The 57671-nt window shown below is 34.3% G+C and carries 62 protein-coding genes, 1 tRNA gene and 1 pseudogene (2 of these 64 only partly in view); 40 read left to right on the top strand and 24 right to left on the bottom strand.

The annotated features are described in order from the left end of the window. From GQR94_RS07420 to GQR94_RS07395, 6 genes are all read left to right on the top strand, one after another. Positions 1 to 238 carry the end of a DUF3500 domain-containing protein gene (locus tag GQR94_RS07420; protein ID WP_158974889.1) on the top strand. Its footprint begins 1043 nt before the window's first position, so 238 of the gene's 1281 nt are visible here — the last part of the coding sequence; its start codon lies off the left edge, out of view; the stop codon is at positions 236 to 238. A 331-nt stretch (positions 239 to 569) separates the two neighbouring features. Continuing rightward, entirely contained in the window at positions 570 to 929 is a 360-nt protein-coding gene (locus GQR94_RS07415; protein WP_158974888.1) for a fructose 1,6-bisphosphatase, read from the top strand. A gap of 19 nt (positions 930 to 948) precedes the next feature. Further along, positions 949 to 1794 (top strand): cell envelope biogenesis protein OmpA, encoded by an 846-nt coding sequence (locus GQR94_RS07410; protein WP_158974887.1) that lies wholly within the window; start codon positions 949 to 951, stop codon positions 1792 to 1794. Then, positions 1781 to 2269: a Rab family GTPase gene (locus tag GQR94_RS07405; protein ID WP_158974886.1), complete on the top strand. Its 489-nt coding sequence runs from the start codon at positions 1781 to 1783 to the stop codon at positions 2267 to 2269. The genes GQR94_RS07410 and GQR94_RS07405 overlap by 14 nt, the downstream gene beginning before the upstream one ends. A gap of 1 nt (position 2270) precedes the next feature. Then, positions 2271 to 3809: an ATP-binding protein gene (locus GQR94_RS07400; protein ID WP_158974885.1), complete on the top strand. Its 1539-nt coding sequence runs from the start codon at positions 2271 to 2273 to the stop codon at positions 3807 to 3809. Between the two features lie 418 nt (positions 3810 to 4227). After that, positions 4228 to 4386 carry a hypothetical protein gene (locus tag GQR94_RS07395; protein WP_158974884.1) on the top strand — a complete coding sequence of 53 codons (159 nt, stop codon included), beginning with the start codon at positions 4228 to 4230 and terminating at the stop codon, positions 4384 to 4386. 188 nt (positions 4387 to 4574) lie between these two features. Here the strand turns inward: GQR94_RS07395 and GQR94_RS07390 are convergent, their stop codons facing one another. After that, entirely contained in the window at positions 4575 to 5330 is a 756-nt protein-coding gene (locus tag GQR94_RS07390; protein WP_158974883.1) for a sulfite exporter TauE/SafE family protein, read from the bottom strand. A 79-nt stretch (positions 5331 to 5409) separates the two neighbouring features. Here GQR94_RS07390 and GQR94_RS07385 point away from each other — a divergent pair, with 79 nt between their 5' ends. Both GQR94_RS07385 and GQR94_RS07380 read left to right on the top strand, forming a co-directional pair. Beyond that, complete coding sequence (locus GQR94_RS07385; protein WP_158974882.1) at positions 5410 to 6501, top strand: acyltransferase family protein; 1092 nt, start codon at positions 5410 to 5412, stop codon at positions 6499 to 6501. Between the two features lie 47 nt (positions 6502 to 6548). Then, positions 6549 to 6791: a putative signal transducing protein gene (locus GQR94_RS07380; protein ID WP_158974881.1), complete on the top strand. Its 243-nt coding sequence runs from the start codon at positions 6549 to 6551 to the stop codon at positions 6789 to 6791. On the opposite strand, the gene GQR94_RS07375 is transcribed toward GQR94_RS07380, so the two are convergent. Further along, the gene (locus GQR94_RS07375) at positions 6788 to 7378 is read right to left on the bottom strand and encodes a riboflavin synthase (protein WP_158974880.1); all 591 of its coding nucleotides are present in this window, start codon (positions 7376 to 7378) and stop codon (positions 6788 to 6790) included. The two genes, GQR94_RS07380 and GQR94_RS07375, sit on opposite strands and share 4 nt — an antisense overlap. A 58-nt stretch (positions 7379 to 7436) precedes the next feature. Between GQR94_RS07375 and pdxA the strand changes: the two genes are divergently transcribed. From pdxA to accC, 6 genes are all read left to right on the top strand, one after another. Continuing rightward, positions 7437 to 8492: a 4-hydroxythreonine-4-phosphate dehydrogenase PdxA gene (gene pdxA / locus GQR94_RS07370; protein ID WP_158974879.1), complete on the top strand. Its 1056-nt coding sequence runs from the start codon at positions 7437 to 7439 to the stop codon at positions 8490 to 8492. Positions 8493 to 8650: 158 nt separating this feature from the next. Further along, on the top strand, positions 8651 to 9187 hold the full coding sequence (locus GQR94_RS07365) for a DUF177 domain-containing protein (RefSeq protein WP_158974878.1): 537 nt from the start codon (positions 8651 to 8653) through the stop codon (positions 9185 to 9187). 9 nt (positions 9188 to 9196) lie between these two features. Continuing rightward, positions 9197 to 9394, top strand: coding sequence for a 50S ribosomal protein L32 (gene rpmF, locus GQR94_RS07360; RefSeq protein ID WP_013550138.1), 198 nt, complete (start codon positions 9197 to 9199; stop codon positions 9392 to 9394). Between the two features lie 173 nt (positions 9395 to 9567). Then, positions 9568 to 10566, top strand: a complete 999-nt coding sequence (locus GQR94_RS07355; protein WP_158974877.1) for a beta-ketoacyl-ACP synthase III — start codon at positions 9568 to 9570, stop codon at positions 10564 to 10566. Positions 10567 to 10598: 32 nt separating this feature from the next. Continuing rightward, positions 10599 to 11081, top strand: a complete 483-nt coding sequence (gene accB / locus GQR94_RS07350; RefSeq protein WP_158974876.1) for an acetyl-CoA carboxylase biotin carboxyl carrier protein — start codon at positions 10599 to 10601, stop codon at positions 11079 to 11081. Positions 11082 to 11171: 90 nt separating this feature from the next. Next, positions 11172 to 12521 carry an acetyl-CoA carboxylase biotin carboxylase subunit gene (gene accC, locus GQR94_RS07345; RefSeq protein WP_158974875.1) on the top strand — a complete coding sequence of 450 codons (1350 nt, stop codon included), beginning with the start codon at positions 11172 to 11174 and terminating at the stop codon, positions 12519 to 12521. A 73-nt stretch (positions 12522 to 12594) separates the two neighbouring features. On the opposite strand, the gene GQR94_RS07340 is transcribed toward accC, so the two are convergent. Then, positions 12595 to 13419: an SUMF1/EgtB/PvdO family nonheme iron enzyme gene (locus GQR94_RS07340; RefSeq protein ID WP_158974874.1), complete on the bottom strand. Its 825-nt coding sequence runs from the start codon at positions 13417 to 13419 to the stop codon at positions 12595 to 12597. 63 nt (positions 13420 to 13482) lie between these two features. Then, a complete protein-coding gene (locus GQR94_RS07335; protein ID WP_158974873.1) occupies positions 13483 to 14265 on the bottom strand; it encodes a glycoside hydrolase family 11 protein in 783 nt (260 codons plus the stop codon). Positions 14266 to 14736: 471 nt separating this feature from the next. Here GQR94_RS07335 and GQR94_RS07330 point away from each other — a divergent pair, with 471 nt between their 5' ends. From GQR94_RS07330 to GQR94_RS07310, 5 genes are all read left to right on the top strand, one after another. Further along, entirely contained in the window at positions 14737 to 15423 is a 687-nt protein-coding gene (locus GQR94_RS07330) for a hypothetical protein (protein WP_233268656.1), read from the top strand. Positions 15424 to 15449: 26 nt separating this feature from the next. After that, positions 15450 to 17681: a DUF1573 domain-containing protein gene (locus GQR94_RS07325; RefSeq protein ID WP_233268655.1), complete on the top strand. Its 2232-nt coding sequence runs from the start codon at positions 15450 to 15452 to the stop codon at positions 17679 to 17681. Positions 17682 to 17696: 15 nt separating this feature from the next. After that, complete coding sequence (locus GQR94_RS07320; protein WP_158974871.1) at positions 17697 to 19094, top strand: hypothetical protein; 1398 nt, start codon at positions 17697 to 17699, stop codon at positions 19092 to 19094. A gap of 12 nt (positions 19095 to 19106) precedes the next feature. Then, on the top strand, positions 19107 to 20219 hold the full coding sequence (locus GQR94_RS07315) for an FAD-binding oxidoreductase (RefSeq protein ID WP_158974870.1): 1113 nt from the start codon (positions 19107 to 19109) through the stop codon (positions 20217 to 20219). Positions 20220 to 20282: 63 nt separating this feature from the next. After that, a complete protein-coding gene (locus tag GQR94_RS07310; RefSeq protein WP_158974869.1) occupies positions 20283 to 20738 on the top strand; it encodes a 3-oxoacyl-ACP synthase in 456 nt (151 codons plus the stop codon). A gap of 33 nt (positions 20739 to 20771) precedes the next feature. Here GQR94_RS07310 and GQR94_RS07305 read toward each other — a convergent pair whose 3' ends face one another. The 6 genes from GQR94_RS07305 to GQR94_RS07280 all read right to left on the bottom strand — a co-directional run bounded on the left by GQR94_RS07305 (position 20772) and on the right by GQR94_RS07280 (position 26555). After that, positions 20772 to 21227, bottom strand: a complete 456-nt coding sequence (locus GQR94_RS07305) for an FKBP-type peptidyl-prolyl cis-trans isomerase (RefSeq protein WP_158974868.1) — start codon at positions 21225 to 21227, stop codon at positions 20772 to 20774. Positions 21228 to 21268: 41 nt separating this feature from the next. Beyond that, positions 21269 to 21778, bottom strand: a complete 510-nt coding sequence (locus tag GQR94_RS07300) for a DUF3124 domain-containing protein (RefSeq protein WP_158974867.1) — start codon at positions 21776 to 21778, stop codon at positions 21269 to 21271. A gap of 69 nt (positions 21779 to 21847) precedes the next feature. After that, positions 21848 to 22249, bottom strand: coding sequence for an alternative ribosome rescue aminoacyl-tRNA hydrolase ArfB (gene arfB, locus GQR94_RS07295; RefSeq protein WP_158974866.1), 402 nt, complete (start codon positions 22247 to 22249; stop codon positions 21848 to 21850). A gap of 2 nt (positions 22250 to 22251) precedes the next feature. Further along, complete coding sequence (locus GQR94_RS07290) at positions 22252 to 23229, bottom strand: ABC transporter ATP-binding protein (protein WP_158974865.1); 978 nt, start codon at positions 23227 to 23229, stop codon at positions 22252 to 22254. Positions 23230 to 23313: 84 nt separating this feature from the next. After that, entirely contained in the window at positions 23314 to 25473 is a 2160-nt protein-coding gene (locus GQR94_RS07285; RefSeq protein WP_158974864.1) for a prolyl oligopeptidase family protein, read from the bottom strand. A gap of 92 nt (positions 25474 to 25565) precedes the next feature. Beyond that, on the bottom strand, positions 25566 to 26555 hold the full coding sequence (locus GQR94_RS07280) for an aspartate-semialdehyde dehydrogenase (RefSeq protein WP_158974863.1): 990 nt from the start codon (positions 26553 to 26555) through the stop codon (positions 25566 to 25568). A 154-nt stretch (positions 26556 to 26709) separates the two neighbouring features. On the opposite strand from GQR94_RS07280, the gene GQR94_RS07275 reads away from it, so the two are divergent. Continuing rightward, positions 26710 to 27126: a response regulator gene (locus tag GQR94_RS07275; protein WP_158974862.1), complete on the top strand. Its 417-nt coding sequence runs from the start codon at positions 26710 to 26712 to the stop codon at positions 27124 to 27126. Positions 27127 to 27275: 149 nt separating this feature from the next. Here the strand turns inward: GQR94_RS07275 and mscL are convergent, their stop codons facing one another. From mscL to GQR94_RS07260, 3 genes are all read right to left on the bottom strand, one after another. Next, positions 27276 to 27680 (bottom strand): large conductance mechanosensitive channel protein MscL, encoded by a 405-nt coding sequence (gene mscL, locus GQR94_RS07270; protein WP_158974861.1) that lies wholly within the window; start codon positions 27678 to 27680, stop codon positions 27276 to 27278. A gap of 93 nt (positions 27681 to 27773) precedes the next feature. Further along, positions 27774 to 28877: an alanine racemase gene (alr, locus tag GQR94_RS07265; protein ID WP_158974860.1), complete on the bottom strand. Its 1104-nt coding sequence runs from the start codon at positions 28875 to 28877 to the stop codon at positions 27774 to 27776. Further along, positions 28870 to 29511, bottom strand: a complete 642-nt coding sequence (locus GQR94_RS07260) for a thymidine kinase (RefSeq protein WP_158974859.1) — start codon at positions 29509 to 29511, stop codon at positions 28870 to 28872. Before GQR94_RS07260 ends, alr begins: the two co-directional genes overlap by 8 nt. Positions 29512 to 29622: 111 nt before the next feature. On the opposite strand from GQR94_RS07260, the gene GQR94_RS07255 reads away from it, so the two are divergent. From GQR94_RS07255 to GQR94_RS07230, 6 genes are all read left to right on the top strand, one after another. Further along, on the top strand, positions 29623 to 30315 hold the full coding sequence (locus GQR94_RS07255) for a hypothetical protein (protein ID WP_158974858.1): 693 nt from the start codon (positions 29623 to 29625) through the stop codon (positions 30313 to 30315). Positions 30316 to 30381: 66 nt separating this feature from the next. Next, positions 30382 to 30738: a DoxX family protein gene (locus GQR94_RS07250; protein WP_158974857.1), complete on the top strand. Its 357-nt coding sequence runs from the start codon at positions 30382 to 30384 to the stop codon at positions 30736 to 30738. A gap of 9 nt (positions 30739 to 30747) precedes the next feature. Beyond that, positions 30748 to 31428, top strand: a complete 681-nt coding sequence (rsmI, locus tag GQR94_RS07245; RefSeq protein ID WP_158974856.1) for a 16S rRNA (cytidine(1402)-2'-O)-methyltransferase — start codon at positions 30748 to 30750, stop codon at positions 31426 to 31428. Next, a complete protein-coding gene (locus GQR94_RS07240; protein ID WP_158974855.1) occupies positions 31425 to 31769 on the top strand; it encodes a HopJ type III effector protein in 345 nt (114 codons plus the stop codon). Before rsmI ends, GQR94_RS07240 begins: the two co-directional genes overlap by 4 nt. After that, a complete protein-coding gene (locus GQR94_RS07235) occupies positions 31769 to 32323 on the top strand; it encodes a hypothetical protein (protein WP_158974854.1) in 555 nt (184 codons plus the stop codon). The genes GQR94_RS07240 and GQR94_RS07235 overlap by 1 nt, the downstream gene beginning before the upstream one ends. A gap of 19 nt (positions 32324 to 32342) precedes the next feature. Next, positions 32343 to 32918, top strand: coding sequence for a uracil-DNA glycosylase family protein (locus tag GQR94_RS07230; protein ID WP_158974853.1), 576 nt, complete (start codon positions 32343 to 32345; stop codon positions 32916 to 32918). Between the two features lie 406 nt (positions 32919 to 33324). On the opposite strand, the gene GQR94_RS07225 is transcribed toward GQR94_RS07230, so the two are convergent. Continuing rightward, on the bottom strand, positions 33325 to 33927 hold the full coding sequence (locus GQR94_RS07225; protein ID WP_034666400.1) for a carboxymuconolactone decarboxylase family protein: 603 nt from the start codon (positions 33925 to 33927) through the stop codon (positions 33325 to 33327). Positions 33928 to 33996: 69 nt separating this feature from the next. On the opposite strand from GQR94_RS07225, the gene GQR94_RS07220 reads away from it, so the two are divergent. The 6 genes from GQR94_RS07220 (at position 33997) to GQR94_RS07190 (ending at position 41060) form a co-directional block, all read left to right on the top strand. Then, complete coding sequence (locus GQR94_RS07220; RefSeq protein ID WP_034666399.1) at positions 33997 to 34425, top strand: OsmC family protein; 429 nt, start codon at positions 33997 to 33999, stop codon at positions 34423 to 34425. Positions 34426 to 34661: 236 nt separating this feature from the next. Continuing rightward, entirely contained in the window at positions 34662 to 36350 is a 1689-nt protein-coding gene (recJ, locus tag GQR94_RS07215) for a single-stranded-DNA-specific exonuclease RecJ (RefSeq protein WP_158974852.1), read from the top strand. Between the two features lie 41 nt (positions 36351 to 36391). Beyond that, on the top strand, positions 36392 to 37291 hold the full coding sequence (locus GQR94_RS07210; protein ID WP_158974851.1) for an immunity 49 family protein: 900 nt from the start codon (positions 36392 to 36394) through the stop codon (positions 37289 to 37291). A 313-nt stretch (positions 37292 to 37604) separates the two neighbouring features. Further along, a complete protein-coding gene (locus tag GQR94_RS07205; RefSeq protein WP_158974850.1) occupies positions 37605 to 38504 on the top strand; it encodes an immunity 49 family protein in 900 nt (299 codons plus the stop codon). 313 nt (positions 38505 to 38817) lie between these two features. Beyond that, a complete protein-coding gene (locus tag GQR94_RS07195) occupies positions 38818 to 39717 on the top strand; it encodes an immunity 49 family protein (protein ID WP_158974849.1) in 900 nt (299 codons plus the stop codon). Between the two features lie 83 nt (positions 39718 to 39800). Then, positions 39801 to 41060, top strand: a complete 1260-nt coding sequence (locus GQR94_RS07190) for an MFS transporter (RefSeq protein ID WP_158974848.1) — start codon at positions 39801 to 39803, stop codon at positions 41058 to 41060. A 236-nt stretch (positions 41061 to 41296) separates the two neighbouring features. Here GQR94_RS07190 and GQR94_RS07185 read toward each other — a convergent pair whose 3' ends face one another. From GQR94_RS07185 to GQR94_RS07165, 5 genes are all read right to left on the bottom strand, one after another. Further along, positions 41297 to 42070, bottom strand: a complete 774-nt coding sequence (locus GQR94_RS07185; protein WP_158974847.1) for a UDP-2,3-diacylglucosamine diphosphatase — start codon at positions 42068 to 42070, stop codon at positions 41297 to 41299. A gap of 36 nt (positions 42071 to 42106) precedes the next feature. Next, complete coding sequence (locus tag GQR94_RS07180; RefSeq protein ID WP_158974846.1) at positions 42107 to 42565, bottom strand: 6-carboxytetrahydropterin synthase; 459 nt, start codon at positions 42563 to 42565, stop codon at positions 42107 to 42109. 366 nt (positions 42566 to 42931) lie between these two features. After that, positions 42932 to 43699: an enoyl-CoA hydratase/isomerase family protein gene (locus GQR94_RS07175; protein ID WP_158974845.1), complete on the bottom strand. Its 768-nt coding sequence runs from the start codon at positions 43697 to 43699 to the stop codon at positions 42932 to 42934. Between the two features lie 49 nt (positions 43700 to 43748). After that, on the bottom strand, positions 43749 to 45083 hold the full coding sequence (locus GQR94_RS07170; RefSeq protein ID WP_158974844.1) for an MATE family efflux transporter: 1335 nt from the start codon (positions 45081 to 45083) through the stop codon (positions 43749 to 43751). 12 nt (positions 45084 to 45095) lie between these two features. Then, positions 45096 to 45593, bottom strand: coding sequence for a GNAT family N-acetyltransferase (locus tag GQR94_RS07165; RefSeq protein WP_158974843.1), 498 nt, complete (start codon positions 45591 to 45593; stop codon positions 45096 to 45098). Positions 45594 to 45731: 138 nt separating this feature from the next. On the opposite strand from GQR94_RS07165, the gene GQR94_RS07160 reads away from it, so the two are divergent. Both GQR94_RS07160 and GQR94_RS07155 read left to right on the top strand, forming a co-directional pair. After that, entirely contained in the window at positions 45732 to 46529 is a 798-nt protein-coding gene (locus tag GQR94_RS07160; protein WP_158974842.1) for a universal stress protein, read from the top strand. A 52-nt stretch (positions 46530 to 46581) separates the two neighbouring features. Then, positions 46582 to 46658: transfer RNA gene (locus GQR94_RS07155), tRNA-Ala, on the top strand. 102 nt (positions 46659 to 46760) lie between these two features. On the opposite strand, the pseudogene GQR94_RS22925 reads toward GQR94_RS07155, so the two are convergent. The 5 genes and pseudogenes from GQR94_RS22925 to GQR94_RS07130 all read right to left on the bottom strand — a co-directional run. Beyond that, positions 46761 to 46907: pseudogene (locus GQR94_RS22925) on the bottom strand (LytTR family transcriptional regulator DNA-binding domain-containing protein); the annotation flags it as partial. A gap of 172 nt (positions 46908 to 47079) precedes the next feature. Continuing rightward, positions 47080 to 48483, bottom strand: coding sequence for an RtcB family protein (locus GQR94_RS07145; protein WP_158974841.1), 1404 nt, complete (start codon positions 48481 to 48483; stop codon positions 47080 to 47082). A 132-nt stretch (positions 48484 to 48615) separates the two neighbouring features. Beyond that, positions 48616 to 49296 (bottom strand): hypothetical protein, encoded by a 681-nt coding sequence (locus GQR94_RS07140; RefSeq protein WP_158974840.1) that lies wholly within the window; start codon positions 49294 to 49296, stop codon positions 48616 to 48618. Positions 49297 to 49301: 5 nt separating this feature from the next. Further along, on the bottom strand, positions 49302 to 50357 hold the full coding sequence (locus GQR94_RS07135; RefSeq protein WP_158974839.1) for a DNA polymerase beta superfamily protein: 1056 nt from the start codon (positions 50355 to 50357) through the stop codon (positions 49302 to 49304). Then, positions 50354 to 51091, bottom strand: a complete 738-nt coding sequence (locus GQR94_RS07130; protein ID WP_158974838.1) for a nucleotidyltransferase domain-containing protein — start codon at positions 51089 to 51091, stop codon at positions 50354 to 50356. The genes GQR94_RS07135 and GQR94_RS07130 overlap by 4 nt, the downstream gene beginning before the upstream one ends. A gap of 92 nt (positions 51092 to 51183) precedes the next feature. Here GQR94_RS07130 and GQR94_RS07125 point away from each other — a divergent pair, with 92 nt between their 5' ends. From GQR94_RS07125 to GQR94_RS07100, 6 genes are all read left to right on the top strand, one after another. Next, on the top strand, positions 51184 to 52206 hold the full coding sequence (locus GQR94_RS07125; protein WP_158974837.1) for a YafY family protein: 1023 nt from the start codon (positions 51184 to 51186) through the stop codon (positions 52204 to 52206). Between the two features lie 490 nt (positions 52207 to 52696). Beyond that, positions 52697 to 53200, top strand: a complete 504-nt coding sequence (locus GQR94_RS07120; protein ID WP_158974836.1) for a TlpA disulfide reductase family protein — start codon at positions 52697 to 52699, stop codon at positions 53198 to 53200. Continuing rightward, positions 53201 to 54448: a hypothetical protein gene (locus GQR94_RS07115; protein WP_158974835.1), complete on the top strand. Its 1248-nt coding sequence runs from the start codon at positions 53201 to 53203 to the stop codon at positions 54446 to 54448. Positions 54449 to 54942: 494 nt separating this feature from the next. Beyond that, positions 54943 to 55617, top strand: a complete 675-nt coding sequence (locus GQR94_RS07110; protein WP_158974834.1) for a Crp/Fnr family transcriptional regulator — start codon at positions 54943 to 54945, stop codon at positions 55615 to 55617. Positions 55618 to 55654: 37 nt separating this feature from the next. Continuing rightward, positions 55655 to 56329: a DUF6796 family protein gene (locus GQR94_RS07105; RefSeq protein ID WP_158974833.1), complete on the top strand. Its 675-nt coding sequence runs from the start codon at positions 55655 to 55657 to the stop codon at positions 56327 to 56329. Further along, positions 56322 to 57671: the 5' portion of a CRTAC1 family protein gene (locus tag GQR94_RS07100; protein WP_233268654.1), read on the top strand. The gene runs 303 nt beyond the window's last position; 1350 of the gene's 1653 nt are visible here — the first part of the coding sequence; it begins with the start codon at positions 56322 to 56324; its stop codon lies beyond the right edge, outside the window. Before GQR94_RS07105 ends, GQR94_RS07100 begins: the two co-directional genes overlap by 8 nt.

Raw genomic sequence — 57671 nt, 5'->3', positions numbered from 1 at the left:
ATTTAATACCGAAGGTTCTACAGGGGCAAATGCTAGTACAATAGCAGATTATAATCATATTCATACTATTACGCGTATCCCAAATAATCCTACTACAGATGACGGCGGAGATTATGGTATTTTTGCGCTAATGATTAATCAAAATGGTCCTAAAACGCTTTTAGAGCATTACGCACACGCAGACCATCATAAGTATACGCACAAGAAATTTGACTATACCCTTAATGTTACGTTATAAGATTTTTTAAAAAAACGGACATTGAATACTATTAAAAGTGAAAACTAATACTTACCAAAGTATTAGTTTTCACTTTTTGGCTTGTAGCCATCCAGATTTAAGTACTAGGGTTACTTTATCAAAAAAAAAGTAAACCAAATCTATGAAAACTTATATTTCAAATTTTCTAATAATTTAGATAGAGCTCTACTATCCTTGCGGTCTCGGCTAAATTTAGTAATTTTACCTACTTATTTATTTCTGAATCAAAGCCTTTTATTAAAGATAAGGGCTTAACTTATAGATAAAAAAGTGGGAGCACAACAAACAATTTCAACCAATTTTTCTGCATATGTCAACAAATAGTAAGCCGGTAATAGATTTAAATAACAAGGACGAACAAGTAGGTTCAAAAATCGATTTAATCAAAAACCTTATTTTTGGTGATGATATTCAGGCGTATGACTCTGAATTTGAAGCGCTTAGAAAAGATATTCTTGAGAAGAAGAGAATTTTAGAAGAGCTTATTGAAGAAGTAAGAACAGAGCTTAATACAGCTTTAGATTCTGTAGCTACAGACGTTAATATTAGAGTAACGGAGCTAGAAGAAAAATTAGAAGACAAGATTGAAACTCTAGATGCTGAAAAACTTGATAAAAAGACTTTGGGCAATATTTTAATCGAATTAGGGGAAAAAGTAAGCAAAAAGTAGTTTTTTAAATAAAATTATCATGGTGGAGAAAGACAAAGTAGAGCTTCTTAGGGACATTTTGTTTACTGATGACCGTGTTTTTGCTGAAAAAATAGCGAATCGTATAAAAGTTATAGAAGAAACCGTTAATGAAAGAGAACAACTTTCGGAAAAGGTGAACCCTATAATCGCTCAAAAAATAGACGAATTTATAGCAGATATTCCTAAGACATTAGGGCCTACAATTACGGAAACCTTAAAGGAAGAAATTCGTAAGAATAAAGATGATATTGTAGATGCCCTATATCCTATTTTAGGTAAAATGATTAAGAAATACATCTCTCAGGAGATGAAAATTCTATCAGAGAAAATTAATCAGAAATTATCAGCATCACGTTGGAAAACAAAATTTAAATCCTGGTTTAGTGGTGTAAAAGAAGAAGAAATTATTCTTAGTGAATTGCAATCCGCGCACATTGAACAGGTGCTTTTAATAGAAAGAGGTTCTGGTATTTTAGCAGCGAGTTATACCAAGTCTGAAACGATAGATGAGGATATGATTTCAGGAATGCTAACAGCGATAAAGGGTTTCGTAGAAGATGCTTTCGGACAGAAAAATCAGAATTTAGAATTAATAGAATACGAATTATACAATATTCACTTACAGAGTTTTGTCTCGTATTACGTAGCGGTAGTAATTTCAGGCAATTATTCTATGAGTTCAAAGGATAAGGTTCAAGACCTTATTTTCGATTTTTACGATGATTTTATGGGGAAAAATTTAGATTCACTTTTCGCTTCAGAAAAGGAATCAGATAAAAAAATAATGGACAGAGAAACACTTGAAAAAGAGCTACTCGTAAAATTTGAAAATGCAAGTATCTAAAAAAATTGTAGTCTTAGGACATTTTGGGGTGGGTAAAACCTCATTAATTAGGCGTTTTGTAGAAGATAGTTTTTCAGACAACTATAAGGTATCTATTGGCGTTCATATCACAAAAAAGGTAGTAACCATTACTCCAGAAGAAAAAGTATCACTTATACTTTGGGATTTAGAAGGAACAGATGATCTAACAACTATAAGAGATGCGTATTTATTAGGAACGCATGGCGTTGTATTTGTATTTGATGTGACCAGACCTTCTACCTTTCAGGCTTTAAATTCCGATTTAGATTCTGTAAGAACTAAAATATCAAAGACACCACTTTTGGTGGTGGGTAATAAAGTAGATTTAGTATTGAAAGAAGATTTAGAAAAATTATTTAAGAAAAATAATATAGAAACAAATTTTTTAACGAGTGCCAAAACAGGTAATGCGGTAAATGATTTGTTCCTACATTTAGCTAAATTATTACATTAGAATGCTAGATCAGTACCACAAAGAATATGCGACAAAAAATGTTCAATTTGTTTTAATAGATGAAGAGGGTACTATTCTACAGTCAGATCAAGCCTTTTTAAATTTAGAAGTAAAAACTTCAATATTTGAGGTACACGCATTTTTCTATACTTTCGATTCTATAAAAGATACTTTAGATAAGGAGGTCTTATTTAATTGTGTGCATATAAATTTTGAGGATAAGGATTATGTTGCAGATATTAGGTTTGCTAAAAAGAAAGAAGGTTATTTAGTCATTATATCAGACTATACAAGTCATTATACAGAATACCAGGCTATTGCGCAAACCCGTAATGAATCCATTATAAATGGTGAGCTTGTGGCTATAAAAAATGCCGAATTAGAAGTAAGAGAAAATTTTAAAAACTCATTTATTCGTAATTTTAGTCATGAGTTGCGTAATCCACTGACCAGTATAATTTCAATCACCAAGATATTATCAGATACAGAACTTAGCAATCAACAGCAAGATATGTTGGCGTTCTTACAGCAGTCTAATTCCAATCTAAAATTTCTTTTAGATGATATTTTGAGTATTAGTATGATTTCTTCTGGAAGGCTTAAGCTACGAGAAAATATCTTTAGTTTATCACAGCTCTTTGATTTATTACGATTCACGTATAAAACGAAGGCAAGTGACAGCAATATTGATTTTGAAGTTAAGGTAGATAAGAAAATTGCAGACTTAGTTGAAGGAGACCGTTTACGTTTGTTTCAAGTACTTACTAATTTATTGGATAATGCTTTTAAGTATACTCAAAGTGGAAAAATTACACTAGACATCCAATTAAATCAAAAAAGAGCAAATAGATTAAACTTGCGTTTTGAGGTGGTAGATACTGGGGCGGGTATTTCAATAGAAAATCAAACAACTATTTTCGAGAGTTTTTCTCAGCTAGATGGAAACCAAAGTTCAGAAGTGTCTAAAGGTACTGGATTGGGCTTATCTATCGTAAAAGGATTGCTAAAGTTAATGGATTCAGAAATCAAAGTAGTTTCTAATGTCGAAGACGGCTCTACTTTTTATTTTGATTTAACCTTAAAACAACCATTGCCCAATAATGGTAGGACGAGCATTATTACACCTCGTAAAAAGAAGGAGAAAAAAGCCATATTTAAAACAGATAAAAAATATAGAATTCTTTTAGCAGAAGATGATATTAACGTTCAAACTGTTTTGTTTAAATTACTTTTAGATACAAATTTCTTTTATATAGACCTGGTAAGTGATGGGGCTATGATTATGGAGAAATTGATTAATGAAGATTACGATTTATTATTAATGGATATTAATTTACCTAATGTTAGTGGAGATCAAGTCGCTAGAGTAATCCGAGATTTCCCTTTTAAGAACATAAAAAAAATACCGATTATAGGCATCACTGCATATTCTTATGAAGATGACTTAAAAGCTTTTAAAAAGGCGGGAATGAATGCTGTTTTATCTAAGCCTTTTGAGCACGACGATCTTTTAAAAACAATGGCTAAATATCTTAAATAGCCCTAAGTTAATATGGCAATACGTTCGTATTCCATTCTTAAATCCAATTAAAAAAATTATCTACTTTACACAATTATTAATATATTGTGTAGGAAAAATATTGTTAAAATGTATTTTAACGATTTAATCATGCTTATTAACGAAGAATTGAATTTGCCCATTTACAATTCTTCGAGATGGTATTAGTGCCCTATTTTTACATAAGATTTGAAGCTTGAAAGAGTTTAAAGATCTAGAGAACATATGATTAGCTTAGTAACCATAAATAAATTATAACATATGAATTCTTCATATTTAGTATTTTTTCTGTTTGTGTCGAGCACAATTTGTTTTCTGTATTCACTCTTTTTGGTGTTGAATTTATTCTCAATTAAAAAGAAGTTAAGCACATTTTTTAAAAAAAAAGAACAACCTATAAATGAAACAATTAACAATATCAATAGTGATGGGATTGCTATGTGTAACCACATGGGTATTAGCAGCGCCAGTACTAGAAACAAGTAAAGAAGAAGTAAAAAAAGAAACGTCAGTTTTAAATAACGGCGATAATAATTTAGCGAGTAAGCACAAACACTAACCATGTTATAAAAGTGCAAGAACGATAACAAACCCAATTACAAATGGTTGAATAGTAAAGTGTTTGTTATGTTCCCCTAAAAGGGTATTTTGAAAGCAATTTCAAATGCCCTTTTTTCATTTTTAAAAGTCAAAGTATTTTTTTTCCTAGCCTAAGTTAGGGCTTTAGGTGTAGTACGACCGTAGGGATTATCGAATTAAAATCAGCAAAGCACCCAAAGCAGTTAAAATAAGAATCATTTTTCGATAAAATTCATCTTTAATTATTTTAACCAAACGTACCCCTATTAAAAGGCCCAATAAAATACCGGGAACCAATCTTAGATTAATCCACAATGTTTCTGGTGTAATTGTTTCCCATACAAAGATGTGAAACGGCAGTTTAAATACATTGACAATAAAGAACAGCCAAGCAGCAGTACCAATAAATTCATTTTTAGGCAATCGCATAGCTAAGAAGAAAATATTAGAAAAAGCACCTGCTAAATTTCCAATCATTGTAGTGATCCCAGCCATGATACCTATAGATCCTGCGAATGCCCAGTGTGTTGGTACAGATTTACTTTTTCTGCGATCCCACCAATACATCATTACAACACTCCCAAGTATTATAAAGGCCATTCCAAATTTAAACGTCTCTTCGTCTAAATCTTTTCCTATAAGAACACCAATGAGTACACCAGAAATCATCCACGGTAAAAAACGTAAGATATACCTCCATTGCGTGTGTCTATTATAATAAATTACGGCAAAAATATCACCAGCGATAAGTAATGGCACAATAAGACCTGTAGATTCTTTAGCCCCAAACGCAATAGCCATTAAAGTGACAATAATAATAGCAATACCTTTAATTCCCGACTTTGAAATTCCTAAAATTATTGCGGCTAAAAATGCCAATATCCAAGAAGATTGCGAAATATTTGATAAAAGGATTAAATACATGTACTGTGTGGCTGAATGGGGTGCAAAAGTATCGTAAAATAATTAACTTTAAAGCTGGACCAGCTAAACCTTAGAATAGATGAAAGAAAGAATTATTGCGGTAGATATCTTTAGGGGGATGACGATTGTTTTGATGATTTTAGTAAATAACCCAGGTACTTGGGCCGCAGTATATGCTCCTTTTCTACATGCCGATTGGCATGGCTATAGTCCAACAGATTTGGTATTTCCTTTTTTCTTATTTATTGTCGGTACCTCTATTGTGTTTGCGTACAGCACTAAAAAAGTTACGGCGAGCACCTATAAAAAAATTATAAGTAGGAGTCTTAAATTAATAGGGTTAGGCTTGTTCTTAGGGGCTTTTACCTTAAGTTTTCCATTTGTAAAAGATTTTTCTGAAATTCGTTTTCCGGGTGTGTTGCAAAGAATTGGGCTTGTGTTTTTTGTTACCTCTATTTTATTTCTAAATCTTAATTGGAAACAATTGATAGGAGTTACCGTGTTTATACTTGTTGGGTATTGGGTGGCTATGGGTTTTATTCCTGTAAACGGAATAGCTTCTACCTTTGATAGGGCTCCAAATAACCTGACAAATTATATCGATTTAAATGTTTTAGGGAGCCACATGTGGAAAGATGACTATGATCCGGAAGGCTTGTTGAGTACCATACCTGCAATTGCCAGTTGTCTTCTAGGTGTTTTTACAGGAAAAATTTTACTTTCAAAGCAACAAAACAAAACGACAATAATATTGGGTTTAGGAGTGATGTTGCTGATTGTGGGACATGCATGGCATTTTATTTTTCCAATAAATAAAGCGTTGTGGTCTAGTAGTTTTGTATTGGTAACCGCTGGTTGGGCCAATTTAATTTTAGCCTTAATTTATTATAGTACAGATGTGAAAAAAGTGCAATTTGGAACTATTTTCAAATATGCAGGGGCAAATGCTATTACCGTTTTTTTCTTATCTAGTTTTATTGGTAAGTTATTTGGTTTAATTAAGGTAGGTGAGGATCGTGTTTCAATACATTCTTGGCTCTTCAATACCTTGTATGTTCATGATTTTTTACCCATGCAGCTTTCGTCATTACTTTATGCTATTACCGTAATGAGTTGCTATTTATTATTAGCTTTTGTACTTTATAAAAGACAAATTTTTATTAAAGTTTAGTGGCTATCCATAAGATTATTGTAGTTTTAATTTAAACAAGAAATATTATGATCGATAGTGAAAAATACACTAAAATATATAGTGGTACTCAAGTAGCAGTTATTCTTTTAAAAGGCCTATTTGAAGAAGCAAACATTCCGTTTATTGAAAAAAACGAACAGAATTCTGGCGTGATTGCCGGTTTTGTCGGGGGCACAGAATCTACAATATCCTTATCTGTATTAGAGAAAGACAAGGATAAAGCAGAGGGTATTGTTGCGGAATACAAGAATGGTGTCGCTAAAAATTAAATCCTATTAGCCATTAATTTAGCTACATATTTTCCAATGACATCAAATTCAAGGTTAACAATAGTTCCTTTTTTATAGGTTTTAAAACGAGTATGCTCGTAGGTGTAAGGGATAATAGCAACGCTAAAGGTGTTGTTGCCTGAATTTACGACAGTTAAACTGGTTCCGTCAATAGTGATGGAGCCTTTTTCTATCGTAGGGTTATTTAAGGTAGCATCATACTCAAAAGTAAATAACCAGCTTCCGTCTTTTTCTTCCACGTTTATACAGGTTCCAATTTGGTCTACGTGTCCTTGAACAATATGGCCATCTAAACGGGATCCTAGAATCATAGCACGTTCTAAATTTACCTTATCCCCAACATTTAATTGGTCTAAATTTGTTTTTTGTAAGGTTTCATCAATAGCTGTTACGGTGTAAGAATCGCCTTTTACAGCTACAACGGTTAAACAAACACCATTATGAGATACACTTTGGTCAATTTTAAGATCTGGAGTAATTGTAGACTTCACAGTAATGTGTAAATTAGTGTCTTCTTTCTGTAAAGTCTTTACTTCTCCTAAAGTTTCAATTATTCCTGTAAACATGTGTCGTTTTAATTAACTAGTTTTGTGGTGTAAAATTACTATAAACCCATAAGATATCATGGAGGAAAGACAAAAAATTAAAGTAGGGGTTTCTATTGGCGATTTAAATGGAATAGGTTGTGAGGTCGTATTGAAAACTTTTGAAGATACTCGAATGTTAGATTTCTGCACTCCTGTGATTTTTGCATCAAATAAAACAATATCATATCAAAAATCTGAACTAAATATAGAGATTAACTATCATGGGGTGCAAGAGGCGTCTAAGGCCTTAGATGGTAAAATCAATGTCGTTAATGTATGGCGCGAAATTCCGAATATTAAATTTGGAGAGGCCACTAAAGAGGCTGGAGATTTTGCTATCAAATCATTGAAAGCTGCAGTGCAAGCATTGAAAGAAGGAGCAATAGATGTTTTGGTAACGGCTCCAATAAATAAAAGCAATATACAGGCTGATGATTTTAATTTTCCAGGACATACAGATTTTCTTGCACAAGAGTTGGAAGGAGAAAGTTTAATGTTCATGATCACAGACGATTTAAAAGTAGGGTTGCTTACAGATCATATTGCGGTAAAAGATGTTGCGACGGCTATTACGCCAGAATTAATTAAAAGTAAAGTAGCTACCATAGAAAATTCTTTGAAAATGGATTTTGGTATCTCTAAGCCAAAAATTGCAATATTGGGGATTAACCCGCATAGTGGAGATAATGGCATTATAGGGAAAGAAGATGATGATACCTTAAAGCCAGCAATACACGAGCTTTCAGAGGCCGGTCATTTGGTTTTTGGCCCTTATGCAGCAGATAGCTTTTTTGGTTCTGATGGTTACAAGAAATTTGATGCTATTTTAGCAGCATACCACGATCAAGGTTTAATTCCGTTTAAAACGATATCGTTTGGAAAAGGAGTAAATTATACTGCGGGCTTAAATAAAGTGCGTACTTCTCCAGATCATGGAACTGCATATGAAATTGCAGGAAAAGGAAAGGCAGATCATAGCTCTTTTGAGGAAGCTGTTTTTAAGGCGATAGAAATTTTTAGAAATAGAAAAGAATATAGCGAGCTAACGGCAAATCCACTTAAAAAGTCAAGATTAAAACGAGAATTTAGATAAATAAGTTGGGCGAGAAATAATTTTTAGCTGATTATAGTAGTAAATACAGCCTCTAAACGCTATTTTACAAAATAAGCTAAAAAGTTGGGTTTTAGTAAAATAATAGTATCTTTGCACCCGCCTTTACGTGGCAGGAGCACTAATAATAAGTGTCAAACATGAAGAAGCATAAAGAGTTTGTGATTCCTTTTTCAGGATTGAAGCAGGGAAGACACGAATTTAATTTTGAAATAGAGAATACGTTCTTTGAATCTTTTGAATATGATGAGTTTAATAACGCTGCTATTCAATTAGAAGTGATATTAAATAGATCTAGTACGATGTTAGAGTTAGAGATAGCTGCGACGGGTACAGTAAACGTTTATTGTGATGTTACCAATGAGCCTTATGACCAACCTATAGAAGCTGATTTAGAGCTGCTAGTTAAGTTTGGTGAAGAGTTTAATGATGACAATGATGAAATTCTGATTCTCCCACACGGGGATTTTCAGGTAGATATTTCACAATATGTTTATGAAATGATCGTTTTAGCTGTGCCGCTTAAAAAAGTACATCCTGGAGTTGAGGATGGCACTTTAAAGTCAGCAACATTAGAAAAGCTAGAAAAATTACATCCAAAGGAAGTAAAAGAAAATAAAAATAAAGAAACGGATCCTCGTTGGGATTCATTAAAAAAGTTATTAACGGATAAATAAGTTTTAAAAATGGCGCATCCAAAACGGAAGATTTCCAGAACAAGAAGAGATAAAAGAAGAACACATTATAAGGCTGTTGCCCCTACTCTTGCAAAAGATCCAACAACTGGAGAAATGCATTTGTACCACAGAGCACACTGGCATGAAGGTAAATTATATTACAGAGGCCAAGTTTTAATTGATAATACAGAAGAAGCAGTTGCTTAATTAACTTCTGATGAAAGTATATGGACTCCCACTTGTAAAAGTTGGGAGTTTTTTTATGACAGCAATTCAAATTTTTAAAAACAAGAGTTTTTAAGATAAAAAGTCGCAAAAATTGACTATTTTTCACCAAATTTGTTGCTTTTTTAAAGATTTAAGCACAAAAACGTTTCTAAATGACTAAACTATCAGCGGCCATCACGGCGGTAGGGGGCTATGTCCCTGAGTTCGTAATGACGAATAAAATGTTGGAAGAACTAGTAGATACTAATGATGAATGGATCACTACTAGAACAGGTATTAAAGAAAGAAGAGTACTTAAAAAAGAAGGAGTTGGTACGTCATATATGGCTATTAAAGCTGCGGAAGATTTAATAAAAAAGAGGGGTATAGACCCTAGTGAAATAGATCTAGTACTAGTGGGTACGGCAACACCGGATACTTTAGTGGCGTCAACAGCTGCATTTGTAGCCTCAGAAATAGGTGCTACTAATGCGTTTGCATTTGATTTGCTAGCGGCATGTTCAAGTTTCTTGTTTGGAATGTCTACGGCTGCAGGTTTTATAGAATCTGGAAAGTATAAGAAAGTACTTTTAATAGGGGCAGATAAAATGTCGTCTATTATTGATTATGAAGACAGAACTACGTGTATTATTTTTGGAGATGGAGCAGGTGCTGCACTTTTTGAGCCCAATGAAGAAGGTTTAGGAATGCAAGATGAGTATTTGCGCTCTGATGGTAATGGAAGAGAATATTTAAGTATGAATGGTGGTGGGTCTATAATGCCGGCCACTGAAGAGTCTGTAAAGAATAAACAACACTATATTTTTCAAGACGGGAAAACAGTATTTAAATTTGCCGTGTCTAAAATGGCAGACGCAGCAGCTGAAATCATGGAACGTAATTCATTAACACATGATGATGTTTCTTGGTTGGTACCACATCAAGCCAATAAGCGTATTATTGATGCCACAGCCAATAGAATGGGCTTGGATCATGATAGAGTGATGATGAATATTCAAAAGTATGGCAATACGACATCGGCAACTTTACCGCTTTTATTATACGATTACGAAAAGCAATTAAAAAAAGGGGACAACTTAGTTTTTGCTGCTTTCGGAGGAGGATTCACTTGGGGATCTATATATTTAAAATGGGCATATAACTCAAAATAACAATATCAACTATTATATTAAACTAGAATTCGATGGATATTAAAGAAATTCAAAGCTTGATTAAATTTGTAGCCAAATCTGGTGCTAGCGAGGTTAAATTAGAGATGGAAGACATCAAAATAACGATCCGCACTGGGGCAGCTGGTTTAGAACCAACTACATATGTTCAACAAATACCAATGGCACAAAATCAAATGATGCCAGCCGCACCTGCTAAGGAAGATGCTACTTCAGTAGAAATTGCAGCCAAAGCAGAGGTTAATGATGATGATAAATATATTACCATCAAGTCTCCAATTATTGGTACATTCTATAGAAAAGCATCACCAGAAAAACCTGTTTTTGTTGAAGTAGGGAGTACAATAAACAAAGGAGATGTACTTTGTGTTATTGAAGCAATGAAATTATTCAATGATATTGAATCTGAGGTTTCAGGTAAAATCGTTAAAGTATTAGTAGACGATTCTTCACCAGTGGAATTTGATCAACCATTATTTTTGGTAGATCCATCATAAGAAATTTTAGATACTTAAATTTTAAATGGTTGTCTTCAACCATTTAAAATCCATTTAAAATTTAGGATTCAACATATAAAATTTCAAAAGATGTTTAAAAAAATATTAATTGCAAATAGAGGAGAGATTGCACTGCGCATTATCAGGACTTGTCGTGAAATGGGGATCAAAACTGTTGCAGTCTATTCTAAAGCAGATGAAGAAAGTCTGCATGTACGTTTTGCAGATGAAGCAGTATGTATTGGCCCAGCACCTAGTAGTGAGTCATATTTAAAAATACCTAATATTATAGCGGCAGCAGAAATTACAAATGCTGATGCTATTCATCCAGGATATGGGTTTTTGTCTGAAAATTCTAAATTTTCAAGAATTTGTGCAGAACACGATATTAAATTTATTGGTGCCTCTGGGGATCAAATAGATAAAATGGGTGATAAAGCTACTGCAAAACTAACAATGAAAGAAGCTGGAGTACCTTGTGTACCTGGTTCTGATGGCTTATTAAAAGATGTTGCAGATGCCAAGAAGATTGCTAAAAAAATGGGATATCCCGTTATGATTAAAGCAACCGCTGGTGGTGGTGGAAAAGGAATGCGTGCTGTTTGGAGTGAAGATAAATTAGAAGATCTTTACAATAGTGCTGTTCAAGAAGCTAAAGCTGCATTTGGTAATGGTGGTATGTACATGGAGAAACTTATTGAAGAACCACGTCATATTGAAATTCAAATTGTGGGTGATCAATACGGTAAAGCATGTCATTTATCCGAAAGAGATTGCTCTATCCAAAGACGCCATCAAAAACTTACCGAAGAAACACCTTCTCCTTTTATGACAGATAAGTTGCGAGAAGAAATGGGAGCAGCGGCGGTAAAAGCAGCAGAATATATAAAATATGAAGGCGCAGGTACTATAGAATTTTTGGTAGATAAACACCGTAACTTCTATTTTATGGAGATGAATACACGTATTCAGGTAGAACATCCAATTACAGAGCAGGTAATAGATTACGATCTTATTCGTGAGCAAATTCTTGTAGCTGCAGGTGTGCCAATCTCAGGTAAGAACTATTTGCCAAAGTTACATTCAATTGAATGTAGAATTAATGCAGAAGATCCCTACCATGATTTTCGCCCTTCACCAGGAAAAATAACAACATTACATACTCCTGGAGGTCACGGTATTCGTTTAGATACGCACGTATATAGCGGGTATACTATACCCTCAAATTACGATTCTATGATCGCAAAATTAATAACTACGGCTCAAACAAGAGAAGAGGCTATTAATAAAATGAAGCGTGCTTTAGATGAATTTGTAATTGAAGGTGTAAAAACAACCATACCTTTTCATAGACAATTAATGGATCATCCAGATTATTTGGCGGGGAATTACACCACCAAATTCATGGAAGACTTTAAAATGGATCCTCCTAAGGAATAAATAGTATAAAAAACTCCGGCATATAGCCGGAGTTTTTGTTTTGTAAGTACTATAAAAAGCTCAAGCGAAAATTTTAGTCTTTGTTTCTACATATTCTAAAGCCTTGATCCATAGCTTTTCTTTTGGCTTCATTATAACCTCTGTGAGCTACTTTAGCATAATCATCTATGTTGATCCATCCGCCACCTCTTTGTGTTCGGTATGTTCCTTTAGAGATATGTTCCGTTACATGCCATTCTTCACACCATTCCATTACATTGCCTGTCATATCATAAAAACCCAGTTCATTAGGTTTTTTTAAGCCCACAGGTTTAGTAGAGCAATGATTGTGTTGCATACTTCTGTAATTCCAGTTTCCAGAAAGAATAGTATCGCCAGTATTTTTCCAAGTCCAGGCGACACTGTCAATTACATCACTACCGCTATATGTAAAACTTTTGCTTAGCTGCCCACCTCCAGCAGCATACTCCCATTCTACCTCTGTTGGCAATCTGTAACCGCTCGCTTTTCTATTTATACGAATATCTCCCTCTAAAGTGTCTTTAGTAGTATCAATATCATAATAAGGAATTAAGCCTTCTTTTTTGCTTCTTTTATTGCAATACCTGATACAATCATACCAAGTAACCATTTCAACAGGTAAACTGTCACCTATAGTATTGGAAGGGTTTTTGGGCATAATTTCATTCCATTCTTTTTGTGTAATTTCATATTTACCCATATAAAAGTCAAGAACTTTGCCTTTAATTCCATACAACTGAGAATTCTTATTTTTCATCATTCCTCCTTCTACAAAAATAAAATTAGCGGGAGTAAGAGGTTCTACCTTCTTTTCTGCGCAGGAGCTATTTAAAAGAAGTGTTGAAATAAATAAGAAGTATACTGTAGATTTTTTCATTTAAAAAAGCAGGATTAAGTGTAGGCGAACTAAAATTGTTGCGGGCACTTTTATAGATTTAGTTTACCAGATTGTTGCATTTATTTTACCCCAGTTTCCATTACCGTCATTTTGACTTGCATTGTAGTTAAAGCTTTCAATACCAAAAACTTGGTACCAACCCCAGTTATTTAAACTGCCTTCGTTACCATAGGTGCCCCAGTGTTCAGCATGTTTTTGGAAGCTAATCCTCTGATCTACATTTAAAGCAATACTATTTGGGTTTTTGTTTTCAGAAATAAATTGCTTGAACTTTTTATCACCTTCTACAGAGGGTCCGTCTCTATCTTGAACTAAAAATCTGTAATTTTTGTTATTTACAGTAAAGTCCTGATTTTTATTTACTCCAGGAATTCCATTTCCCTTTTTCTTATCAACAATATAATATTCAATTAATTCGCCAGAGGTAGCTTTTGCCCAACCATAAGCTCCAACAAATTTGTAAGAACCTTCTAGGGTTCCAATGTTGTAATTAATGACTCTATTCCATTGCCCATATTCCCAGCCTTTACCACCAACAATATCTTGGTTGTTCTTATATTCTATTTCAAAGTTACCAGGATACGTTTGTGCACCAGAGAAATTTAATTTACCCCAGCCGCCTTCTTTATAGATGGTCCACCAATATCCACCATTAAGTGTTGTTGCATCGGTGCGATTATCGCCAACGAAAAAGGCTTGCGTCGCAGAAAATTTTAATACGTCTAGTTCCTCAAGGTTACTGGCAGTGTCAGGATCTTCTGTAGAACAGTTTACAAGGAGAATTCCTCCTAGTAAAAAAGTAAACATTTTTAGTTTTTTCATCATGTAATAATTTAGGTTTATTGTTATTATTAATACAATTATTTAAACCTCTAGGCGTTGATTTTCAAATAATTATACTCAAACTTACTGCTTGCTTTAGTATGGCTCTGTAAGTATTGAGTCATTATCTGCAAATCTTGAAGCATGAAATAAGGCCTGAGAAAATATGCAACATAAGATGTTGTAAGTGGTTGTTTAATTTGTAGGAGTTAGTGATTGGTGCTCATAAATTCAATAGATTATAGTTGTTATTTGAGCAATTTTTTTAAGCGCTATTTCTTAAGGACAACTATTTTTTCGCTATTTCGGAATTTCAAACCAGCTTTTTACGTCTTTTAAAATTCACGGTATTCAGGGTATTTCGTTTTTGTTTTATGTTATTTCTTTGTACAGTAATCTGAAAATTAAAAAATAGTTTACACAATTTGTAACATAATTAGAAGTTTACATACTTAACTAGTATTACATATGCATATGATTAGAAAAACTACATTCTATTTTATTCTATTTTTTTCAATGCTACTTTTTACAAGCTGTTTTGAAGTTTTGGAAGAGATAAATCTAAATGCTGATGGCAGTGGTACTATGTTGGTTACTTTTAATCTGAGTAGAAGTAAAAGTAAAATAGCATCGGTAATGTTATTAGATAGTGTAAATGGTTATAAAGTTCCTTCTAAGGATGATATTAACTTAGCCTTGAAAGATGCTGAGAATCATTTAAAAACCATAAATGGTATTACAAATATTAAAAAGACTACAGATTACGAAAATTATATTTTCACACTTTCCTGTAATTTTGATAAGGTGGCAAGTTTAGATGCTGTTTTTCAGGATCTAATAAAACAACAGAACAAAAAAGAAAAAACGAATTTCAATACTACTAATTTCTCATACAATACAGCTACAAATAATTTTCAGCGTTATTTTTCTTATGATGCCAAGATAAAAAAAACGTTTTATAGACTTAAAGGAGAAGATCGGAAAATATTTAATGATGCAACCTTTACGAGTATTTACCGCTTTAAAAATGAAATTAAAAGCAGCTCTAATGGGAATGCAAAAATAGCCCCAAACAAAAAAGCAGTTTTTTTAAAAATAGATGCAATGTCTCTTATTTTAGGAGAAAAAAGTGTGGCAAATACAATACAATTATCTAAATAGTTCAACCATAATAAATACCCTTTTCAATGAAAAAAGTATTACTTTTTACAACTCTTTGCTTTGCTACATTAGTAGTTTCTGCGCAAGATTTAATATCAAAAGTGCCAAAGAATGCAAGTGTTGTTATAGCTCTTAAAGGAAGAAATATTACCGATTTAGTTTCCGTTTCAGAATTTGAAAATTCTAAAATGGGAAAGATGTTTATAAAGGAATTGTCAAGAAAAACCGACGGTTCTGTAACTGATTTAGAAACACTGGGAATTGATTTGTCTGCAAATTTCTATTACTTTATGGAGACAGAAGAAGGTGTTTTTACACATAGCTTTCTAGTTCCACTAAAAGATAAACGCGGTTTTTTTAGTCTTTTATCAGAAAGTGATAAAGAAAAAATTCAATATGAAGGTGGTCTTTCATATATGGTAGAGAGTTATGATAACATGGTAACCATGTGGAATGACGATACCTTATTAATTACAATCGCTCAGGAGGAAAGTAATTATGACGATGTGTATGGTTATGATGATTACGATTATACTGTAGAAGCGGTAGAAGAGGCTGCAGATGCAGTGGCAGGTTATTACCCTATATTGAGTTTTGATGAATCTACCTATAATTTTGGGACGATTAAAGAAGGCGATGTGGTAGAACATACGTTTAATTTTACGAATACAGGAGATTCAGCTTTAGTAATCACAGATGCAAAAGCAAGTTGTGGATGTACCGTTCCTAGCTTTTCTTCAGAAGAAATTGCACCAGGGGAGTCAGGAACTATTTTGGTTAAGTTTGATAGTTCTAATAAGAGTGGCAGCCAAAGTAAAACAGTGACTATTACGTCTAATACAGAAAATGAAGTAGAAAGATTGTATATCGAAGGTACTATCACAGAAGATGGTGTTGCAGAAGTTGAAGAGGTTGCAGAAATTATAGAAGATATTTATGTAGATGAAATAGAAGAAACTGTAATAGAATCTACCGAATATGATGATTCTAGTTATTACAATGATGATTACTATGAGGAGCAAGATAGAAAGCGTGAAATAAGAGCAGCTAAGAGAGCAGCTGATAGACTAGTATCTTTAGCTTCTATTATTGAAAAAGCAAAGAAAATAATGAAAGGCAGTTATGCTGAAGGAAGTATTTTAAAGAATAGTTCTTATGTGAAGAGTATAGGCTCAGGAAAAGATGAAGCTACTGTTTGGGTCAATGATTTTACGGCTTTATATAGAGACGCAATACCTTCTTATTTTGGAGGGGGCTATTATGGTGATAACCCTTATGATATGTTTAATTTTGATAGATTATATGGAGGAATGTCTTTAACTTCTAAATTAAATTTTGACGATACAAATGCATCGATCAAAACAGTATACACCATGAATGATGAAATGGCAGAATACCAAAGAGCCATATACAATGGTAAAATGAATAAAAACTTTTTTAAGTATTTTAATGAAGATAGCATGAATGGTTATTTCTCAATAAATACAAGTACAGAAGGCACCTTAAGCGCATACCCTAAATTAGTAGATGCAATGTTTGAAGGTGTAGAGAAAGAACATTTAGAAGATTTTGTACCTATTGCAACCCGATTAATTTCAATTTTATTAGACGAAGAGGCTATCGCCAAAGTGGTTCGTGGAGATATGTTGTTGGTTATGAATGGGGTAGAAAATGTTGAGGTAACGTATACTACCTATGACTATGATGAAAATTATGAAAGTATAGAGGTTACTAAAACGAAGACGGAGCCTATTCCAAAATTTATTTTGATGGTTACTTCAGAAGAGAAAGAGATCTTTAACCGTATCATGAAAATTGGTATAAAAGAAGGAGCAGTTACTGCAGAAAACGGATTCTACCAAGTTGAAATTCCTGATGCACCATTTACAGTAAACATGTTGTTTAAAGATAATACCTTATTAATTAGTAACTCTAAGGCAGATATCACAGCGATGAGTAATGGTACTTATAATGCTAAGGTTTCAGGAAGACACAAAAAACTTATTTCTAAAAATGCAGGAAGTATTTATATCAACGGAAAAAGCCTTACTAAGGATATTCCAGAAGATATGGTTCCTAATTCTTATAGAGAAAAATTAGATTATATCTCTAATAATGTAGAAGATTTAGAATTTAGAGTAGGTAAAATGAAAGGTAATGTTCTTGAGGGAGAGATGATTTTAAATACACCTGAAGGGAAAGGACACAAAAATAGTTTGGCTTATTTTTTAAATATGATTGATGCTTTAGTAGATTAAATAATACATTAATTCATGAAAAAGTTCTTAAAAATCACCTTATCATTGCTAGTTTTGGCAGTGGTAGGGTATTTTATTTATGTGCAGTACCAGAAATCTGCCTCTCTTAAAAATCGCATTCATGAAGATGCTGAGAGCGTACTAAAAATAGGTTTGCATGATCTTCAAAAGACTATTTTGGTTGATGCTTTTTCTTCACCAATGTTTTATTGGGATCACGTAGATTTTTCAGATAATTCAAAGGACAAAAAAGATAAAAAGAACATTAAAAAGGGTGTAAATTTAAAACCATATTCATTGGTTTTTTATACCATGAAGAATGTGAAAAATACACTATTTACAACCCTGCCAATTAATGATGTAGAAGCGTTTAATAAGTATGCTGAAAAATACTTAGCAGATCGAAATTGTGTTATTGTTGAAAAAGAGTATAGGTATGCACTAGATGAGAAAACAAAGCTTATTTATGCTTGGAATGATAAAACTCTTGCTATAGCTTATGCTCCGAAAAAATCGTTTGAATTATGTAAGTCAGTTTTTGATGATGTTCTCTTGAATAAGAAGCTAATTTCAGAAACAGACCACCCTTATATACAAATTTTAAAAGACGCTGACGACCATATTACGTATTTAAAAGGCAAAAGTCAAGTACACTTAAACTTCTATGATGGGAAAGCTTATTTATCAGGAATTATATATACGGATACCCCTAATAAGTTTAATACAACAATTCAGCATTCAGATATTCCAGATGCTTCATTACAGGTGTATTTAGATGCTAATTTTTCTAATGCTGAGAATAAAGAAAGTGCAGCTGAATTTCTGAGTGACTTTTCATTTTTTAAAAAAAATAATATTGATGTCGGTACTTTGGTTGAAAAAACTACGGGAGTGTTAAGTCTTGCGATAAAAGGGACTACACAGCAAACAGATAGTATTGTTACTTATGAATACGATGATAATTTTGAGAAGGTAGAAACCGTTGCGGTACAGGAGAAAGAAGCGCCTTTAATTTATTTAAGTATTGCATCTGATACCACACTTAAAACTTATTTTAAAAAGCAGGGAACTATAGAGAACGGTGTTTTAAAGGCCTTGCCTATGTATTCTTTTTATGAAAGCGACACAACTTCTTTATTGTCTTTTTCTACGCAAAAGGGAGCCGTAATAAACACTATGAAAACGGGAAGTTATTTTTTTAGTATTTCTGCTGAGTTTGATCGTCTGCAGGAAGATTTGAAAATTTCGAAAGCAGATAAGCTTGCAGAAATTTTAAAATCACTTAGAATTAATGCACAACAACTAGAAGATAATAAGGTAGTGCTCGAGGGGAATTTATCAGCAGAAAATTCGTCTATTAATATTATTTCTCAACTGTTTTTTGGACTTCAAGACTTAGATTCTATTCCTTAACTTAGTACCATTATGAAGTTAAGTTATTGGGAGTATAAAACTTGGTTGTCTCATGTAGATTATACCATTGTTGGTAGTGGAATTGTGGGTTTAAATTGCGCTTTACAATTAAAAGCTAAATATCCTAAAGCCAAAATATTAATTTTGGAAAAAGGGATTTTACCACAAGGTGCAAGTACTAAAAATGCAGGATTTGCCTGTTTTGGTAGTATTTCCGAAGTTTTATCGGATCTTAAAACCCATTCTGAGGATGAAGTGTTTCAGCTTGTAAAAAAACGTTGGGAGGGTATTCATCTTTTACGAGAAAACTTAGGGGACAAAGAGATTGGGTTTAAAAATCTAGGCGGTCATGAAATATTTACGGACCAGCAAGAGGCTCTTTATGAGGAATGCTTAGCTAAAATAGCAACCACGAATTCCTTTTTAAATCCAATTTTTAAAGGGGATGCTTTTAAGGTTCATGCAAATACCTTTAATTTTAAAAAAGTCCAAAATAATTATATCACAAACATTTTTGAATCTCAGATAGACACAGGAAAAATGATGTCTCAATTAGTACTTCGTGTTCAATCAAGTGGAGTAATGCTATTAAATTCTTTACACGTAGAGCATTTTGTAGACTTAGCAGATGGTGTTGCCGTAAAAACAAATGAATTTGAGTTTACGACTAAAAAGTTAATCATTGCCACCAATGGTTTTGGTACAGAATTATTAGGAGAAGAGATTAAACCAGCGCGAGCTCAGGTATTAATTACGAAACCCATTAAGGATTTAAAAATAAAAGGTACTTTTCATTTAGATGAAGGGTATTATTACTTCAGAAACATTGACGGTCGGATTTTGTTTGGTGGCGGTCGTAATTTAGATTTTCAAACAGAAGAAACTACAGAATTTGGAGAAACAGCGCTCGTACAAAATAAATTAGAGCAGTTATTAAAGGAGGTCATACTCACAGATTACGATTTTGAAATTGCGTATAGTTGGAGTGGTATTATGGGCGTAGGTCCACAAAAAAGACCCATAATTAAGCAAGTTTCTAACCATGTGTATTGCGGAATACGAATGGGAGGAATGGGAATTGCAATTGGCAGTATTATTGGTAAAGAATTGGCGGATTTAGTCTAGATTTGCGCGCGCAAAAATTAGATTAAAAAACTACTTCTTGCTTTAATTTAAATCGGAAAGGTGATGGAACAAAATTTAAAAAAACAGTTATATGACTTCTGTGAAAATTTTGCAGCGAATAGAATAGCTCGTATTCGTGTGAATATTGCAGATTTTAAAGAGTCATTAGATAGTGAAACTAAGAGTAGCGCTGGTGATAAGCATGAGACCGGTAGGGCTATGCTTCAATTAGAATTAGAAAAATCTGGAGTTCAGTTAGCAGAAGCAGAGAAAATGGCTAAGGTTTTAGATATGGTAAATATAAAAACTAAGACAAATTTTGTTGGTTTGGGTAATTTGGTCAAAACAAATAAAGCCAATTATTTTTTAGGCATTTCGGCAGGAGAATATAAAGGAGATGGTATTTCTGTATATTGTATTTCTTCAGAAACTCCAATGGGAAAATTACTTTTCGGTAAAGAAAAAGGAGCTATAGTTACCTTTAATACCAATGAAATTACAATCAATGAAATTCTCTAAATACACTTTAGAGAATTTCATTTCTCGTTATTTTTAATTTTCTACTTTCAGTAAATTAATATCAAAAATTAATACAGAACCTCCTGGTATTGGGCCATACGTGTTTGATCCATACCCTAAATGAGCAGGAACAAATAGTTTTCCAGAGCCACCTTCATTAAAGTATGCAATGCCTTCTGTCCATCCTTTTATTACGCCATTAATGTTAAATGTAATGCCACTAGCATCGCTCTCGTCAAAAACTTCTCCATCTAAAAAGTAACCTTTATAGCCAACAGTAACATCAGAATTACTTGAGGGTTGTTCCCCTTCACCTTGAGCTTCAGTGCTATAGTATAGACCAGAGTCACTTCTAGTAGCCTCTATTTTATTTTCGGTAAGATAAGCAGCTATATCAGCTTCATTTTTGGCAACGTAATCAATATTTTCTTTTTCATCGTTACATCCTAGAAATAGGATAATGCATAAGAAAAGGATACTATTTTTCATTTGATTTTTTTTTTGACAAATATATGTAGCCTATTTTAATTCTAATCTATTTTTTTTCCTTGTGTGGTAAAAGACAAGCCTTGAGAGCCGGATGTAGAAATCATCACACTTTCAAATAAAGGCGCTGATGTATTCGGTTTTACTTGCCAATCAAAAATGAAATTTGCACCAGACCCTCCCTCTTTATCTTTTTCTGCAATAACAATGGCTAAGGTTTCCAGCGGATTCAAATAAATGGTTTTGTCAATATAGGTGTTTAGAAGTTTCCCCTGTGAGTTAAAATATTCTCCTTTAGTTATGTATAAGGTATCTTTTCTACTGGTGTTTCTGATGCTTACCGTGGCAGTTAAATCATGAGTAACATGTTCTGTAACGCTATAAATTTGTGAATAGACAGATAAGTAGCTGCTGCCACTTTCTAAAGAATCTGGTAAGGTAGTAGTATGCATTCTTTTTTTCCAGTCTAAAATACTGTCCAGTGATTTGGGCTGTTTATCTTCGCAAGAAGCAAAAATAAATAATAGGCTGCATAGTTGCAATATAGTTTTCATCTGCTAAACTTTAGAAGTATAAAAATACGCAAAGTTTAGTAGTTATTACTTTCTTTAATTTTTTAGTATTTACCAATTGTTTTTATTCCGATTCGCCTTTTTTTGCGCAGCTTTCTTTTTACTGTGTAATCGTTTTTCTATTGAAGATCTACTCGGTTTTGTTCGTTTCCGTTTTTTTGGTTCTTTAAGCGTGTTTTCTAAAATCAGGAGGAATCTCTTTATAACAAGGGCTTTATTTTTGTGCTGACTTCGGCTTTCATCACACTGTAGTTGTAATACCTTTTCTTTGTTTATTTTATTCTTTAATTTTAAATAAATCTTATCTTTTTCAATTGGGTTTAGACAGCTCGATTTTGCAATATCAAAAAACAGTTCGATTTTGGTAGCTACCTTGTTTACATGCTGTCCACCAGCACCGCTACTTCTAACAGCCTTAAATTGTAATTCTTGTATGATTAGTTCCTTATTCAAAATCAATCTTTTATTCTTGCATTTATGGTGTCAAGGGCTACATTTAAGAACGCTTCTTTTTCGGTTTCATAAGCACGAGGGGCGTTAAATAAAATGATATCGGTCTCATTAAGTTGGCCTTCAATTAAGTAATGAGAACCTTTAAAATACGAGTTTTTTACCCATACCTTTAATCCACTATTTTCAGAAATAATAAGTTCTGATGGATATACTAGAATAGATTTCTCAAGCGTAGCATAAGGTTTTAATAAAGAAATAGGAATAAGATTTACATCGCCAAATAAAGAAGCGGTGTACTTATTTTTAGGATGCATATAGAGTGTTTCGGGATTCTCTTTTGCTAAAATGTTACCTTCTTTTAAAACAATAACCTCATCTGCAAAAGACAGAATATCATTGGTGTCATGTGATGCTACGATGCAGGTGATGTGTTCGGTTTTTAAATAGTTGAAAAGATTTCTTCGCAAGCTATTTTTCCTAGAATTATCAATGTGACTGAAAGGTTCGTCTAATAAGAGAATTTCAGGTTTTTGGGCTAGAACTCTGGCTAGTGCTACCCTTTGCTGTTGACCACCACTTAAGAGTTTTACTTTTGTCTTGGCAAAAGCTGTCATCTCTATCATTTCTAAAAGCTCTTCCGTACGCTCTTTAAGTTCTTGAGGATAGAACACTGATAAAAATTGACTCACATTTTCTTCTACCGATAAGTAGGGCATCAAATCAAAATCTTGAGAGAGGTATTTCATAAAAGTCTCTCCGGGAACCAATTTAAAGTCGGGACCTAAAATAGGATTTTCATCCCAAAAGATACTTCCAGTATTGGGTTGTAAAATGCCATACAAAAGCTTTAATAATGTGCTCTTCCCGCAGCCACTTTCTCCGATAATAGAAATATGTGCTCCTTTTTCAGCCGTAAAACTAATATCAGAGATAATCTGGAGAGAAGAATAGGAAAAAGAAAGGTTCTTTATGTGTAACATAGTGTATTCTATAGCAGACAAAATTAGAAATAAAAAATCCGTTTCAGTTAGAAACGGATTTTAATCTCAAATATTGAAAATGTATTACTCTTTAAATTCTTTTAAAACGGCTTGGTTTGGTAGCGTTTCAAACCCCATGTTAAACAAGGTGAAAGCTTGTAAGTCTACTTGCTCATTTATGATAGCCTCGGTAGATTTGCCTGCGCCGTGTCCTGCATTTACATCAATGCGTATTAATGTTGGATTATCGCCAGCTTGTGCTTCTTGTAAAGCTGCGGCAAATTTAAAACTATGCGCAGGTACTACACGATCATCATGATCTCCCGTGGTAACTATCGTTGCGGGGTAGGCGGTTCCTTTTTTTACATTGTGGACCGGAGAGTATCCTTTTAGGTACTCAAACATTTCTTTATTGTCTTCAGAAGTTCCATAGTCATAGGCCCAACCGGCACCAGAGGTAAATGTATGGTAGCGTAGCATATCTAATACTCCAACAGCTGGCATGGCCACTTTCATTAAATCTGGTCTTTGTGTCATAACAGCACCTACTAATAATCCACCATTAGACCCTCCTTTAATCGCTAAATAATCTTTTGAAGTGTATTTTTTCTTAATTAGATATTCTGCAGCAGCAATAAAATCATCGAAAACATTTTGCTTCTGTAATTTTGTTCCTGCATCATGCCATTTTTTACCATACTCACCACCCCCTCTTAAGTTGGGAACGGCATAAACGCCACCTTGCTCCATCCAAACAGCATTTGCAATGCTAAATGAAGGTGTTAGGCTGATATTAAAACCGCCGTAACCGTATAATATAGTTGGATTTTTACCATTGAGTTCTATTCCTTTTTTATGGGTAATAATCATAGGAACTTTGGTGCCATCTTTTGAAGTGAAGAATACTTGCTTGGATTCATAATCTGATGGATTGAAATCAATATTTGGTTTCCAATACTGCGTATAGTCTCCTGTTTCTACATTGTATTTATACAAAGATCCTGGGGTGCTGTAATTGGTAAATGAAAAATAGAATTCTTTTTCTTCTTTTTTACCTCCAAATCCTCCTGCGGAACCAACTCCAGGTAATTTTACTTCGCGAACTAAGTTTCCATTATAATCATACTGATATACTTTAGAAATAGCATCAACCATATATTCTGCAAAAAAATAACCTCCACCGGTATTTGGTGATAATACGTTTTCGGTTTCGGGAATAAAATCTACCCAATTTTCTGGGCTAGGATTATCAGCATCGACGGTGATTACTTTCTGATTTGGAGCTTCCATATTGGTCATGATATACAATTTGGAACCCTCGTTATCAATAATGTAGCTATCGGTATCTGTATGGTCAAGAATAGTTACAAACGTGGCGTCTGGTTTTGTAAGATCTTGCATTAAAAGCTTACTTCCTGAAGTTGATGTTCTTGGGTATACAAATAAAAAGTGTCCGTCTTCAGTAACATCACCACTAACATATCGGTGCTTTTGATCCGGAGTGCCTCCATAAATTAAGGCATCTTCTTTTTGGGGTGTTCCCAGTTTATGATAGTATAATTTGTGTTGATCTGTTTTAGCGGATAGTTCGCTTCCTTTTGGCTTGTCGTAACTAGAATAATAAAACCCCTCATTATTCTTCCAAGAAATTCCGCTGAATTTAATATCGACTAAAGTGTCTTCAATAATTTCGTTTTTTACGGCGTCTAACAAGATAACCTTTCGCCAATCACTACCGCCTTCGGAAATAGAATAGGCAGCAACACTTCCATCTTTAGAAAAACTTAAACCCGCTAATGAGGTGGTACCATCTTTAGAAAATGTGTTGGGGTCTAAAAAAACTTCAGCTTCGCCGTCTTCGCCTTTTTTTCTATACACAACATATTGATTCTGCAGTCCGTCATTTTTGTAGAAATAACTATAATCACCCTCTGTAAAAGGCGATCCTAATTTCTCATAATTCCATAGTTTTTGTAGTCGGTTTTTTAGATCCTCTCTAAAGGGAATATGATCTAAATACCCGTAGGTAACCTTATTCTGGTCTTTTACCCAGGCTTCCGTTTCTGAGCTTTTGTCGTCTTCTAGCCACCGGTATGGGTCTTTTATTTCAGTACCAAAATAGGTATCTACACTATCTGCTTTATGTGTTATAGGATAATTCACAGTTATTTTTTCTTTTTTAGGTGTTGTTTCGCAACTTACTAGTAGTATAGTAGTCATTGCTATGCTTGCAATTATTTTCATAGGTGGTTTAATTAGTCTCTCTAAAAATACCAAAAAAAAACCTTTGCAACAGGCTTGTTGCAAAGGTTTTAACATTCTTTAGGGTTTAGGAGTTACACCAAGTTGTGTGCTACTAAGTATTCTCCAATCTGTACTGCATTGGTTGCGGCACCTTTTCTAAGATTGTCAGCAACAATCCACATATTTAAAGTGTTGCGTTGGGTTTCATCTCTACGAATACGTCCAACAAAAACATCGTCTTTATCATGCGCATAAATTGGCATTGGATACGTATTTGTATCCGGATTATCTTGTACAATAACTCCTGATGATTCGCTTAATAGTTTACGTACTTCGGTCAAATCAAAATCGTTCTCAAACTCAACATTCACAGACTCAGAATGTCCTCCTGCAGTAGGGATACGTACAGCTGTAGCCGTTATAGAAAAGCTACGATCATCAAATATTTTTTGAGGTTCACGCGCTAATTTCATTTCTTCTTTGGTGTATCCGTTTTCTAAAAAGACATCACAGTGTGGTAATGCATTTCTTCCGATAGGATAAGGATATGCCATTTCACCTTTTATACCTGCAATTTCATTTTCTAATTGTTGAACAGCTTTTACGCCTGTTCCAGAAACAGATTGGTAGGTAGAAATTACCACCCTTTTCATTTTATATTTTTTGTGAAGAGGAGCAAGACACATAACTAATTGAATCGTAGAGCAATTAGGGTTTGCTATAATTTTATCTTCTTTTGTTAATTGGTCTGCATTAATTTCAGGAACTATCAATTTCTTGGTAGGATCCATTCGCCATGCAGATGAATTATCAATTACTGTTGTGCCTACTGCAGCAAATTTAGGAGCCCATTCTGTTGAGGTGTCTCCACCAGCAGAAAAAATGGCAATCTCTGGCTTTGCAGCTACAGCATCAGCTAAACCTATAACGGTATATTCCTTATTTTTATAGGTCATTTTTTTACCTACTGAACGTTCAGAAGCTACTAATAATAATTCTGTGATAGGAAAATTACGTTCAGCTAATACTTTTAGCATTACTTCACCTACCATACCTGTTGCACCTACAACTGCTACTTTCATTGTTATAAATTTTGAGCAACAAATGTACTTCAATAGGACTAATCGGACAAAGAAATTAAAGATGAATAATTATAATTTAACAAAAAGTTATATTTATAACATAATTTGATTATCTTTCATGATATTATAGCTAGGAAGTCTAAAAACCATAAATTTGCCAAAAAAGGAAGTTTTAGAGAATAATATGAAGGTATGGATTATTGATGACGATTTAGTATCACGATTTGCTACACAATATGGGGTTCGACAATCTTCTACTTCGTGTGCTATTAATATTTTTGAAAGTGCTGCAGAAGTTTTAGTGCTCATACAGGATGAAGCCTTTTCTGAAACTGATTTACCCGATATATTACTACTAGATCTTGTAATGCCAGAAATAAATGGTTGGCAGTTTTTAGAAGAATTAGAAAAAACAGGAAAGAACAAGAGCAGTCTCCGAATATACATATTATCTGCTTTCACAAATTCTAAAGATCTAATTTTAGCAAAAGAACACCCTTTAGTATTTGGCTATTTTGATAAGCCTATATCTAAAGCTAGTGTAGATTCCATATTTAAAACAATAGAGTAATCCTTTTAGCTATTTTTTCATCTTAAGAAAAAATGTGTTAAGTAGGGCAAAAGAAAAACCGTCAAATACATTAGCGTAATGTACCTGACGGCTTTAGATTAGTACTGCAGTGCAGCGGTATTACCCAAATATTGGATAATGAATTTTATTTATTTTTTCAATAAATCTCTAATTTCAGCAAGAAGATCTTCTTGAGAAGGTCCAGCAGGAGCTGCAGGAGCAGGAGGTGTTTTTGTTTTGTTGTAAGCTCTTACAATCATGAACATCACTAATCCAACGATTAATAAGTTTACGATAGTGTTAATCCAAGAACCGTAAGCGATTACAGCTCCACCTGCTTCTTTTGCAGCAGCTAAAGTAGTGTAATCTTGTCCGTCCATTGCAATATGCATATCTTCAAAATTCATTCCGCCAGCGAAATAACCAATAAATGGCATAGCGATATCCTTAACAAATCCATTAATTACGGCACCTAATGCGCCAGCCATAATTACTGCAACTGCAAATTCTATGACATTACCTGTCATAATGAAATTCTTAAATTCTTTTAACATGATTTAGTGTTTTTAATTATTAGTTAATAGTTTAATGTAGCGCAAGGTACTAAAAAATTAAATCTTAAATAAATGTTAATGAATATTTATTGTTTAAAGGATGACACGCTTAACCCTCTGAGAGATACCTGTAAGCACTTCATAAGAAATGGTATTGGCTCCTTCTGCAAATTCCGTTGCTGTTGGTTTTTCTCCAAAAACGATAACTTCATCGCCTTCAGCACAATCAATACCTGTAACATCAACCATAATCATGTCCATACACGTATTGCCAAGAATTGGAGCATAATGACCGTGTACACAAACAACTCCTTTGCCATTTCCATATTCTCTACCAATACCGTCCGCATGGCCTAAAGGCAAAGTTGCGGTTTTTAATTTTTTATCAGAAGTAAAAGCTCGGTTGTAGCCAACACTTTCATTGGCTTCTAAATAATGTATTTGAGAGATATTTGTTTTAAGAGTAGCAACAGGAATAAAATTTTTATCCTCATCGCTATCATTTCCAAAGCCGTATAAGCCAATTCCGCTTCGTACCATATCAAAATGCGCTTCTGGGTAGTTGATAATTCCAGAGGTGTTTGATAAATGTTTAAAGGGAATATAAGGTAAGGCGGCATCTATTTGCCTACTAATTTTATTGAAGCTTTTAATTTGATTTAGGGTAAATTCTTTTTCCTCTAAATCTTCAGAAGCGGCTAAATGTGAAAAAATAGACAACACTTTTACAGCCGTAGTTTCTGATAGTTTTTTAACGATTGAAGGAATATCCTTAGCATTAAAGCCTAACCTATTTAATCCTGTATTAAATTTTAGATGAATAGGATAATTTTTCTGATTGTGGCGCTCTGCGGTAGCAATAAACTCCGTTAGTATTCTTTCTGAAAAGATATTGGGTTCTAAACAGCGTTCAATAATAGTATCAAAACTTACTATTTGAGAGTGTAAAACCAAAATAGGGACTTTAATCCCAGCATTACGAAGCGTAACACCTTCTTCCGCATAAGCAACCGCAAGATAATCTACCCCTAAATCGACTAATTTAGTAGCAATCGCTACCGCGTCACTTCCGTAGGCAAACGCTTTAACTACGCCTAGAAATTTAGTTTTTGAAGTAATTTTTGTTTTTAAGTACTGGTAATTGTGTTCTAAAGCTTTTAAGTTTATTTCTAGAACCGTTTCTTGAGCCTTAGCCATTGGTTTTTGTATTATCTTTTACTTGCTCTACGTCAATATCAATATCCTTGACTTTTTCTCGGAGCATAGCTTTGTAATATGCAGCTCGGCTCAATGGCTCATAAGCCTCTATTTCTCCTAACAGCACTAATTTGTCATTGGAAGACTTTCTAAAACTGTAATTGGCTAAGTTTCCTGTACGTGTACAAATGGCGTGTACTTTGGTTACATATTCTGCTGTAGCCATAAGTGCAGGCATAGGACCAAATGGGTTTCCTTTAAAATCCATATCTAAGCCAGCGACCAAAACACGGATGCCTTTATTTGCTAAATCATTGCAGACGGCAACAATTTCATCATCGAAAAACTGCGCTTCGTCAATTCCGACTACGTCACAGCCGTCTGCTAGCAAACGAATATTAGCGGCTGCGGGCACGGGAGTAGAGCGTATTTGGTTGGCATCATGTGATACCACCATTTCCTCATCATAGCGTGTATCTACTTGAGGTTTAAAAATTTCAACCTTTTGCTTTGCGAATTGGGCTCTTTTTAATCTTCGGATAAGCTCCTCAGTCTTACCAGAGAACATAGAACCACAGATAACTTCGATCCAGCCAAATTGTTCTTTAGGGTTTACAGTATTTTCGAGAAACATTTTGTAATTTTAGACGAAAGTTATACGTTATTCGTTTTATTAAAACGAAGCCATAAAATTACTAAACAAACACGGTCTTTTATAATAGATTAGAATAAAAAATTTTGACAGATGAAAAAACAGCTGAAAAAAAAATTGGTTAAAATTGCAACAAATATTATTACTGCTGATGACATTAATGATATAACTGGAATGTATGCTGCATCAAAAGAGTTGTATGAGAAATTAGCGGTGCTTAAATTTATTGAAGAGGAGCTAAATGATATAGAGATAGATGTTTCTAAAAATGCCATTGCGGCAAAGTTTGAGGAATTAGCCAATGCGGTGATGCATGAAAATAAACATGTACCTGAAAGTAATCCGCATCAAGAAGATATTATGATTCCTGGTATGGATACCATAAAAGATATGGTTTCTGAGATGCCTATGAGTGCCGAAGCAGAAGATGTATTTTCAGATTTTATGGCAACACCCGCTTTAATGAAGAATGATAAAGAGCTTTTTATGCCTGTAGAGACAGAAAAAAAAGTGTCGGAAGAAGTAAAGAAATCGGTTAATGATACTTTTCAGAAAGAAATAAAAGTAGGGCTTAATGATCGTTTGGCTTTTGTAAAACATCTTTTTAATAATAACATGGAAGACTACAACCGTGTAATTTCACAGTTAAATACGATTACTACAGAAGAACGTTCTATTGCATTTATTGTAAATATGGTAAAACCAGATTATAATAGTTGGGAAGGAAAAGAAGAGTATGAAATTAGATTTGTAGAACTCATAACACGCAAGTTTTCCCAAAGATAAATTTGTAAGTATCACGTATAAAGGCTGACTCATAGTTTAACTTAAACTATAAATCAGTCTTTTTTTATGAAAAATTTTAAAATAATATATTGGATAGGAACAGGGTTGCTAACTGCAATAATGCTGTTTTCAATTCAGATGTATATATTGAATCATGAAGCTATTCAGGGTGCATTTGAAGCACTAGGATATCCTCCTTACCTAGTATATCCTTTAGCGTTTGCTAAAATTTTAGGTCTAATTGCCATATTTGGTAATTTTAATAAATCTTTAAAGGAATGGGCGTACGCAGGTTTTTTCTTTGACATTGGTTTAGCCTTTTTTGCACATATAGCAGTTAATGATGGTCAGTTTTTATTTGCATTATTAGCCTTTATCGGATTAATAATTTCTTATTTTGCGGGTAAAAAGGCAAGGCCGTAATTTTACCCAATGGGAAAACTCTATATTGTACCAACACCAATAGGAAATTTAGAAGATATTACACTAAGAGCCATACGTGTATTAAAAGAAGCAGATTTAATTCTAGCGGAAGATACGCGTACGAGTGGCAAGCTATTGCAGCATCTTGAAGTGTCTACGCACATGCAAAGTCACCATATGCATAATGAGCATAAAACAGTAGACAATATTGTTAAGCGTATTCAAGCAGGAGATACTATAGCTTTAATTTCTGATGCCGGTACACCTGCTATTTCAGACCCAGGTTTTTTATTAACTAGAGCTTGCGTAGAACATAATATAGAGGTCGATTGTCTTCCAGGAGCTACGGCTTTTGTTCCTGCATTAGTAAATAGTGGCTTGCCTAATGATAAGTTTGTTTTCGAAGGTTTTCTACCCGTTAAAAAAGGAAGACAAACAAGATTGTTGTTACTTGCAGAAGAGCCAAGAACTATAATTTTTTATGAATCTCCTCATAAATTATTAAAAACACTAAGTAATTTCGTGGAATATTTTGGAGCAGAAAGGCAAGTTTCTGTTTCTAGAGAATTAACGAAATTATACGAGGAAACTATTCGCGGCACCGCAGAAGAAGTTTTAAAGCATTATACAGATAAGCCGCCTAAAGGAGAGATTGTTATTGTGGTTGCCGGAAAAACAAAAGAGAAATGACGATAGCAGAGTTTAAAAGTAAATTAGAAAATACCCCTAAAGAAATTGAATTTTCTGAAACGATGGCAGTTATAGCGCAGCATTATAATTTTACGCCAACAGCTTTCACGAACGGGACATTGACTAACCCAGCAGGTGAGAACTCCGGTTCTTGTAAATTATTTGCTTTTGCAGTCGATCAAAAATTAACGAAAGAAGGGACTTTAGCTGCTTTTGGAGCCTATTATTTTGATGATGTCTTAAAGGATCCAGAAGGTAACGGACATCAGAATATTAGAAATTTCATGGCTTCGGGCTTTGAAGGATTGAGTTTTGATGGTATGGCTTTAACATATAAATAATGGCTATGAATAGCTCTTTCTACAAAATATTTCTTGTAATTACGGTAGTCGTTTCATTTGCTGCATGTAATGATACGGTAAAGGAAACTGTGACCAAAAGGAGTGAAATACTGCCGAACGGGATGCACCTAACGATTGAAAAAACAGACATTAAAAAAACCTCTTTTGGGATATTCACCAATCATAATTATGGAACTTCCCATAGGTTTAAATACCGCGTTGCTGTGGATAAAGGAAGTATAGATTGGGATTTTGGTGTTGGGGAGCCAAAACACTTTCTTTTTTGTAACAAAGGGGTCTATATTCATTACTTAAATGAAAACAGTTATACCGAAGAAGTTAGAGATACTATCAATGATACTATTGAAGAAGTACGTGTTATAAAAATTGAAAATCAATACCAGAAATATATAGATGAACGGTATTTATTTAAATTATTTGGAGATGCCTACTGGGTAGACGTTTCAGAAGAAGAATATGCTAGAAACAAAGCACTATGCTCTGAACAGGAAATACCAAACGACAATGAATTGACCATTGATATTGTAGACTGATAAATGTTTAAAATTTACAATGGAAGATTTATTAAAAGCTATTAGAAATTGTAAGGTGTGTATTGATAAACTTCCATTAGGTCCTAGGCCAATTATTGCAGGAAGCCCTAAAGCAAAAATTGCCATCATCGGGCAAGCTCCAGGAATTAAAGTTCATAAAACAGGTGTTCCTTGGGACGACCCTAGCGGCAAACAATTAAGGAAATGGTTAGGAGTTTCTGATGCTGATTTTTATGATGAAACAAAAATAGCACTGATTCCAATGGGATTTTGCTACCCAGGAAAAGGTAAAACAGGTGATTTGCCTCCCTGTAAAGAATGTGCCCCGCTTTGGCATGAAGAGCTTTTTAAAGCGATGCCAGATATTGAGTTGGTCATATTAATTGGGATGTATGCTCAAAAATATTACCTAAAGAATACCGCAGGAAAAAACTTAACAGAGACGGTTAAATCTTATCAAAATTATACACCAAAGTATTTTCCGCTACCGCACCCATCTCCTCGAAATAGATTTTGGCTTAAGAAAAACCCTTGGTTTGAAAAAGATGTTTTACCTGAATTAAGGAAAAGAACAAAGGATATATTGAACAATTAAGAATGTTCTTACAAGAAATAAACCCCACCAATAGGCAGGGCTTGTTGTTTGCATTTATCTTTCAAGTCTAAACTTCATGCTCAAACTTTTTGTTGTCATCGGTTCTCGATACTATTTTTATTTCGTTGCGCTACACAAAAATCGTTGGAACTGACACTGTGGTGTCTTCATTTTTAATCTGAATACTGTTGTCACTTCGAGTGAATTTTAAGCTTTTTTTGCTTTAAATTAGTATCGAGAAGTATTCGTGTTCCTAGGGTTTGTCCATATTATCTTTTTACATGGAGCCATACAAAAACCACTGGAACTCACATTTTTTATTGAAATTGACACGTGGACCGTTTTAATAGTTCTGTTTGCTTTTCGGTCTAAATTTTTTAAATTACCATCAACCATCAACCATCAACTAATATTTAGATCCATCGTGTTTGCCTTTTTCCCAGCCTGTTTTTCCTAGATATTGATCAGCACTTTCAACAGCGTCATTTTCTATAGTGGTTCCCATAGAATCATTCCATCTATTTAAATAGCCAAAAAGAGAAATAACACCTAGCATTTCTACAATTTCACCTTCATTCCAATATTGGTATAAACGTTCTTTTATTTCGGCATCAACACCATTTGGTACTTGAGATGCTTGCAATGAAAAATCTAATGCAGCACGTTCTGCCTCAGAGAAAGCAGCATGAGTTCTGTATTCCCAAATATTATCTAATTGCTCTTGCTCTGCTCCGTAGCGCTCAGCGGCTCTAATGGCATGTGCTTGGCAATAGCGGCATCCTGTGGCATTACTACTTACCCAAGCAATCATACGTTTTAAGGCAGAAGTAACTCTACCTTCATTAGCCATAACCGCTTTATTTAAATTTATAAATGCTTTAGAAATTGCAGGTCTGTGCTGCATGGTTAACACAGAATTTGGACAGAAGCCCAGCGTTTCATTAAAGAATTCTGCTAATTCTTTGGTTTCTTTATCGTGATTCGGATCTAAAGGTTGTACTAAGGCCATATCGTTCTCTGTTTATATTCTTTTATCGTATTTTTGAGTAATCAAATCCCTTACAAGAAACGAAAAATTATGAGCACAACAAATCATATATCAACCAAATGGTTGGGCAACATGACCTTTGAAAGTAATAACCCTTCTGGGAATAGTTTAAAAATAGATATTGCTAAAGAAGATGGTGGTGATGGTAATGGGTACAGACCTAAAGCATTAATGCTTTCTTCTCTTGCAGGATGCTCAGGATTGGATGTAGCAGCATTAATAAAAAAAATGAAATTAGACGTAGAAGAATTTCATATTGAAACCATTGCAAATTTGACGGATGAGCATCCAAAGTTTTATGATAAAGTAGCGGTAGAATATCATTTTCATGGCGCTAATCTTAAAGAAGATAAATTGCAAAGGGCAGTAGATTTATCCGTAGAAAAATATTGTGGCGTAATGGAAATGTTTCGTCAGTTTGCTGAGGTAGAAATAAATACGTTTTTCCATAATAAATAAGAGTATTGAAGCTTAAGATCAAAAATTAAGTTCAAGTATCAAGTTCAAAACCACACGAACTTGATATCTTCAATTTCAGTCCAAGTACTTTATTTGTAGTGCCAACTAATAAGAAGAATGTACCAAGAGCCTTTGCAACCAAGTAAAAGTTCTCGATACATTTTTCTGCACTACGCTTCAAAAAATACGCGAACTGACAATAGCAACCTTTTTTAAAATATGTTACTTAACACATTATGCGCTGGACGATTAAAGCCAAACCCGAAGAAGAAAAAATTAAGGAACTTGCCAGTGCTTTAAACGTAGAAGATCTTGTAGCGCAATTATTATTGCAACGCGGCATTTCTACTTTTGAAGAAGCAAAATTGTTTTTCAGACCTCAGTTATCAGACCTACATGATCCTTTTTTGATGAAGGATATGGATATTGCGGTAGCGCGTATAGAAACTGCAATTAATGAAGGAGAGAATATTCTGGTTTTTGGCGATTATGATGTAGATGGTACTACAGCAGTAGCCTTAATGTCCTCGTATTTATTGTCTTTTTATCCCAATGTGGCTACCTATATTCCAGATAGATATGCAGAAGGTTATGGCGTATCTTATAAAGGAATTGATTTTGCAGAGGATAATAATTTCTCTTTAATAATAGCCTTAGACTGTGGGGTAAAAGCGGTAGATAAAGTGGCTTATGCCAAAGAAAAGGGCGTAGATTTTATTATTTGCGACCACCATAGAACTGGTGATACTTTGCCAGACGCTATAGCTATTTTGGATCCTAAGAGAAGTGATTGTACGTATCCGTATGATGAACTCTGCGGGTGTGGGGTAGGTTTTAAATTGATACAAGCTTTAGGCTCCAGACAGGGAGAAACTATTCAAGATTTAATTCCTTATTTAGATTTAGTAGCCACGGCTATTGGTGCAGATATTGTGCCTATTACGGGTGAAAATAGAGTGTTGGCCTATTATGGCTTAAAAGTGATAAACTCAGACCCTAGAGCTGGTTTCAAGGCAATAATCAATCAGATTAAAAAATCCGTATTAACCATTACCGATGTTGTTTTTGTAATTGCCCCACGGATTAATGCTGCGGGTAGAATGGTACACGGGCAGCATGCTGTTAATTTATTGACGGAAACTAATGAAGCCCAAGCTGAAAAGTTTGCGGGTGAGATAGAGAAATATAATATTGATCGGAGAGGGTTGGATCAAGAAATTACGAAGGAAGCACTTACTCAGATTATTGAAAATAAAGAGGAAGAAGGTTTTACGTCTGTGGTGTATAAAGAAACATGGCATAAAGGAGTAATCGGTATTGTAGCCTCTAGACTTACGGAAACCTATTATAGACCAACCTTAGTGTTCACAAAAAGTGGTGATAAGTTGGCGGCTTCTGCACGTTCCGTAAAAGACTTTGATGTGTATAATGCACTCGAAGGTTGTGCAGATTATATAGAACAGTTCGGGGGACACAAATATGCAGCTGGACTTACTTTACTAGAGGATCAGTACAATAATTTTAAACATCAGTTTGAAAAAGTAGTTTCGGAAACCATAGATCCTAATTTATTAATTCCTGAGATTGCAGTAGACATGCTCATCGAGATAAAAGACATTACGCCTAAACTGATGCGTATCATTAATCAGTTTGAACCTTTTGGTCCGGAGAATATGACGCCTGTTTTTATGGCAGAAAATATTCAAGATTCTGGGTATGCAAAGGGCGTAGGTGAAGAAGGGAAACATTTAAAATTTGCGGTTACCCAAAATGGCTATGGCCCTATTGGTGGAATTGGTTTTAATTTAGGTGATAAATTACCCATGTTAACAGGTAGAAAACCCTTTAGCGCTGTTTTTTCTATTGATGAAAATGAATGGCAAGGCAATGTGAGTTTGCAATTGAAATTGAGGGATATAAAGTAGATTAATTTAAGCTGTCCTGCACTCCTGACAATTTGATATTTATGGAAATTAATAAAACTATAATACCCGCTGAGCATTTTGAACGTTTCTTAAATAATGCTCAAAAAAGAATATATACAATAGAGAATGAATTTTTTGAAATTTTTGAGAAAAGTGTTGCAACAAATACTATAGGTACTGTTACAAAACACGCTTTAAATGACTTTAACAAATATGCAACCTGTCAAAATCAAGACAGAGCCTCGCAAACTAAACTACTATTTTACTGGCGAGTTTTAGCAAAAGCCTTTTATCATTTAGCATACTCTGCAGGTACAGAAGTAACCGTACAATTTAGAGACAAACCTGTACAGCATATGGGTGTTGCCTACAAAAGCAATATGGGCTTTGCCGACTGGTTAAATGCTTACGGTATTTTTAGAGTTTTACGAGACCAAGCAGGTTTAAATGTATTGGAAGGTATTACAGATAGTGCTATGGATCGGGCAGAAACAAGTTGGGATACTTTAGATAAAAACATGCTCCATTTTCTTTGTAGTTTACATACTAACCCCAAAACAAGGGAGAAGTTATTAATAGATGCTATTAAATCTACCTACGCAGATTCTGGAGATTATTTACAGGAAGGCTTTGCCATAGAATTTGTAACCTATTTATACGAGCCCTTGTTGTTTTTATATGAAGCGCTTTTGCGAAATAATGAAGAAGATTTTAATGCGCAATTAATAGAAGCACTTACCAGACACAGAACGTATTATGACACAAAAAAAAATAACCGCTGTAACGATTCAGATGGTTGGATAAGTTGGCGTCTTTTAGGGGCAGTTGCCTTGGCATACGATAATGGTATAAAAATTAATATAAAAAGTGATTATATTCCAGAATGGCTCTATAAAGGAGAGTTTGATACTGCTACGCTTCCGAAATATATGGTAAGCTAAAAGAATGCTCCGCTAGCGCGAGCGTCACGCTCGTGCCAGCAATAGTAAAAACCCCTAAGAAAGTAGAAAAGAGTGGCTATTGTGAATGATGGAAAGATTCGGTAATAAGAATAGTAATGTCCATAAGGGACAGTTTTGGAAACAGTACAGCAAACCTATTGAATTATGGAGTTATTAAAATTATAACTGAATGTAAAAACTTTGTGGGTATGATCGTGACGCTCGCACCAGCGGGGGTTATTATGCCTGTAAAAAGTATAAAGGCGATAGAATAAATAGGTTACCTAAAAATTATAAAAAACATCTCGTGTCTATGGAAATTAATAAAACTATAATACCCGCTGAGCATTTTGAACGTTACTTAAATAATGTCAATAGAAAAATTGATAAATTAGAAATAAACTCTTTTGAACGCTTCGAAAATGATGTTTCATCCAATACACTAGGAACTTTTGCATTTTTTATTTTAGATGACTTTAACAAATATGCAACCTGCCCAAACCAAGACAGAGCCTTGCAGACGAAAGCATTGCATTATTTCAAAATTTTAGCAAAAGCCTTTTATCATTTAGCATACTCTGCAGGTACAGAAGTAACCGTACAATTTAGAGACAAACCTGTACAGCATATGGGTGTTGCCTACAAAAGCAATATGGGCTTTTCCGATTGGTTAAATACTTATAGTATTTTTAGAGTACTACGGGACCAAGCAGGTTTAAATGTATTGGAAGGTATTACAGATAGTGCTATGGATCGGGCAGATGCAGGTTGGACAGTATTACATAAAAATATGCTCCATTTTCTTTGTAGTTTACATTCTAACCCCAAAACAAGGGAGAAGTTATTAATAGATGCTATTAAATCTACCAACGCAGATTCTGGAGATTATTTACAGGAAGGCTTTGCCATAGAATTTGTAACTTATTTATATGAGCCTTTGTTATTTGTATACGAAGCGCTTTTACGAAATAATGAAGAAGATTTTAATGCGCAATTAATAGAAGCACTTACTAGGCATAAAACGTATTATGACACAAAAAAAAATAACCGCTGTAACGACTCAGATGGTTGGATAAGTTGGCGTCTTTTAGGAGCAGTTGCCTTGGCATACGATAATGGTATAAAAATTAACGTAAAAAGTGATTATATTCCAGAATGGCTGTATAAAGGAGAGTTTGATACTGCTACGCTTCCGAAATATATGGTAAGCTAAAAGAATGCTCCGCTAGCGCGAGCGTCATGCTCGTGCCAGCAATAGTAAAAACCCCTAAGAAAGTAGAAAAGAGTGGCTATTGTGGATGATGGAAAGACTCGGTAATAAGAATAGTAATGTCCATAAGAGACAGTTTTGGAAACAGTACAGCAAACCTATTGAATTATGGAGTTATGAAAATTATAACTGAATGTAAAAACTTTGTGGGTATGATCGTGACGCTCGCACCAGCGGGGGTTATTATGTCTGTAAAAAGTATAAAGGCGATAGAATAAATAGGTTACCTAGAAATTATAAAAAACATCTCGTGTCTATGGAAATTAATAAAACTATAATACCCGCTGAGCATTTTGAACGTTTCTTAAATAATGCTCAAAAAAGAATATATAAAATAGAGAATGAATTTTTTGAAATTTTTGAGAAAAGTGTTGCAACAAATACTTTAGGTACCGTTACAAAACACGCTTTAGATGACTTTAACAAATATACAACCTGTCCAAATCAAGACAGAGCCTCGCAAACTAAACTACTATTTTACTGGCGAGTTTTAGCAAAAGCCTTTTATCATTTGGCATATTCTGTAGGTGTAGAAGTAACCGTACAATTTAGAGACAAACCTGTAAAACATATAGGTGTTGCCTACAAAAGCAATATGGGCTTTTCCGATTGGTTAAATACTTATAGTATTTTTAGAGTACTACGGGACCAAGCGGGTTTAAATGTATTGGAAGGTATTACAGATAGTGCTATGGATCGGGCAGATGCAGGTTGGACAGTATTACATAAAAATATGCTCCATTTTCTTTGTAGTTTACATTCTAACCCCAAAACAAGGGAGAAGTTATTAATAGATGCTATTAAATCTACCTACGCAGATTCTGGAGATTATTTACAAGAAGGCTTTGCCATAGAATTTGTAACCTATTTATACGAGCCATTGTTGTTTGTATATGAAGCGCTTTTACGAAATAATGAAGAAGATTTCAATGCACAATTAATAGAAGCACTTACTAGGCATAAAACGTATTACGATACACAAAAAAATAACCGCTGTAATGATTCAGATGGTTGGATAAGTTGGCGTCTTTTGGGGGCAGTTGCTTTGGCATACGATAATAGTATAAAAATTAATGTAAAAAGTGATTATATTCCAGAATGGCTGTACAAAGGAGAGTTTGATACTGCCACGCTTCCGAAATATATGGTAAGCTAAAAGAATGCACTTTTTAAAATATAGCTGTTCAAGAGAAAAATCTCTTTCTTACCTTTGCATCTTACTTTTTTGAATGCTTCGCTATGGATCCGTATGCTGCTTTACGCTATAAAGAGTTCAATATATTTTTACTAGTCCGTTTTGCCATGGTTTTTGCATGGTCTATGCAATTTATTGTAATAGAATGGCAGGTGTATACCTTAACTAAGGATCCGTTATCCTTGGGGATTATTGGCTTAATGGAGGTTATTCCTGCAGTTTCTATGGCGCTTTTTGCTGGGCATATTGTAGACCAGAAAGAAAAACGAAACCTGTTGATGCTTTGTATTCTTGGTTTTTCTGTTATTAGTTTTGGGCTGTTTGTGATTAGTATCCCTTCTGTGATTGTCGATTTAGACACCAAAACTATTTTATATACCATATATGGCTTAGTATTTTTAGGAGGTATCGTACGTTCTTTTATTGGCCCCACTATTTTTTCATTAATCGCCTTAATTGTTCCTAAAAAAATATATCCCAATGCTGCGACATGGAGTAGTTCTACCTGGCAAATGGCGTCTGTTTTAGGCCCAGCGTTGGCAGGGTTCTCTATCAGTTATATTGGTGTGCATTGGTCCATGTGTTTAATCTTTGGTTTTTCTATACTGGCATTAATAGCACTTTTTAAAATAGGACCTAAACCAATTCTAAATCCGAAAATAGGAGAGCCAATTTTTGAAAGCTTAAGTGAAGGTTTAAAATTTGTATTTACGAATAAAGCCATTTTAGGAGCTTTAACGCTTGACATGATCGCCGTTTTATTTGGTGGCGCCGTGGCGCTATTATCTGTCTTTGCACAAGATATTTTACATGTGGGCGCAGAAGGTTTCGGGATTTTAAGAGCGGCGCCCGCAGTGGGAGCAGCAATTACCATGTTGGGCTCTACCCGATTTCCTATTCATAAAAATGCTGGGAAAAAATTACTCTTGGCGGTATTTGGTTTTGGTCTTTGTATGATTGTTTTTGGGTGGTCTGCGTATTTTTGGGTATCTGTAGCGGCTTTGTTCTTAAGTGGTGCGCTAGACGGAATCTCCATGGTGGTACGTCAAACCATTTTACAATTGAAAACTCCAGATCATATGCGGGGTCGCGTCGCATCTGTAAACTCTATTTTTGTAGGTTCTTCTAATGAATTGGGTGCTTTTGAAAGTGGCGTAACCGCAAAATTAATGGGTACGGCTACTGCTGTAATTTTTGGAGGTATTATGACCATAACTACAGTAGGGATAACTGCTCTTGCTTTTCCTAAATTTAGGAAACTAGATCTTCAAAAAGATGTTGAAGAACACGAAGCGGAAGGATAGTTTTCCTTTTTAAACACAAAAAAAGCCCAATGAAGGGCTTTTTTGTCTGTAGGTAATTTAAGATTCGGGGGCAATATATATTTTTTGATTTAGAATCAATAGTTCATTTTAAATAACACTGTAAATATATCGAGTTATATCATATTTTAAAACATTAATGTTGTGAAATAAGTAAAAATAGTTGTAAGAAAAGGATTACATCGCGTTTGAGGATTCAAAACTCCAGAAAGCAAGTTTTATATTGAGGCAGTAAATTCCTTTAGTGCCATTTTTTCACCATCGAAAACTCCGTAGGTATAGTATCCAATCCAATCGCCAAGATTAATATATTTTGATGTTTCGTTTAAGGCAATATCTAAAGGCAAGTGTCTGTGGCCAAAAACGAAGTAATCATAATGGTCTTTCTCAAGCTTGCGTTTTGCATATTGTACCAACCACTCGTTGTCTTCTCCTAAGAACTTAGCATCGTCATCACCAGAGATTAGCTTGTTTTTTACAGACAAGTATTGTGCTAAACGTACGCCTAAATCTGGATGTAACCATCTGAAGAGCCATTTAGAAAACGGATTCGTAAATACTTTTTTCATTCGCTTATATCCTTTATCACCAGGACCTAAACCATCTCCATGGCCAATAAAAAAAGACGTGTCATTGAAGGTAAACTGTTGGGGTGAATGAAAGACAGGGATGCCGAGTTCCTCTTCAAAGTAACCATTCATCCAAAGGTCATGATTCCCTACAAAGTAATAGATTGGAATTCCAGAATCCGCAATTTCAGCTAATTTCCCTAATGTTCTAGTAAATCCTTTTGGGACCACTGTTTTGTATTCCATCCAAAAATCAAACATATCACCTAATAGAAAGATAGCAGCGGCGTCTGTTTTAATTTCGTCCAACCAAGCCACAAATTTCTTCTCTCTAGGGTAACTGTGTTCCTTAGTAGGAGCGCCTAAGTGATTGTCACTAGCAAAATATACTTTCTTTCCTTCAGGTATTTGTAGGCTTGTCATGTAAAGGATATTGAATTAATCCTCCCCTTTGGGAAGTTAAAGAGGGCTATTATCACTAGCATACCACTCAGCAAAAGAGGTATCGGTTTCTTGTAGTTTTAACGAGTGTAATTTTATGTTTTCTGGTAATCTGGAGCTAATACGTGCGGCAAAATCAATCACCATATTTTCACTAGTAGGTTGGTAGTCTGCTAAAATAACCATGTGCCCGCGATCTGTAAGCTCCTTAGCTAATTCTACGTGAGGTGTATTTTTATTAAATACTGTAGCATGATCAAACTGGTCTACTATTTCTTCTTTGACAATCTTTTTTAAATCACCAAAATCTATGACCATTCCTAATTTTACATGCGATGTATCCGTAATAGGCCTGCCAATCACCGTCACAGAAAGTTTGTAACTATGCCCGTGTACATTTCTACATTTACCATCATAACCGTATAAGGCATGACCGGTTTCAAAATTAAATTGCTTGGTGATTCTGATATTACTCATAAAGATAGCTTAAACAAAATGTTTAAATAGGCTGCAAAAGTATTGATTTATGTGGAGTAATTTTAAAAAACACCTTTAAAATAAAGAATCAGAGCAAAAAGGCATGTAGCTAGAAATTAACCAGAACTACTGTAGCGGTGCTTTTTGAAAGCCATAAACAACTGTTGGTTTTAAACAGGATAGTGTACTCTGGGCGTTTATTTTCTTTTATATTTTTTATTGTTTCTGTATTTGTTGAAGAAATAAACGGCACCAACGATCAATAATAATAGGGCGAAAAATGTACTGCCCGTTAAAAATTTAAGTATTTCCATGATAAAAATGATAATGATAATAAAAAAGTAGAACGATAAAACTTTAGAGTTATTACTTTTTAAATTTTTCTAAAGTGTTTTTTGTGAATTCAGATAAGGCCAATTTTCCTGTGATGGCAGCTCTTTGTGGTAATAAAACATCCCAATGATCTGTATTTTCCCAAAGTACATTTTTCCAATCTTCTAGCGCTTGAGGATTGTATTGTGATAGGCTGTTGGTATAAAATTCTAATTCTTTATCTAGCTCAGAAATAGATTCATATACCTTAGCGAATAAGCCTTTTTCTTGAGCCCAATAGGCTGTTTTCCATTCTGTGGGACGCAATGAAAGCTCAGATAAAGCAGCAGTGCCCATTTTCCGTTCTACAGCGGGAGCAATAACAAAAGGAGCAATACCAATAGTAAGTTCAGACAAACGAATAGAGGCACTTTCTGTAGCATAAACAATATCACAGGCAGCAGCTAAGCCAACACCTCCGCCAACAGTTTTTCCTTGAATACGACCTACAATAATTTTGCTACAGGTACGCATCGCGTTAATAACATTTGCAAAGCCACTAAAGAAAATTTTACCCTCTTCTAAAGTAGATACAGCGACCAATTCATCAAAAGAAGCACCAGCACAAAATGCACGATCGCCTTCCGATTTTAGGATGATGACATTAATATTCTTATCGTCTGAAAGCTTGGTAAATTCTTTAGCCAAACGATCTAATAAATCACTTACAAATGAATTACTCGCCGGATGACCAAATTCTAGGGTAGCCACCTTGTTTTCTATGTGTGTATAAAGACTTCCGTTGGGTCTTGAAGTAGCCATATTTTGTATTTTACATCAAAAGTACTTAAAAAATAAGATAGGTTGGTTTTTAATGGAGCGTTCTAAGGGGCATAAATTTTCTTTTAAACTCTATAACCAATGCACCACCGCGAATGAACATCCAAATGGTAAATGCAATCCAAATACCTTGTAATTGAAGCTCAAAATACTTCCCGATGAATAAAGCGGGAATAAACCCCAAGAAGGTGGCTACTAACAACGTATTTCTTAAGTATTTCATTTCACCTAATCCCTTAAATAATCCGTCAAAAATAAATGCGATACTATTTATGGGTTGCCCTAGAATTACAATAAAAAAGACACCATAAAAAGCATGGAGTACGGGAAAGTCATTAGAGAAAAAAGTTCCGATGGGTTTGTAAAAAATAAACCCTAAAGTCATCAAAAATAAGCTCACTAAAACGCCATATATCATAATTTTTTTAGCGAGTAGAAAGAGGCCATCATAATCTTTGCTTCCTAAGAGTTTTCCTCCCATAATATTACCGGCTGCAGCATATCCATCAATAAAAAAAGCAGAAAAAAGCCAAAGATTTATTGCAATAGTGTGGGCGCCAATAAAGTTGTTACCAAGAGCTGTTGCTTCTCTTACGGCCAATATCAGTGCAACATTGAGGGCAAGTGCTCGGACAAATAAATTTAAACTCATCACTACAAGTCGGCCTAGTTCTGGATGCAAAGGGAGCTGTGGCTTCAGGTTAATATTTGTCTTTGTGATTAGTAGTATAAATGCCATTATAGCCATAACCCCTTGTGCAATTAAGCTTGCCCATGCTGCGCCCTCTAAATACATTGGTTCTAAAACGTCAGTAATTCCGTAAACAAAGATATAATCTAAAATTACGTTAAGTACCGCACCAACAATAGCAATTAGCATTGGGTAAAAGGTATTCTGTAACCCTCTAAAAATACCCATTACAGCAAAGGTGAATAAGGTTAGGGGAAAACCCCAAACGCGAATGGAATAGTAGGAAATACAATAGTCTAAAATTTTACCAGTAGCGTTTAAAAATCTAAAGATATCATCTATAATAAAAATAGTAGAAAGTAGAATTAAAATACTCAATCCAATGTTTAAATAGATGGCTTGTGCGGGTAATGATTTTATTTCTTCAGATTTTCCTGCCCCTAAATATTGTGAAATTATGGCAGAAATGGCACTTCTGGTTTGTCCTAAAACCCAAATTAACATGGATAAAAAAGAACCTACAATACCGGCGGCCGCCAGAGATTCTATTCCGTCTACTTCAATATTACCCACAATAGCGGTATCTGTAATGGAAAGTAAAGGCTCAGCTATCCCAGCGATAGTGGCTGGAATTGCTAGTTTATTAATGTCTTTAAAGGTAATGGTATTCTTCAATTAAAAGAGGTCTTATAACGTGAGTTCATAACAATAAAAGGGATGTATACTTTGTTTTGGAAAGTAGATCTCACCTAATTTCTGGTATCCTCTAGTTTCATAAAATTTCTGATTTCTCTTATTTTGGCTAAAGGTATCTAATCTTACAGAGGTATAGTTTTGTTTCTTGGCGTAATTTTCGGCAAAGGCCATCATTCTTTGGGCGAATCCTTTCCCTTGAGATGCAGGATGTACAGACAGTCTGTGTATGTAGCAGTTATTATCATTTTTAGTGAGCCATGTAATAGGTTTGTATTCCTCATCCATATGTGTGGAAATCACTATTGTACCTATAATTTTAGAATTTTCTTCTAAGACATACAATTCATTTCGCTTTATGTCGTTTTCAAAAGCATCTTTTGATGGATAATGTTCATTCCATTGGTGAATTCCATTTTCAGACATTTTTAAAGCACAGGCTTTAGTAATTTTAAGAATATCGGGAATTTCTAATATCTTTGCGCGGCGCATTTTTTAATATATTTCTTAATTATTTGTAAATTTAAAAGATATAAAATAAAAGCATAGTGCATTTTTGAAATCAACGTACAGCATTTACTTTTTTTAAAATAAAAAAATACAGACTACTAAACCAAATAATTTCAACACATGAAAAATATCTTAGTTCCGATTGGTACCTCACCAGAATCTCATGAAACTTTACAATATGCAGTAGATTTTGCTGTACAATTTTCATCTGAAATTTATGTCATGGAGGTGTTCAGTATCTCTGGAAATGCGGGTACGTTGAGTAATATTTCTGGGAAAATTACAGAAAACAGTATCGAACGTTTAAAAGAAATTATTGCAAAGGTAGATGCTAAGAATATTGTTATTAAGATTGCAACGTACAATGGAGACATTGTCAGTGGCGTAAAAGATATTGATAAGGAATTAGGGATTGATTTAATGATTATTTCTCCAAAAAGTAATGATATCAAAGAAGGCTTATATTTAGGGAATACGTCCGGTAAAATTGTAAAGCAAACCAATATTCCATGTTTAGTAGTCCCTAAAGGAAGTGTTTTTAAACCCTATGTAACTATACTTACAGCATTTAAATCAGGTGTTTTAAAGCGTAATAGAATTTTGGTGCCATTAATACAAATTAAAAAGAAATTTGGTTCTGTCGTTAATCTTTTATTGGTAAAAACACCGGGGTATACGGATGCCGATTTAAAAATAAATACGGCTTTGATGGACATAAGTTCACAACTTACGTTAACAGAAAATGCGACAACTTATTTAGGAGTTTTAGAACATTTTCAAGCACAACATCCAGATTTATTATGTGTATTTAGACGCAAAAGAGGGTTCTTTAAAACTTTATGGGAAAAGAATACCATTTCCAAAAAAGAATTTAACTCTTCAGTTCCTGTTTTAGTTCTAAGCGTTAAGAAAGATTAATTTTTCACTTTGATTCACAAATAAAATAGACGTTCTTTGGAGGGTCTATTTCGGGGGATTAGCTCAGCTGGCTAGAGCGCTTGCCTGGCAGGCAAGAGGTCACCGGTTCGACTCCGGTATTCTCCACCATATTTTACAAAGCTTCAAGAGTTTTTGACTTTTGAAGCTTTTTTGTTGATATGTCAACTTCATTTTTACCTCAATCTGGTTTGATTGAGGTAATAATGAAAGTCAGCTTAAATATTTCATCATAAAATCCTTTTTATATGCCCTAGCTAAAGGCAAGTTAATATCGGTCATATAAATGGTATTGTTAGACACTTTTTTCAAATATTTTACGTGAATTAAACAAGATCTATGGATCCGGAAAAATTGAGTAGGGTCTAATGTATCTAATCAATACCATTGAGTTTCTTTGCTTAGGTATGTTTTTTCTATAGTCAGAATCAGATTTTATAAATTTTATATCTGATATTTTGATTTGAATATGCTCATGACCACATTTAAACACTTGGCTCCAGAAATAGCATGTAGTTTTTTGATACCTAAATTATTCTTTTTTATTATCTCTTTCCCTTCGCTTTTTCCTCCAAGGCGCATTAACTTGAAAATCTCCTGCCATAATGCAACCATAAGGTATTACTTCATCAATGACCTCTCCTAAACCATATTCTTCCATTTGAGAACGAACGGTTTGTGCATTTTTATAAGCACTAGGCAATTCAGAAATATCGATTTCTTTAGAAAAGAAACGTACATCTAAGCCTTTTGTTTCTATTTCAAACAAGGCTTCTTTTGTGAAATCGGCGTTGTTCCTTTTGTGTTGCGTACGGCTCATATTTCTACCAGCACCATGAGGAGCAAAACCTAAATTGTTCGCGGTTGTTTTACCCTCGACAATTAAAACGGGTTCAGCCATATTCAAAGGAATCAATCTAGGCCCAGTAATATCAGGCATAAACTTCGCATCCAAAGGAGTTGCGCCTTTAGCATGATAGAACAAATCTCCATCTTTGAAAACAAAGTTATGCTCATTCCAGTAACGGTCTTGAGCTTCCATCTTGAAAACTTCTAAAGTGGCATTATGAATACATTCGTGGTTTAACTTTGTCCATTTTCTGATAGTTTGTAAAGCGTTCCAATACAACTGTCCTTCTTCGGTTTCAAAAGGAATCCACGCATTTTGCTTTAAGGCGGCAGGGCATAAATCTTTTCTGAATCGCTCAGCTATATGCATCCCTTTTTTATATAATCTGGCACCAGGCGCTCTTGAGCCATGATGCGTAATCATCATAGTATTACCCGTTTTTTCTGAAATACCCACAAACAAGAAGTGATTGCCATCACCCTGTGTGCCCAAGTGTTCTCTCGCGAGACTTATGTCTTTATCAGCATTCAATAATTTGTTGGCTTTGAACTCGGCTAATAGTTCTTCAGTCAACTGAAATTGTTTTCCACGTGGTCTTCCACCAGGACCGAAATGCGTTATTGAATGTGCAGCATCCAAAACTAGTTTTGGGTCAGTTTTTCCAAAATCAGTCAACATTACAGAACAACAAATATCTGCACTATGCATACCTGGATGTATGGCGTTTTTTGCCACTACCACACCCCCAACAGGAATTGTTCCTGAAGGACCAGTCGGACAAGCATCTGGCATAACAGCACCATTGACTGCAGTAGGTGTACGCATCAAAACCTTCATAGATTCTACCACGGAGTTAACATTGGTTTCTTCCAATTCGTTTTCTGCTTTGATGTTTATAACGAATTCAGCAGCAGTTGCATGTAAGTTCACCATAGGAGGTAAGCGGTATTGCTCTAAGAACTCGAGCATAGCTTCTCCTTCTAATTGGTTCGTGTTTATATATTCGATGGCTTCTGGAAACCATTTCCCTGAACGAAAACCTAAATCGATTAACTCTTTTCCTGTGATGTTTACTGTATTTTCCATAATTTCTTTTAATTAGCTCCGCCGATTCCATTCGTCCGGCGGAGCGCTACAAGAAGACTGTTTAACGGGTCTCCTTTATGATTCTGAAACAAATGTCAGCTCCATGTGCGCAGTCATTTTGCGTAGTAAATTTTATTCGTAGTATTCTTTCTTAGTGTCAAGCCTACGGTCAATGTTTTTGGCAATCGTATAGATACTTTTGAAATATGGAAATGCAATTTCTTCCGCTTTCATCTTTTGAATTTCAGATTGTAAAAAAGGCGCTTTTGTTGAAACTTTGATTTGCTTTTTTGGAATTGGGCTACCTTCGTTAAGGGATTTTTGTACCTCGGTAAATTTAAATGAGTACATTTCAATTTGATCCACTTTTCCTTTGTTAATCTTTTCCATTTCAGCATGTGAAAAACCATTTCTTATATTATCTCGAATAACTTTGTCCAAATAACTTTTTTCTTCCTCCGAGATAAGGCCCTCTTCAAACACAAGTTTTATTGATTGAGACATTACTTCGGCATCATAAAGATTTGAGGCTTCGGAAAGTGTTTTTTCTAGCTCTTTAATGTCTTTCTCAGAAATTTTCAAACCATTAGTTATTTTTTCTATAAGTGCAAGTTTCAACATTCTTTCAACCATGTGATTAGTTAAAGTTATCGAGGCGTTATATTGTTCTATCATTAAGCAATTGATGATTTCATATTTAGCTATGTTTAAAGCGGACAAAAAAATCAGGTCATCATTAAAATAGTATTCCAATGAACTGTAATTTTTATTCACTTTTTCAGTATAACCTTTCAGGAAAATTTCTTTTGACATAATTTCTATAGGTTATAATATTCTTCTCTAATGCTAGCTAATATTTTATTAACCCTATCCAAATCAGGCCTTTCCATCAAACTAGATTTTTCATAAATAACTTCTAGTTCAGTTCTTAGTTTTTCTGCTCTTTCAACCAATTCTTCATATTCGAATTCAGCATTCTTTACATCTAGTAGGAAGTCGCGATCTGGTCTTTTCACCATGATTTTATTATCAACTCCTATTTCTTTAGCCATATGTAAAAGACGAAAAGTATGCATCATGTTTTTAGCATCGTAGTTCTTTTCATGCGAAATGTTACTCTTATAACGTTCATCATTTCTCTTTTCTACCCAAGACCAATACTCCTTATACTTTTTACAATAGGATGAATACCCATCTAGATTGAAATATAAAATAGCTGCTGGTACTTCTGATTTTGGAATAGAACTAAGGCAGACTTCATTCGCATTTTCTCTGGCAACGCCACTATACTTCATAGAAGGATTGTAGAAGAGATTGTAACAATCTTTCATTTGACTTATTTTTGCCAATCCACAATGGGCCACTTCGAAACCTTCATTTTCTAAAAAAGTGTTTAAAGGAGCAGCGCGCTTTTCTTTTCGAACAAAACAAAAGTCAGTAACAGATTTTCGTTCTTTTTCAATAGGATTTACTATTTTTTTTTTCAATCCTCTTGCTTTTTTTATTTGGGTAAAAGCATAATTCGCAAAGGTGTCTTTGCATAATTTTGAAAGAAAGTACTCAGACTTGACTTTATCGAATAGCGGATGCTTTGAAAGTATGCATTCTTCAGGCACACTTAACAATTCAAGAATATTAGGATTGTTTTTCGAAAGAAGTTCTATGAACTTTTTAAGTTCATAATAAACAATATCGTTCGTCTCATTATTTATTTGACCCACATATTCTAGTGAATAATACTTTTCTTTTGGTAGTACAAAAACTCCACGAATATCGGTATCAGAAGAAGCAGTAGCGAGTCCGTATGCTCTACTACCGCTAATGCATTCAAATATTATATTCCCTGAAGCTTTTAGTTCTTCTATTGTTTTCATTTGGTCAAGGTGTTGTATAAAAAACTATCAATTCTATCAGTATCAGGTTTTCCCCCAGAAAGAGATTTTGCAAACTTTTCGTTAACATCTAAAACACCTGTTATAAGATTTATGACTTTCTCATTTCTCGAATGTAAATAACTTTCGTTATTCTCTGATTTTATAGTCATTAAGTTTCTTATTTCGTCAGCCTCATCCCTTTTGACAAGAGATAGCATTTTATCAAAAACAACTGGAGGCATTGTATTGTTCTCCAGTATCCACTTGCCCGCCAAAGCTGTTCGCAATGCATAAAACAAACTCTTTAGTTTTACAGTTTCAGCAGATAGCTTTTCTTCATATTTTTTACTCATACTTAAATAGTGATACATACAAGCTACAGGAGAAAAGCAATCTTCAGCGATTTTTCTAAGTTCCTTAATAGATGCATTTTCTTCAATATAAGTTATAGGTGAAAATAAATGCTCTAGCGCTGGTACGTTTGACTTTTTAAGCAAGCGTAGCTTCTTTCTGAGTTCCCAACCAACTGCATCAAAGTCGCCTTCCATTAAATCGATAGTATCCCTTTTTTCTGAAACGGATAGATACCATTCTAGAGGATGGGTGTATACAAATCGAACATCGTAATCGCTATCAGGAGAAGCAAAGCCCCAAGCTCTGCTTCCAGATTCGCAGGCAAAAAGTATGTTAACCTTTTTGTCGGTTGCAAGATTTTTAAGTTTGTGTATCATCATTTCTAATATTATGATACAAATATGACAGTTTACTACGCAATTATTTTGCGTAGTAAAGATTGATTTAGTATTTTCATTAAAAATACTCCTAAATGGCTCTCAATAAAAACGCCCTTATCCGGTATAAATCTATTGATAAATGTTTGCAGAATAACTACCGTCAATGGACTTTAGATGATTTAATTGAAGCCTGCTCAGATGCCTTATATGAATATGAAGGTCGAGAAGTAAATGTTAGCAAGCGAACGGTTCAATTGGATATTCAGTTAATGCGAAGTGATAAATTAGGATACAACGCACCTATTTCTGTTTACGATAAGAAGTATTATAAGTACGAAGAAGAAGGTTATTCCATTACAGATATTCCGATTACGGAAAATGATATGAATGTACTTTCTGAAACGGTAGAAATGCTAAAGCAGTTTAAAGACTTTTCGTTGTTTTCTGAAATAGGTGGAATTATTCAGCGATTGGAGGATAAAGTATATACTGAGAAAACCCACCAATCTTCAATTATTCATCTGGATAAAAATGAAAACCTAAAGGGACTCCATTGGTTAGATGAATTGTATCAAGCCATTCAGAAAAAGGTGGTTTTGAAATTAGAGTATAAGTCGTTCAAAGCTATAGAGGCGAACACAATTACCTTTCATCCCTGTTTATTGAAAGAGTTCAATAATCGATGGTTCTTAGTAGGAATGGGGAATAAAAATAAAGGAGTTGTTAATTTGGCTTTAGACCGAATTATTTCGATTGATTATGATTTTGCAACTTCTTATACAGACTTTGAATTTGATGCAGATACCTTTTACAAGGATGTTGTTGGTGTAACGGTAAATCAAGGAGAGCGAGCTTCAAATATTAAGTTATGGGTTGATAGATATAATGCTCCTTACGTAATTACAAAACCCATGCATCATTCTCAAATAATTGAGAAAGAAAATGGAGATGGTAGCATTGAAATCAATATCAAAGTAAAAATCAATTTTGAATTAGAGCGTTTGATACTTGGGTTTGGGGATGCTATTGAGATTTTACAACCAGAACGGGTTAGGAAAAGAATCCATCAAAAATTGAAGAAAGCTACGCGTCGATATGAAGAAAAGCCTGATTGACTCACTGAAAATAATACCTAATTCATTATGTGTTGTACCTGCCATGGTTTATTAGCAGTTTTACCATAGACCAACCATGAAAGAGTTAATTTTCATCATATTTCTATCCGTAGGTTCCCAACTTATTTACTTGAAATTACCTTGAAAGATTCAAGCTGGCTGAAACTTACAAGTCTAAAAATAGATGTAAAGATCAGTGCCAACTTTGCAGCCACAACATAGGATATGAAATTCCTCAATGAGCTTCATAGGCCCTTTGAAGGAGAGCTGGTATTTCCGCTAAGAGAAGGGCAACCCGTTTCCAGATTTGCCATGGATTTAGATGATAAATTACGAGTCACCTTCATTCTGAATCGCTTTTAAGGGTACCACAAGATAGAATATTCACCCTAACATCTTCTAAATACCAAATCAAAGTAGCACTTTTCGTGCATCCTGGTGCTTCATGGGTTTAATTTGTTATTTTTGTTTGGGGAGGCATTAATAGCATATGAGAAGACATTTAGGAATCACAATTTTACTTTTAGCCTGTTCAATTTCATGCAATCAAATAGAAAAAAAACCTATTGATTCGGTAAATGAGATTAATGTTGTTACCACTGCTTCTAGTTTATTCGTCGATTTAGAGGGTAATCCTATTTCTTTAAATGATTATAAAGGCAAGAAAATTTTACTGAATTTTTGGGCAACATGGTGTAGGCCTTGTATTGAGGAAATGCCCTCTTTAGAGCGCGCCATGGCATTATTGAAAGAAGACAACTATGTCTTTCTTTTAGCTACCGATGAGTCTGTCGAAACCATAAATAATTTTAAAGTTCAAACGAATGTTAAACTTAATTTTATACGCTATACCGGTACGCTATCGCAATTAAAAATTTATGCATTACCAGCCACATTCATTTACAACGAGCAAGGAAAGGAAGTCACCGTAATTAGGGGAGCAGCTGAGTGGGATTCATCCGAAATGATTAAGAAACTAAAAAATTTCAACTAAATGAAGCTTATACACTTCCTAACAGCAACCATAGTACTAGCGTTATTTGTTTCATGCACGTCTAAAAAGAAAGAGCAAACATCCTCAGAAAAAAATGTTGTGGTGGTACACCCTTTGGCATTTCCTGGAGGAACAGAAACATCATTACCGCATTTGTTTTCAAATACGGAACAAACCATACTCTCTTGGGTAAAAAGGATCAATGATTCTGTAACGCAACTTAATTACTCCTATTTAAAAGATGGCAAATGGGAGCAGCCTAAGGAAATTATAACAGGTAAAGATTGGTTTGTAAATTGGGCAGATTATCCAACAATTACGGAGAATAATGGAAACCTACTTGCGCATTACCTTAAAAAATCTTCCAAAGAAACTTTCGCATATGATATCAAATTAAATGTTTTGCCGCAGGATGTCTCAAAATGGCAAACACAGAAGGTATTACATACAGATGGTACAAAAACAGAACATGGTTTTGTTACGGCTTTACCTTATCAAGAGGATTCATTTTTTATCACTTGGCTAGATGGGAGAAATACAATGTCTGATACAGCTGATGCGCATGCGGGTCATGGAGGTACTATGGCTCTTAGAGCTGCTAAGGTTTCTTCAGAAGGTATCGTTAGCGAAGAGGTGCTTTTAGATCCTAAAACCTGCAGCTGTTGCCAAACTACTGCGGCAATTACGGCTAATGGCCCTATTGTTTTATACAGAGACCGTACTGATGAGGAGATTAGAGATATTGCCATTACAAGACGCGTAGATGGAAAATGGACGACTCCTAAATTTATTCATAAGGATGGATGGGAAATAAATGGCTGTCCTGTGAACGGCCCTAAAGTAGATACTATAGATAATGACATAGTAGTTGCTTGGTTTACAGCTGTAAATGGGGAGCCAAAAGTGCAATTAATTTTTTCTGAAAACGGAGGCGAAGATTTTTTAGAGCCTATTTTAATAAGCAATAAGGAAACTTTGGGCAGGGTAGATGTTGAAATGCTAAACCCTGATACTGCTATAGTAAGTTGGATGGAAACAATTGCGAAAACAACCTACTTAAAAGCAATGAAAGTAACTAAAGATGGGATGCAATCTACGCCAATTTCTATAAGTGTATTGGGCGACTCTCGAAACACTGGGTTTCCTCAAATGGAAAGAGTGGGTGACAAAATGTATTTTGCATGGACCTCGCATGATGCTAAAATATCAACTATAAAAACAGCATACGTTGCCTTAAATTTATTCTAATAAACCATGCTTTAAGGTATAATAAAAATAATGGAGTATAGCTCTGCGGTTTTCATTATGAACCAAAAATTGAGATCAATAACCTAAAGTTTGCTCCATTCTTGAAGCTTCAATTTCACTTGCGTGATAATTTAACTTTCCAACATTTACTCCGGTGTTAATATGACCTGTTAAGCGGCATCAGTTCTATTGTAATCATAGATGCCATGGCTCTCTAACGCAAGTTCTCGTCTTCTTTCTTCTGCAATATGCACTTTAAGTGCTACACCTGTTTTTTGTTATTTTTTAGGTCCTAAAATTGCCGTGATTCCATGGTTTCAAATACTTAAATAATTACAAAATGTAATTCCTGATGGTTTGTTACGTCCAATATCGTAATCTCTTATTCGGGTAAATGGGTTCGAAGTGTCGCCTGAAGTAACATCTGAAAATACTTTAGGTTCCAGTGAGGATAATTAATCTTAGTTTTATAATTAGCTTAAAATCAGCAACTATTGAAAACACTTACGACATATTGGTTTCTACAAGATTTTAATCTTTTTAAAAAATTAGGGATGTCTGCAATGATGGAAATGTGCGATTTGTTAGAGATGGAAAATATTGATAAGGGGCAAACCATACAAATTGGTACTCGCAATAAGAAGTGTGTTTTCTTTTTAAAAAAAGGCGCAGTTAAAATCATGGACACCACTAATAATACAACAAAGTACATTGTTAAAAATGGTAATATTTTTGGAGAACTTTCTTTATTTAATCTTGAAGCGGCTTCAAAAGAAATGGCGCAAACGCTTGAGGATTCTATCATTTGCTATATAGAATCTGATACGATGGAAGGACTTATAGAAAAGCATAGTTCATTAAAAAATAGAATTCTTAAAATTTACGGATTGCGAATTCAAAAATTAGAAAACAGATTAGAGCATCTTTTATTTAAAGACAGTAAAACAAGAATAGAAGATTTTATTCAATCATACATCGAAGAATTTGGAGTAGTTAAGGAGCATAAAATTGAAGCTAAAAACCTACTATCTCATAAAGATATTGCGAACCTGACCAATACCTCACGACAAACAGTAAATAATGTGTTAAGCACTTTGCGTAAAGAGGAAAAGATATTTTATGATTCAAAATACATTTCAATCCTACATCAAAATATACCTGAAAATTAAATAAGCGATTAAAGCAATCAACTAGACCAAATCATTTATGAATACCAATACGACAATTAAAATCTTAGGATACCTAGGGTTATTAGGAGCCTTATTAGTGGGGGCAGGAGAGTACCTACTACATTATTCTCCCAATATTTTAGGACATGCAAAAGACTTTGAATTTTTTGCGTTTGTAAGCCTAGAGCACATGACGCTTGGCCATTTTTTAGCAGTCATAGGACTTCCATTCTATTTTGCAGGTTATATTCATATTTATTTAATGTTAAGGTCTGGTAGTGAAACACTCGCTAGACTTACGCTTGGTTTAGGTTTTATTGCCTTTGCAGTAGGTGGTATTTGGATTGGTTCCAGAGCAACAATAGGGAATATTGTGCACTTAAAAGAGGCTATAGATCCAGAAGTTTATAAAAACCTAATAGCGCATTATACCAATCATGCAGAGCTATTGGTACAGGCATTACGCGTAGTAATTGCCCTATTATCCATCACTTTTGTGAGTGCTATTTTAAAAGGAGGCACCTACTATAAAAAATGGATGGCCTTTTTTAATCCGATAACAATTTTAATAGCCATAGCGCTTAGTGGTCTAGCAATACCATCTATTGGGCAGCATACCTTACCTATTTTAATGAATATCACTCATTTCATACTTTTTAGCCTATCCATATATCAACTAAACAATTTTATAAAACCATTACATCATGATTAAAAAGATTTTAAAAGTACTAGGCATCGCTTTAGTATTAATGATAGGGATCGTCCTTTTTCGTTTCTGGAAAGATTCCGTTTCTGACAAGTACGATGTTAGTATTGCCACAGAGAAGATTCCAAAATTTACGAGTATTCCTCTAGATTTCACCCATAAATATAGGGGTGATAAATCGTTGCCTATAGCACCATCTGCACTTATTGATATTGATAATGATAATATTGATGAAGTATTCTTTGGTGGCGGAATGGATCAAGAAGATGCTATCTATGCCTATAGAGATCATGCATTTGTTTTAATTTCTGAAGAAGTTGGTTTGGCTAAAAAAGGAAATACAACGACCACCTTAGGAGCTATATCTGCCGATATGGATAATAACGGATTTTCAGATTTAGTACTAGGTCGTGAAGATGGTCTGTATATTTATTATAATACAGACGGTGTTTTTACCATTCAGAAGATTGAAACACCAATCAATAAAAAATCTACACCTGCTGGGATTACAGTTGGCGATATAGATAAAGATGGCGATTTAGATATTTTCTTGTCTACCTACCTTAAAAAAGAATTAATGGAAGGCCAGAATATTTTTGAACGTTATGACTATGGTGCTACGAGTGAGTTATTGTTAAACAATGGAGATAATACATTTGTTAGTATCACCAAGCAAGCAGGATTAGAATATATACACAATACATTTCAAGGTGTTTTTGTAGACATAGATAATGATTCTTGGTTAGACTTGGTGGTAGTTCATGATACCGGAGAGGCTAGAACGTACAAGAATAATGGAGATTTAACCTTCACCATGAAGGAGAATCCTTTAACAAAGAAATTTGCCTATCCTATGGGCTTGGCTGTCGGGGATTATAATAATGATGGTCTTGTAGATTTTATGTTTTCTAATGTAGGTACTACAGCACCAGACTTTATGGCAAGTGGTGATATTAAAAATAAAGAGTTATACACAGATAAGTGGATTCTTTTTAAAAATGAAGGTAATTTTAAGTTTACAGATGCTGCAGAGGATGCCAAAATTGCTGATTATGAATTTTCATGGGGATGCACTTTTGCAGATATGAATAATGACGGACTTCAAGATTTAATTGTAGCAGAAAATTATGTTGATTTTCCATTTAGTAAACTGTTTAAACTACCAGGAAGATTTTTAGTACAGAAAGAAGATCACACTTTTGTTCCTACAGAAAAGGAAAGTGGTGTTGAAAATCCTTTTTATGGGATTACCGCTTTAGTAAGTGATTTTAATAAGGATGGGTATCTAGATTTAATTTGGACCAATATAGATGGACCAGCTTTTGCTTATCTTAACGAAGGTGGGTCA

This window comes from Cellulophaga sp. L1A9 (assembly GCF_009797025.1).
Lineage (GTDB): Bacteria > Bacteroidota > Bacteroidia > Flavobacteriales > Flavobacteriaceae > Cellulophaga.
This window is presented reverse-complemented; position numbering and strand designations above follow the sequence as displayed.

Coding starts and splice junctions, on each gene's coding strand:
- GQR94_RS07415 (WP_158974888.1), top strand. CDS start 570: ATGTCAACAAATAGTAAGCCGGTAATAGATTTAAATAACAAGGACGAA.
- GQR94_RS07410 (WP_158974887.1), top strand. CDS start 949: ATGGTGGAGAAAGACAAAGTAGAGCTTCTTAGGGACATTTTGTTTACT.
- GQR94_RS07405 (WP_158974886.1), top strand. CDS start 1,781: ATGCAAGTATCTAAAAAAATTGTAGTCTTAGGACATTTTGGGGTGGGT.
- GQR94_RS07400 (WP_158974885.1), top strand. CDS start 2,271: ATGCTAGATCAGTACCACAAAGAATATGCGACAAAAAATGTTCAATTT.
- GQR94_RS07395 (WP_158974884.1), top strand. CDS start 4,228: ATGAAACAATTAACAATATCAATAGTGATGGGATTGCTATGTGTAACC.
- GQR94_RS07390 (WP_158974883.1), bottom strand. CDS start 5,330: ATGTATTTAATCCTTTTATCAAATATTTCGCAATCTTCTTGGATATTG.
- GQR94_RS07385 (WP_158974882.1), top strand. CDS start 5,410: ATGAAAGAAAGAATTATTGCGGTAGATATCTTTAGGGGGATGACGATT.
- GQR94_RS07380 (WP_158974881.1), top strand. CDS start 6,549: ATGATCGATAGTGAAAAATACACTAAAATATATAGTGGTACTCAAGTA.
- GQR94_RS07375 (WP_158974880.1), bottom strand. CDS start 7,378: ATGTTTACAGGAATAATTGAAACTTTAGGAGAAGTAAAGACTTTACAG.
- pdxA (WP_158974879.1), top strand. CDS start 7,437: ATGGAGGAAAGACAAAAAATTAAAGTAGGGGTTTCTATTGGCGATTTA.
- GQR94_RS07365 (WP_158974878.1), top strand. CDS start 8,651: ATGAAGAAGCATAAAGAGTTTGTGATTCCTTTTTCAGGATTGAAGCAG.
- rpmF (WP_013550138.1), top strand. CDS start 9,197: ATGGCGCATCCAAAACGGAAGATTTCCAGAACAAGAAGAGATAAAAGA.
- GQR94_RS07355 (WP_158974877.1), top strand. CDS start 9,568: ATGACTAAACTATCAGCGGCCATCACGGCGGTAGGGGGCTATGTCCCT.
- accB (WP_158974876.1), top strand. CDS start 10,599: ATGGATATTAAAGAAATTCAAAGCTTGATTAAATTTGTAGCCAAATCT.
- accC (WP_158974875.1), top strand. CDS start 11,172: ATGTTTAAAAAAATATTAATTGCAAATAGAGGAGAGATTGCACTGCGC.
- GQR94_RS07340 (WP_158974874.1), bottom strand. CDS start 13,419: ATGAAAAAATCTACAGTATACTTCTTATTTATTTCAACACTTCTTTTA.
- GQR94_RS07335 (WP_158974873.1), bottom strand. CDS start 14,265: ATGATGAAAAAACTAAAAATGTTTACTTTTTTACTAGGAGGAATTCTC.
- GQR94_RS07330 (WP_233268656.1), top strand. CDS start 14,737: ATGATTAGAAAAACTACATTCTATTTTATTCTATTTTTTTCAATGCTA.
- GQR94_RS07325 (WP_233268655.1), top strand. CDS start 15,450: ATGAAAAAAGTATTACTTTTTACAACTCTTTGCTTTGCTACATTAGTA.
- GQR94_RS07320 (WP_158974871.1), top strand. CDS start 17,697: ATGAAAAAGTTCTTAAAAATCACCTTATCATTGCTAGTTTTGGCAGTG.
- GQR94_RS07315 (WP_158974870.1), top strand. CDS start 19,107: ATGAAGTTAAGTTATTGGGAGTATAAAACTTGGTTGTCTCATGTAGAT.
- GQR94_RS07310 (WP_158974869.1), top strand. CDS start 20,283: ATGGAACAAAATTTAAAAAAACAGTTATATGACTTCTGTGAAAATTTT.
- GQR94_RS07305 (WP_158974868.1), bottom strand. CDS start 21,227: ATGAAAAATAGTATCCTTTTCTTATGCATTATCCTATTTCTAGGATGT.
- GQR94_RS07300 (WP_158974867.1), bottom strand. CDS start 21,778: ATGAAAACTATATTGCAACTATGCAGCCTATTATTTATTTTTGCTTCT.
- GQR94_RS07290 (WP_158974865.1), bottom strand. CDS start 23,229: ATGTTACACATAAAGAACCTTTCTTTTTCCTATTCTTCTCTCCAGATT.
- GQR94_RS07285 (WP_158974864.1), bottom strand. CDS start 25,473: ATGAAAATAATTGCAAGCATAGCAATGACTACTATACTACTAGTAAGT.
- GQR94_RS07280 (WP_158974863.1), bottom strand. CDS start 26,555: ATGAAAGTAGCAGTTGTAGGTGCAACAGGTATGGTAGGTGAAGTAATG.
- mscL (WP_158974861.1), bottom strand. CDS start 27,680: ATGTTAAAAGAATTTAAGAATTTCATTATGACAGGTAATGTCATAGAA.
- alr (WP_158974860.1), bottom strand. CDS start 28,877: ATGGCTAAGGCTCAAGAAACGGTTCTAGAAATAAACTTAAAAGCTTTA.
- GQR94_RS07260 (WP_158974859.1), bottom strand. CDS start 29,511: ATGTTTCTCGAAAATACTGTAAACCCTAAAGAACAATTTGGCTGGATC.
- GQR94_RS07255 (WP_158974858.1), top strand. CDS start 29,623: ATGAAAAAACAGCTGAAAAAAAAATTGGTTAAAATTGCAACAAATATT.
- GQR94_RS07250 (WP_158974857.1), top strand. CDS start 30,382: ATGAAAAATTTTAAAATAATATATTGGATAGGAACAGGGTTGCTAACT.
- rsmI (WP_158974856.1), top strand. CDS start 30,748: ATGGGAAAACTCTATATTGTACCAACACCAATAGGAAATTTAGAAGAT.
- GQR94_RS07240 (WP_158974855.1), top strand. CDS start 31,425: ATGACGATAGCAGAGTTTAAAAGTAAATTAGAAAATACCCCTAAAGAA.
- GQR94_RS07235 (WP_158974854.1), top strand. CDS start 31,769: ATGGCTATGAATAGCTCTTTCTACAAAATATTTCTTGTAATTACGGTA.
- GQR94_RS07230 (WP_158974853.1), top strand. CDS start 32,343: ATGGAAGATTTATTAAAAGCTATTAGAAATTGTAAGGTGTGTATTGAT.
- GQR94_RS07225 (WP_034666400.1), bottom strand. CDS start 33,927: ATGGCCTTAGTACAACCTTTAGATCCGAATCACGATAAAGAAACCAAA.
- GQR94_RS07220 (WP_034666399.1), top strand. CDS start 33,997: ATGAGCACAACAAATCATATATCAACCAAATGGTTGGGCAACATGACC.
- recJ (WP_158974852.1), top strand. CDS start 34,662: ATGCGCTGGACGATTAAAGCCAAACCCGAAGAAGAAAAAATTAAGGAA.
- GQR94_RS07210 (WP_158974851.1), top strand. CDS start 36,392: ATGGAAATTAATAAAACTATAATACCCGCTGAGCATTTTGAACGTTTC.
- GQR94_RS07205 (WP_158974850.1), top strand. CDS start 37,605: ATGGAAATTAATAAAACTATAATACCCGCTGAGCATTTTGAACGTTAC.
- GQR94_RS07195 (WP_158974849.1), top strand. CDS start 38,818: ATGGAAATTAATAAAACTATAATACCCGCTGAGCATTTTGAACGTTTC.
- GQR94_RS07190 (WP_158974848.1), top strand. CDS start 39,801: ATGGATCCGTATGCTGCTTTACGCTATAAAGAGTTCAATATATTTTTA.
- GQR94_RS07185 (WP_158974847.1), bottom strand. CDS start 42,070: ATGACAAGCCTACAAATACCTGAAGGAAAGAAAGTATATTTTGCTAGT.
- GQR94_RS07180 (WP_158974846.1), bottom strand. CDS start 42,565: ATGAGTAATATCAGAATCACCAAGCAATTTAATTTTGAAACCGGTCAT.
- GQR94_RS07175 (WP_158974845.1), bottom strand. CDS start 43,699: ATGGCTACTTCAAGACCCAACGGAAGTCTTTATACACACATAGAAAAC.
- GQR94_RS07165 (WP_158974843.1), bottom strand. CDS start 45,593: ATGCGCCGCGCAAAGATATTAGAAATTCCCGATATTCTTAAAATTACT.
- GQR94_RS07160 (WP_158974842.1), top strand. CDS start 45,732: ATGAAAAATATCTTAGTTCCGATTGGTACCTCACCAGAATCTCATGAA.
- GQR94_RS07145 (WP_158974841.1), bottom strand. CDS start 48,483: ATGGAAAATACAGTAAACATCACAGGAAAAGAGTTAATCGATTTAGGT.
- GQR94_RS07140 (WP_158974840.1), bottom strand. CDS start 49,296: ATGTCAAAAGAAATTTTCCTGAAAGGTTATACTGAAAAAGTGAATAAA.
- GQR94_RS07135 (WP_158974839.1), bottom strand. CDS start 50,357: ATGAAAACAATAGAAGAACTAAAAGCTTCAGGGAATATAATATTTGAA.
- GQR94_RS07130 (WP_158974838.1), bottom strand. CDS start 51,091: ATGATGATACACAAACTTAAAAATCTTGCAACCGACAAAAAGGTTAAC.
- GQR94_RS07125 (WP_158974837.1), top strand. CDS start 51,184: ATGGCTCTCAATAAAAACGCCCTTATCCGGTATAAATCTATTGATAAA.
- GQR94_RS07120 (WP_158974836.1), top strand. CDS start 52,697: ATGAGAAGACATTTAGGAATCACAATTTTACTTTTAGCCTGTTCAATT.
- GQR94_RS07115 (WP_158974835.1), top strand. CDS start 53,201: ATGAAGCTTATACACTTCCTAACAGCAACCATAGTACTAGCGTTATTT.
- GQR94_RS07105 (WP_158974833.1), top strand. CDS start 55,655: ATGAATACCAATACGACAATTAAAATCTTAGGATACCTAGGGTTATTA.